This is a genomic window from Streptomyces sp. LMG1-1-1.1, from assembly GCF_040815545.1.
GTDB lineage: Bacteria > Actinomycetota > Actinomycetes > Streptomycetales > Streptomycetaceae > Streptomyces.
The window spans coordinates 55749-112407 of record NZ_JBFPNH010000076.1 but is presented as its reverse complement, the minus strand read 5'-3'; the positions used below and the strand labels follow the sequence as shown (position 1 = coordinate 112407).

48 protein-coding genes (2 of these 48 only partly in view) are annotated in these 56659 nt (G+C 72.4%); 20 read left to right on the top strand and 28 right to left on the bottom strand.

The features are described from left to right. The 4 genes from MRBLMG1_RS34055 to MRBLMG1_RS34040 form a co-directional block, all read left to right on the top strand. Positions 1 to 399: the 3' portion of a glutamine synthetase family protein gene (locus MRBLMG1_RS34055; protein ID WP_367828012.1), read on the top strand. 1104 nt of this gene lie to the left of the window's left edge; only the last 399 of its 1503 coding nucleotides appear in the window; the start codon falls outside the window, past its left edge; it ends in the stop codon at positions 397 to 399. An 82-nt stretch (positions 400 to 481) separates the two neighbouring features. Next, the gene (locus tag MRBLMG1_RS34050; protein ID WP_367828011.1) at positions 482 to 1276 is read left to right on the top strand and encodes a DUF3050 domain-containing protein; all 795 of its coding nucleotides are present in this window, start codon (positions 482 to 484) and stop codon (positions 1274 to 1276) included. Positions 1277 to 1306: 30 nt separating this feature from the next. Next, positions 1307 to 1642, top strand: coding sequence for a 4Fe-4S dicluster-binding protein (locus MRBLMG1_RS34045; protein ID WP_367828010.1), 336 nt, complete (start codon positions 1307 to 1309; stop codon positions 1640 to 1642). Next, a complete protein-coding gene (locus tag MRBLMG1_RS34040) occupies positions 1639 to 3522 on the top strand; it encodes a hypothetical protein (RefSeq protein ID WP_367828009.1) in 1884 nt (627 codons plus the stop codon). Before MRBLMG1_RS34045 ends, MRBLMG1_RS34040 begins: the two co-directional genes overlap by 4 nt. Positions 3523 to 3596: 74 nt before the next feature. On the opposite strand, the gene MRBLMG1_RS34035 is transcribed toward MRBLMG1_RS34040, so the two are convergent. The 6 genes from MRBLMG1_RS34035 to MRBLMG1_RS34010 form a co-directional block, all read right to left on the bottom strand. Further along, positions 3597 to 4337: an antibiotic biosynthesis monooxygenase family protein gene (locus tag MRBLMG1_RS34035; protein ID WP_367828008.1), complete on the bottom strand. Its 741-nt coding sequence runs from the start codon at positions 4335 to 4337 to the stop codon at positions 3597 to 3599. A 56-nt stretch (positions 4338 to 4393) separates the two neighbouring features. Continuing rightward, positions 4394 to 5851, bottom strand: coding sequence for an FAD-dependent monooxygenase (locus MRBLMG1_RS34030; RefSeq protein ID WP_367828007.1), 1458 nt, complete (start codon positions 5849 to 5851; stop codon positions 4394 to 4396). A 73-nt stretch (positions 5852 to 5924) separates the two neighbouring features. Beyond that, on the bottom strand, positions 5925 to 7067 hold the full coding sequence (locus MRBLMG1_RS34025) for an FAD-dependent monooxygenase (RefSeq protein WP_367828006.1): 1143 nt from the start codon (positions 7065 to 7067) through the stop codon (positions 5925 to 5927). Then, entirely contained in the window at positions 7064 to 8023 is a 960-nt protein-coding gene (locus MRBLMG1_RS34020; protein ID WP_367828005.1) for an aromatase/cyclase, read from the bottom strand. The genes MRBLMG1_RS34025 and MRBLMG1_RS34020 overlap by 4 nt, the downstream gene beginning before the upstream one ends. 27 nt (positions 8024 to 8050) lie before the next feature. Continuing rightward, a complete protein-coding gene (locus tag MRBLMG1_RS34015; protein WP_367828004.1) occupies positions 8051 to 9523 on the bottom strand; it encodes an FAD-dependent monooxygenase in 1473 nt (490 codons plus the stop codon). A gap of 56 nt (positions 9524 to 9579) precedes the next feature. Continuing rightward, positions 9580 to 10608, bottom strand: coding sequence for a methyltransferase (locus MRBLMG1_RS34010; RefSeq protein ID WP_367828003.1), 1029 nt, complete (start codon positions 10606 to 10608; stop codon positions 9580 to 9582). 220 nt (positions 10609 to 10828) lie between these two features. Here MRBLMG1_RS34010 and MRBLMG1_RS34005 point away from each other — a divergent pair, with 220 nt between their 5' ends. Both MRBLMG1_RS34005 and MRBLMG1_RS34000 read left to right on the top strand, forming a co-directional pair. Continuing rightward, positions 10829 to 11614: an SDR family NAD(P)-dependent oxidoreductase gene (locus MRBLMG1_RS34005; protein ID WP_367828002.1), complete on the top strand. Its 786-nt coding sequence runs from the start codon at positions 10829 to 10831 to the stop codon at positions 11612 to 11614. Positions 11615 to 11657: 43 nt separating this feature from the next. After that, entirely contained in the window at positions 11658 to 12275 is a 618-nt protein-coding gene (locus tag MRBLMG1_RS34000) for a DsbA family protein (RefSeq protein WP_367828001.1), read from the top strand. A 20-nt stretch (positions 12276 to 12295) separates the two neighbouring features. Here the strand turns inward: MRBLMG1_RS34000 and MRBLMG1_RS33995 are convergent, their stop codons facing one another. From MRBLMG1_RS33995 to MRBLMG1_RS33985, 3 genes are all read right to left on the bottom strand, one after another. Further along, positions 12296 to 13174 (bottom strand): NmrA/HSCARG family protein, encoded by an 879-nt coding sequence (locus MRBLMG1_RS33995; protein WP_367828000.1) that lies wholly within the window; start codon positions 13172 to 13174, stop codon positions 12296 to 12298. A gap of 90 nt (positions 13175 to 13264) precedes the next feature. Further along, entirely contained in the window at positions 13265 to 13534 is a 270-nt protein-coding gene (locus MRBLMG1_RS33990) for an acyl carrier protein (protein ID WP_367827999.1), read from the bottom strand. A gap of 49 nt (positions 13535 to 13583) precedes the next feature. Continuing rightward, the gene (locus tag MRBLMG1_RS33985; protein ID WP_367827998.1) at positions 13584 to 14312 is read right to left on the bottom strand and encodes an SDR family oxidoreductase; all 729 of its coding nucleotides are present in this window, start codon (positions 14310 to 14312) and stop codon (positions 13584 to 13586) included. 263 nt (positions 14313 to 14575) lie between these two features. On the opposite strand from MRBLMG1_RS33985, the gene MRBLMG1_RS33980 reads away from it, so the two are divergent. From MRBLMG1_RS33980 to hemG, 3 genes are all read left to right on the top strand, one after another. Further along, on the top strand, positions 14576 to 16087 hold the full coding sequence (locus tag MRBLMG1_RS33980) for an FAD-dependent monooxygenase (protein ID WP_367827997.1): 1512 nt from the start codon (positions 14576 to 14578) through the stop codon (positions 16085 to 16087). A gap of 29 nt (positions 16088 to 16116) precedes the next feature. Continuing rightward, the gene (locus tag MRBLMG1_RS33975; protein ID WP_367827996.1) at positions 16117 to 17589 is read left to right on the top strand and encodes an FAD-dependent monooxygenase; all 1473 of its coding nucleotides are present in this window, start codon (positions 16117 to 16119) and stop codon (positions 17587 to 17589) included. Between the two features lie 149 nt (positions 17590 to 17738). Continuing rightward, a complete protein-coding gene (hemG, locus tag MRBLMG1_RS33970) occupies positions 17739 to 19220 on the top strand; it encodes a protoporphyrinogen oxidase (RefSeq protein WP_367827995.1) in 1482 nt (493 codons plus the stop codon). A gap of 83 nt (positions 19221 to 19303) precedes the next feature. Here hemG and MRBLMG1_RS33965 read toward each other — a convergent pair whose 3' ends face one another. The 9 genes from MRBLMG1_RS33965 to MRBLMG1_RS33925 all read right to left on the bottom strand — a co-directional run bounded on the left by MRBLMG1_RS33965 (position 19304) and on the right by MRBLMG1_RS33925 (position 30914). Further along, positions 19304 to 21055, bottom strand: a complete 1752-nt coding sequence (locus MRBLMG1_RS33965) for an FAD-dependent monooxygenase (RefSeq protein ID WP_367827994.1) — start codon at positions 21053 to 21055, stop codon at positions 19304 to 19306. 159 nt (positions 21056 to 21214) lie between these two features. Continuing rightward, the gene (locus MRBLMG1_RS33960; RefSeq protein ID WP_367827993.1) at positions 21215 to 21670 is read right to left on the bottom strand and encodes a pyridoxamine 5'-phosphate oxidase family protein; all 456 of its coding nucleotides are present in this window, start codon (positions 21668 to 21670) and stop codon (positions 21215 to 21217) included. A 16-nt stretch (positions 21671 to 21686) separates the two neighbouring features. Beyond that, entirely contained in the window at positions 21687 to 22793 is a 1107-nt protein-coding gene (locus MRBLMG1_RS33955) for a threonine aldolase family protein (RefSeq protein WP_367827992.1), read from the bottom strand. 6 nt (positions 22794 to 22799) lie between these two features. After that, a complete protein-coding gene (locus MRBLMG1_RS33950) occupies positions 22800 to 24203 on the bottom strand; it encodes an aldehyde dehydrogenase family protein (RefSeq protein WP_367827991.1) in 1404 nt (467 codons plus the stop codon). Next, positions 24200 to 25300, bottom strand: a complete 1101-nt coding sequence (locus MRBLMG1_RS33945) for a hypothetical protein (protein ID WP_367827990.1) — start codon at positions 25298 to 25300, stop codon at positions 24200 to 24202. Before MRBLMG1_RS33945 ends, MRBLMG1_RS33950 begins: the two co-directional genes overlap by 4 nt. Next, on the bottom strand, positions 25239 to 27080 hold the full coding sequence (locus tag MRBLMG1_RS33940) for an asparagine synthetase B family protein (RefSeq protein ID WP_367827989.1): 1842 nt from the start codon (positions 27078 to 27080) through the stop codon (positions 25239 to 25241). The genes MRBLMG1_RS33945 and MRBLMG1_RS33940 overlap by 62 nt, the downstream gene beginning before the upstream one ends. Next, complete coding sequence (locus MRBLMG1_RS33935; protein WP_367827988.1) at positions 27068 to 28150, bottom strand: alpha/beta hydrolase-fold protein; 1083 nt, start codon at positions 28148 to 28150, stop codon at positions 27068 to 27070. Before MRBLMG1_RS33935 ends, MRBLMG1_RS33940 begins: the two co-directional genes overlap by 13 nt. Then, on the bottom strand, positions 28147 to 29592 hold the full coding sequence (locus MRBLMG1_RS33930; protein WP_367827987.1) for an MBL fold metallo-hydrolase: 1446 nt from the start codon (positions 29590 to 29592) through the stop codon (positions 28147 to 28149). The genes MRBLMG1_RS33935 and MRBLMG1_RS33930 overlap by 4 nt, the downstream gene beginning before the upstream one ends. Beyond that, a complete protein-coding gene (locus tag MRBLMG1_RS33925) occupies positions 29592 to 30914 on the bottom strand; it encodes an SUMF1/EgtB/PvdO family nonheme iron enzyme (RefSeq protein ID WP_367827986.1) in 1323 nt (440 codons plus the stop codon). Before MRBLMG1_RS33925 ends, MRBLMG1_RS33930 begins: the two co-directional genes overlap by 1 nt. Before the next feature lie 368 nt (positions 30915 to 31282). Between MRBLMG1_RS33925 and MRBLMG1_RS33920 the strand changes: the two genes are divergently transcribed. After that, positions 31283 to 32080 carry a phytanoyl-CoA dioxygenase family protein gene (locus tag MRBLMG1_RS33920; RefSeq protein WP_367827985.1) on the top strand — a complete coding sequence of 266 codons (798 nt, stop codon included), beginning with the start codon at positions 31283 to 31285 and terminating at the stop codon, positions 32078 to 32080. A gap of 73 nt (positions 32081 to 32153) precedes the next feature. On the opposite strand, the gene MRBLMG1_RS33915 is transcribed toward MRBLMG1_RS33920, so the two are convergent. Then, a complete protein-coding gene (locus MRBLMG1_RS33915; protein ID WP_367827984.1) occupies positions 32154 to 33422 on the bottom strand; it encodes an ATP-grasp domain-containing protein in 1269 nt (422 codons plus the stop codon). A gap of 77 nt (positions 33423 to 33499) precedes the next feature. Between MRBLMG1_RS33915 and MRBLMG1_RS33910 the strand changes: the two genes are divergently transcribed. Further along, entirely contained in the window at positions 33500 to 34696 is a 1197-nt protein-coding gene (locus MRBLMG1_RS33910) for an MFS transporter (RefSeq protein WP_367827983.1), read from the top strand. 71 nt (positions 34697 to 34767) lie between these two features. Further along, positions 34768 to 36126 carry a nucleotide disphospho-sugar-binding domain-containing protein gene (locus MRBLMG1_RS33905; protein ID WP_367827982.1) on the top strand — a complete coding sequence of 453 codons (1359 nt, stop codon included), beginning with the start codon at positions 34768 to 34770 and terminating at the stop codon, positions 36124 to 36126. Positions 36127 to 36271: 145 nt separating this feature from the next. Here the strand turns inward: MRBLMG1_RS33905 and MRBLMG1_RS33900 are convergent, their stop codons facing one another. Next, a complete protein-coding gene (locus MRBLMG1_RS33900; RefSeq protein ID WP_367827981.1) occupies positions 36272 to 37813 on the bottom strand; it encodes an alpha/beta fold hydrolase in 1542 nt (513 codons plus the stop codon). A 162-nt stretch (positions 37814 to 37975) separates the two neighbouring features. Between MRBLMG1_RS33900 and MRBLMG1_RS33895 the strand changes: the two genes are divergently transcribed. The 4 genes from MRBLMG1_RS33895 (at position 37976) to MRBLMG1_RS33880 (ending at position 43511) form a co-directional block, all read left to right on the top strand. After that, positions 37976 to 38332, top strand: coding sequence for a VOC family protein (locus MRBLMG1_RS33895; protein WP_367827980.1), 357 nt, complete (start codon positions 37976 to 37978; stop codon positions 38330 to 38332). A 214-nt stretch (positions 38333 to 38546) separates the two neighbouring features. Further along, complete coding sequence (locus MRBLMG1_RS33890; protein WP_367827979.1) at positions 38547 to 40943, top strand: ATP-binding cassette domain-containing protein; 2397 nt, start codon at positions 38547 to 38549, stop codon at positions 40941 to 40943. Between the two features lie 202 nt (positions 40944 to 41145). Further along, positions 41146 to 42126 carry a dTDP-glucose 4,6-dehydratase gene (rfbB, locus tag MRBLMG1_RS33885; protein ID WP_367827978.1) on the top strand — a complete coding sequence of 327 codons (981 nt, stop codon included), beginning with the start codon at positions 41146 to 41148 and terminating at the stop codon, positions 42124 to 42126. Next, positions 42123 to 43511 carry an NDP-hexose 2,3-dehydratase family protein gene (locus MRBLMG1_RS33880; protein WP_367827977.1) on the top strand — a complete coding sequence of 463 codons (1389 nt, stop codon included), beginning with the start codon at positions 42123 to 42125 and terminating at the stop codon, positions 43509 to 43511. The genes rfbB and MRBLMG1_RS33880 overlap by 4 nt, the downstream gene beginning before the upstream one ends. A gap of 81 nt (positions 43512 to 43592) precedes the next feature. Here MRBLMG1_RS33880 and MRBLMG1_RS33875 read toward each other — a convergent pair whose 3' ends face one another. Continuing rightward, a complete protein-coding gene (locus tag MRBLMG1_RS33875) occupies positions 43593 to 44072 on the bottom strand; it encodes a carboxymuconolactone decarboxylase family protein (protein WP_414721701.1) in 480 nt (159 codons plus the stop codon). Between the two features lie 135 nt (positions 44073 to 44207). Then, positions 44208 to 44951: a gamma-glutamyl-gamma-aminobutyrate hydrolase family protein gene (locus MRBLMG1_RS33870; protein WP_367827976.1), complete on the bottom strand. Its 744-nt coding sequence runs from the start codon at positions 44949 to 44951 to the stop codon at positions 44208 to 44210. Positions 44952 to 45197: 246 nt separating this feature from the next. Here MRBLMG1_RS33870 and MRBLMG1_RS33865 point away from each other — a divergent pair, with 246 nt between their 5' ends. The 3 genes from MRBLMG1_RS33865 (at position 45198) to MRBLMG1_RS33855 (ending at position 48340) form a co-directional block, all read left to right on the top strand. Further along, positions 45198 to 46124, top strand: coding sequence for an ABC transporter ATP-binding protein (locus MRBLMG1_RS33865; protein WP_367827975.1), 927 nt, complete (start codon positions 45198 to 45200; stop codon positions 46122 to 46124). Continuing rightward, the gene (locus tag MRBLMG1_RS33860; RefSeq protein ID WP_367827974.1) at positions 46121 to 46960 is read left to right on the top strand and encodes an ABC transporter permease; all 840 of its coding nucleotides are present in this window, start codon (positions 46121 to 46123) and stop codon (positions 46958 to 46960) included. Before MRBLMG1_RS33865 ends, MRBLMG1_RS33860 begins: the two co-directional genes overlap by 4 nt. Positions 46961 to 47107: 147 nt before the next feature. Further along, on the top strand, positions 47108 to 48340 hold the full coding sequence (locus MRBLMG1_RS33855) for a ParB N-terminal domain-containing protein (protein ID WP_367827973.1): 1233 nt from the start codon (positions 47108 to 47110) through the stop codon (positions 48338 to 48340). A gap of 10 nt (positions 48341 to 48350) precedes the next feature. Here MRBLMG1_RS33855 and MRBLMG1_RS33850 read toward each other — a convergent pair whose 3' ends face one another. The 3 genes from MRBLMG1_RS33850 to MRBLMG1_RS33840 form a co-directional block, all read right to left on the bottom strand. Then, positions 48351 to 49211 (bottom strand): helix-turn-helix domain-containing protein, encoded by an 861-nt coding sequence (locus MRBLMG1_RS33850; protein ID WP_367827972.1) that lies wholly within the window; start codon positions 49209 to 49211, stop codon positions 48351 to 48353. A gap of 217 nt (positions 49212 to 49428) precedes the next feature. Then, entirely contained in the window at positions 49429 to 50766 is a 1338-nt protein-coding gene (locus MRBLMG1_RS33845; RefSeq protein WP_367827971.1) for an esterase-like activity of phytase family protein, read from the bottom strand. Positions 50767 to 50895: 129 nt separating this feature from the next. Continuing rightward, positions 50896 to 51762, bottom strand: coding sequence for a hypothetical protein (locus MRBLMG1_RS33840; RefSeq protein WP_367827970.1), 867 nt, complete (start codon positions 51760 to 51762; stop codon positions 50896 to 50898). 187 nt (positions 51763 to 51949) lie between these two features. On the opposite strand from MRBLMG1_RS33840, the gene MRBLMG1_RS33835 reads away from it, so the two are divergent. Further along, positions 51950 to 53098 carry a winged helix DNA-binding domain-containing protein gene (locus tag MRBLMG1_RS33835; protein WP_367827969.1) on the top strand — a complete coding sequence of 383 codons (1149 nt, stop codon included), beginning with the start codon at positions 51950 to 51952 and terminating at the stop codon, positions 53096 to 53098. 36 nt (positions 53099 to 53134) lie between these two features. On the opposite strand, the gene MRBLMG1_RS33830 is transcribed toward MRBLMG1_RS33835, so the two are convergent. The 3 genes in view from MRBLMG1_RS33830 to kdpA are tightly spaced (at most 6 nt apart) and all read right to left on the bottom strand, a layout consistent with a single transcriptional unit that may run on beyond the window. Continuing rightward, positions 53135 to 53785, bottom strand: a complete 651-nt coding sequence (locus MRBLMG1_RS33830; RefSeq protein ID WP_367827968.1) for a potassium-transporting ATPase subunit C — start codon at positions 53783 to 53785, stop codon at positions 53135 to 53137. A 6-nt stretch (positions 53786 to 53791) separates the two neighbouring features. Next, on the bottom strand, positions 53792 to 55897 hold the full coding sequence (gene kdpB / locus MRBLMG1_RS33825) for a potassium-transporting ATPase subunit KdpB (RefSeq protein WP_367827967.1): 2106 nt from the start codon (positions 55895 to 55897) through the stop codon (positions 53792 to 53794). Continuing rightward, positions 55894 to 56659, bottom strand: the end of a protein-coding gene (kdpA, locus tag MRBLMG1_RS33820; RefSeq protein WP_367827966.1) for a potassium-transporting ATPase subunit KdpA. It continues 899 nt past the right edge of the window; only the last 766 of its 1665 coding nucleotides appear in the window; the start codon falls outside the window, past its right edge — the gene reads right to left on this strand; its stop codon occupies positions 55894 to 55896. The genes kdpB and kdpA overlap by 4 nt, the downstream gene beginning before the upstream one ends.

Sequence of the window (56659 nt, the reverse complement as noted above, 5' to 3'; positions counted from 1 at the left end):
TCCGTCGACTGGCGGTTCGAGGACCGCAGCGCCATGGTCCGGGTCCTCAGCGGCGGCAGCTCGACCCACGTCGAGAACCGCGTCGGCGAGCCCTGCGCGAACCCGTACCTCGCCATCGCCTCCCAGCTGCACGCGGGCCTGGAAGGGATGCTCTCCGGCGTGCCCGCCGACCGCGTCCCGCGGCCCCCGTTGCCCAGGTCCCTCCCCGAGGCCGTCGAGGCCTTCCGCGCGAGCGAGAGTGCCGAACGGCTGCTCGGCGCGCCTCTCAAGGAGTGCCTGGCGAAGCTCAAGGACAGCGAGGCCGCCCGCTTCGAGGCCTGGTGCGCCGGCGAACTCCCCGGCGGCCCCGCGGCCGAGGTCACCGAATGGGAGCACCGCGAGTACTTCGGCGCCTACTGACCGGCCGCCCCCGGACACCCCGCACGCCCGACCCGCACGCCCGCACGCCCGGCATCCGATCCCCATCCGAAGGAGAAACACCATGTCGCGTTACGAATGGAATGGCACCAACCCGGCCATCGAGACGCTCAAGGGCGCCATCGAGCCGGCCCGCCGGAAGGTCCTGAGCCACCCGATCTACCACCAGCTGGACTCGGTGGACGCGGTCGTCACCTTCATGGAGCACCACGTCTTCGCGGTGTGGGACTTCATGTCCCTGCTCAAGTCCCTCCAGCGGCAGCTGACGTGCGTCGAGGTGCCGTGGCTGCCGTCGGCCTCCACCGGCAGCCGCCGCCTCATCAACGACATCGTCCTCGTCGAGGAGAGCGACGAGCTCGGCGAGGGCTTCATCAGCCACTTCGAGCTGTACGTGGACGGCATGCGGCAGGCGGGCGCCGACACCACGCGCATCGACGCCTTCATCGGGCTGCTGCGCGCGGGCCGTCCCGTCCCGGCCGCCCTCGACGAGGCGGGCGTGCCGCGTTCGGTGGCCGAGTTCGTGGGCACGACCTGGGACTTCATCGACCACGCGCCGGTGCACTGCCAGGCCGCGGCCTTCGCCTTCGGCCGCGAGGACCTGATCCCGGACATGTTCGACCAGGTGGCCGCGCTCGACGCCGGCCACGGCACGCTGTCCACCTTCGTGGACTACCTCCGCCGCCACATCCAGGTGGACGCCGAGGAGCACACCCCGATGGCCATGCAGATGCTGGCCGACCTGTGCGGCGACGACGCCGCCAAGTGGGCCGCCTGCGAGGACACCATCGACCGCGCGCTCGCGGCCCGGACCCGCCTGTGGGACGGCATCTCCGACGCGATCACCGCGAACACCCGCTGAGGGTACGACTCTTGTGAGGGGAGCACATTCATGGCGAGGGTGAAGGACACTCCTTCCGTCACCACCACCGGACGCGCCGAGCGGATCGCTTCGCGGACCCGGGACGAGAACTGGAAGAAGGCTCCGCGTCGCATCGAGACGTCGGAGTGCATCACGTGCGACACGTGCCTGCGGAGCTGCCCGTCCGAGTTCGGGGCGATCTTCGACGACGGTCTCAACGTCGTCATCGTGCCCGAGCTCTGCTCCGGCTGCCCCGTGTGCGTGATGGTCTGCCCCGTCGACTGCATCTACGTGGACGAGGACTGGACCGCGACCGAGGCCCGCATGTGGGAGCACGTCGACCTGACCGCGGGAGGGACGGCATGACCTTCCCCACCGAGCGGGACGGCACGCTCCCCCGCCGGGCGGCGCTCGCGAAGGCGCGGCAGAGCCGCCGGCCGAGCCGGCTCGGCCGGGCGGCCGGGGCCGCGGACGAACCGGACTACAAGGTGCCGGAGGACGCCGGGTTCCCGGCGCTGCTGCGGCAGACGTGGCAGCGGGCGGTCGACGCCCCCGACCTGGCCACGGCCGTCGACACCCTGCTCACGCTCGCCGGGCACGTCCCGGCGGACATCCAGCTGCGGGCGCTGCCCGTGGCGGACGAGACCGCGCTGAAGGTGCTCGTCGGCCGGTCGTGGCGGGACGACGGCCGGGCCGCCGAGCGGTCCGGGGACGCGGCGACCGCGTTCCTCGGCGAGATCGGCCTCGACCGGAGCGGCCGGCTGGTCGTCCGGGTCCCGTCGAAGGGCCCGCTGGGCGGCGAGGTCCAGCTGGTCGACGGCGTCCTGCGGGTGCCGTGGACCGCCGAGGACCTCGCGGACTACCAGGTCGAGCTGGCCCTGGCCGACGAGCGGTGGCACGCCTCGGTCGCCGACTGCCGCCAGTACCTGCTCGCGGCGGGCTCGGACGGCCGCCGCGAACTGCTCGACGACCTCACGGAGGCGGCCCTGCGGACCGCGCCGTTCATCCTGTACGCGGGTGAGCGGCAGTACACCAACTTCCGTGACCGGAACACCCTGACGGGCAAGACGCTGCGGCCTGGGCACCCCGACTGCGCGCTGAGCACCCTGGCCGCGGTTCCGCTGGAACTGTGGTCGGACAGCGACGTGCTGCTCGTCGTCTGCCTGACGCTCCTCGTCCGCTCGTCCGGGTACGGCCGGATCGAGGAGGCCAACGGGACGCAGCTCACGCTCGACCACGTGGCGCTCCTCTTCGAGCGGACGCGGACCGCGTACAACGCGGCCGACACCACGCTGCCCCCGGTGCCGGCCCCGGCCTCGCACGGGGTGGCCGCGCTCGGCGCGCTCGCCGACGCGCTGGCCGCCCGGCGCCGGGAGCTCATGGGGAAGGTCCGGCTCTACCGGGAGATCTACGGCCCGCTCATGCACAAGATCGAGCGGGTGGCCGGACCCGTCAAGGACGACGCGGAGCAGCTGGAGGCCGCGCTCTGCGCGCGGGTGCGGGAGCGGCTGCCGGTCGGCGGCTCCACGCTGGCCGAGCTGACCGCGGAGCTGGCGGCGGCGCCCGGCTGGCTGGCCGAGCCGCACGGGGAGTTCGGCTCGGGCCTGGAGTCCCTGGTGTACGAGACCGTGCGGGCGGCGACGGCGGTCTTCGACGCCGACTTCGCGATGAGCCGCGGGATGCGTTCGCTGCCGGCGCTGATCGAGGCGCTGCGCGCGGAGGAGTTCCCGAAGATCGCCGCGTGGGAGATCCCGCACTTCTTCTGCTGCGTCGTGCCGTCGCCGGAGTCCCGTCGGCTGTTCGGCGGCTCCGCGTCGCATCTGGCGGACACCGCGTGGGCCATCTCCTCGCGGATGCAGTACAACTCGTGGCACTTCCTCGTCGGGAACCTGCCGAAGGTGCCCGAGATCGCGGCCCGGGACCACTTCGTGCCGCCGGCGATCCCGGACATCGCGTACTACTCCGACCAGCACCACAACGGCCATGTCGCGGCCAAGGTGCGGTTCACCGTGCGCAGTCCGCAGGCCGTGGAGGTGCTGGGCCGGAGGTTCAACGGGTTCATGGACCTGCGGCTGCTGCGCTGCGAGGGGCTGCCGTTCGACGAGCAGGACCTCCTCGCGGCGGACCGGGTGTCCGCGTTCATCGCGCGGGCGACGAGCCTGGCGGCGGCGCTGGTCGCCGGCGGCGCGCACATCGAGGTCGCGTCGTTCGACTCCCAGTGGCACTGGGACAAGATCGCCGCTTAGCGCGGAAGCACCGGAAACCACGTGGGGCCCCTGGCGAAAGCCAGGGGCCCCACGTGGTTGCGGCGTCTCGGGGGTCAGACGGTCGCGGGCTCCGCGGACCGGGTGTGGACGGCGCGGTAGCTGTTCCAGTCGATGCTGGTGATCAGCGAGTACTGCTTGCTCTGGAAGGCGCTGCGGGCGGCGGACCAGTCGGCCTCGGCCTGGTTGCGGTGGGTGTCGTACGCCTTCTTGTCGGCCCACTGGGAGTAGACGATGACGAAGTCGTTGTCGGTGCCGACGGTCGCCAGGGTGCCCTCGCCGCCGTCCAGGTTCCGGGAGCGGATGCCGCGCAGCACGCTCTGCGAGCGGTAGCCGGGGACGTCCACGAGCCAGTCGTGGGCGGCGCCGAGGGTCTTGACCAGGGCGCCCTGCTGGGCGGGCTTCACGCCGAGGATCTCGACGACGGTGTAGTCGTCGCGCTCCGGGGAGACCTCGGTGGCGTCACCGAGCTCGGGGTGGCGCTGGGTGAACTCCACCTCGTTCTGCATGAGGCGCACGTAGGTGGTGATCTCGCGGAAGACCGGGACGGTGTGGTGCTTGAACTCGCTGTCGTTGTAGCGGGACTCCAGGTCGTCCATGCCGCGCCACTGGATGAAGTTGAGGGTGCCCGGGTTCTGCTCGCCGCGGTGCACGGTGCTGGAGATCCAGCCCGGGTAGGCCGCGACGTCGACGATCTTCTTCATCTCCGTGACCAGCGTGTCCACGCGGTCGCGGGAGTCGGTCTTGAACAGGTTGAGGACGGTCAGGTGCCCGGCCTCGGGGCTGATGATCGGCATGGTGGCTCCTTGGGTAAGAAGGGGGGACGCCCCGCGGCGCGGGGCGTCGGGGTGTCCTAGCGGGCGTCGCCGGGCGCGCCGAACCAGCGGTTCAGGGCGTCCGTGAGGCCGGCGGCCCCGTCGGTGGCGATCCAGGCGGTGTAGCCGTCGGGGCGGACGAGGACCGCGTCGACGTCCGCGAGCGCGCCCTCGGGGCGGGAGGCCGCGGTGACGACGTCGACCCGGTCGCTCCACGGACCGGCCGCGGCGGCCGTGGCGGCGTCGCCGCTCAGGTCGAACAGGACGGCACGCCCGCCGTGCAGGGCCCGGTACGCGGTCGTCTCGCCGGCCGGGCCGGTGAGGGCGAAGTCCGGCAGGCGGCGGCCGAGCAGCGGGTGCTCGCCGGCGCCGGCGTCGTACGTGATGTCGAGGCCGGTGACCATGCCGACGAGGTGCTTGCGGACGTCGTCGTAGGCGAGGAGCTCGGCGAAGACGGCCCGCATCGGGTCCATCTCGGGGCCGCCGAGGTACAGGCTGCGCTGGGTGAGCGTGTTGGCCAGGATGCGGGCCGCGACGGTGTGCCGCTCGGTGTGGTACGTGTCGAGCAGGCCCTCCGGGGCGGTGCCCTTGATCTCGGCGGCGAGCTTCCAGCCGAGGTTGACGGCGTCGCCGAGGCCCGCGCTGATGCCCTGCGCGCCGATCGGCATGTGGGTGTGCGCCGCGTCGCCGGCGAGGAAGACCCGGCCCTTGCGGTACTGGGCGGCCTGGCGGCTGGAGTCGGTGAAGTAGCTGAGCCACACCGGCTTGCCGGTGCTGATGTCGTCGCCGGTGACGCGCTTGAAGGCGTCCGCCACCTGCTCGAAGGTGGGCGGCTCGGTGGTCGGGCGGACGCCCGCGCCGCGCTCGAAGACCACGACGCGCGTGGTGTTGGGGCCGACGGGGAGGACGACGACCATGCCCGCGTCGCCGAGCTCGCCGGTGGGGCGGAGCCGCACCTGGACGTCGGTGACGTCGGCCATCAGCATCTCGATGGTGGCCTCGTGGCCGGGGAAGTCGATGCCGGCGAGCTTGCGGACGACGCTGCGCCCGCCGTCGGCGCCGACCGCGTGACGGGCGCGCAGGGTGCGCGGGCCGTCCGGGGTGTCAGCGGTGACCTCGACGCCGTCGGCGCCCTCGGTGACCCCGGTGACCTCCCAGCCGCGGCGGATGTCCGCGCCCAGGCCGGCCGACCACTTGTGGATGATGGCCTCGGTGAGGGCCTGCGGCACGCCGCGGACGCCGAAGTTGCCGCCGGGTATGACGGTGTAGTCGAGCGGCATGCCGCCGAAGTGGCCGAACGGGATGACGCCCATGTCGCCGAACGCGCCGAGGAGTCCGCGCTGGTCGAACTCCTCCATGGTGCGGGCCGAGAAGCCGAGTGCGCGCGACTGGCGCATGGGCTCGGTGAGCCGCTCCAGTACGACGGCGTCGACACCCGCGAGGCGCAGTTCGCCCGCGAGCATGAGCCCGGTGGGGCCCGCTCCCACGATGATCACGTCAGTGTCAAAGTCCTGCGCTGTCACTGTCTTTCCCTGCCTTCCATGCGTATCCGTACTTCCCGTGTGTTCTTCAGATCCAGTGGTCGAGGTTGCTCGCCCTCGCCGTCAGGTGGGCGCGGACCCGGTCGAGGCCGATCAGTTCGGAGAGCACCGTGCGCAGCGGCTCGATCCCGGGGCCGTCGAGCATCAGCTGTTCCTGGGCCGCGACGTGCTGGAGCACCCGTGCGCCGACGGGGTGCCGGGTGTCGTGGTAGGTGTCGAGGGTCTCGGGCGCGGCGCCGTCGTGGACGGCGGCGGCGAGCCGGGGGCCCAGGTCGACGGCGTCCTGGAGCCCGGTGTTGAGGGCCTGGCCGCCGACGGGCGGGTGCCAGTGGGCGGCGTCGCCGGCGAGGAGGATCCGGCCGTGGCGGTAGGTGTCGGCTTGTCCCTTGGCGTTGTCGAAGGCGTCGAGCCAGACGGGGGTGCCGGTGGAGATGTCCTCTCCGGTCACCCGCCGCCAGGCGTGGACGACCTCGTCGAAGGCGGGCGGTCCGGAGCGTGCGGCGGGTCGCGTGCCGAACGCGTGGACCATGACGCGGGTGACGCCGTCGCGGGTCGCCGCGACCGCGAAGCCGCCGGGGAGGCGTTCGAACCGGCGGTCGCGGACGGTCAGGCCCGTGACGTCGGCCCGGAGGAGTTCCTTGGTCGCCGGTGTGGAGGTGGCGGGGATGCCGGCGAGGCGACGGACGGTGCTGGGGGACCCGTCGCAGCCCACCACGTACGCGGCGCGCAGCGTCAGGGGCCCGTCGGATCCCTGGACGCCGCAGCGGACGTGGCCCTTCTCCTCGGTGAGGGTGGTGAGTTCGTGGCCGCGGAGCACGGTCGCGCCGAGCTCCGCCGCGCGCTCGCCGAGGGCGGCCTCGGTGCGGTACTGGGGCACCTTCCAGTTGCCCCCGTACGCGCTGTCGACCGGGGTGAGCGCGAACCCGAGCCCGCCGAAGTGGGTGCGCGGCTCGTGCGCGGCCCCGGCGAGCAGCGCGTCGAAGCCGCGCTCGTGGAGGAGTTCGGCGGTGCGCGTGCTGAGCTGGCTGGCCCGCGACTCGGTCATCGGCCGGGCCAGCCGCTCCACCACGACCGTCTCGACCCGGGCCCGCCTCAGCTCGCAGGCCAGCAGGAGCCCGACGGGGCCCGCGCCGACGACGACGACCCGCGCGTCCGCCCGGGGCGGTCTCACTGCGCCGTGCGCCCGCCGCCGACGCCCTCGGCGTACGCCTTGGCGAGGCGCAGGGTGGCGAGGCTGTTGCCGCTGAGCGCGGTCTGGACGTACTCCCGCGCGGTCTGGACGGTGACGCCCTCGCCGAGCACGGTGGTGATGTTGTCGGTGTTGATCCGCACGGTGTGGCGCGAGGTCACGGTGACGCCGCCGCCCGGGCGGTCCTCGATGAGCCAGCGGCCGGTGTGCAGGGTCATGAGCGCGGGCAGGACGATCTGCTTGTACACGATGGTCGTGGCGCTCTTGCAGACGCGGACGGACTTGGTGGTGTGGGTGGAGCCGTCCTTGGTGCGGGTGTCCATCTCCAGGATCTGGAGGCCGGGCTCGTCCTCGTCGAGGGTGACCCGGGCGACGTGCGGGAGCCGCTCGCGCCAGAACTGGGCGTCGTTGAGGAACTCGTAGACGTCCTTGCCGCTGCCCTCGACGGTGACGGTGTCGTCGAAGACGAGGAGGTCGTCGGGGCCGGCGGCCTCGGCGCTCGCCTTCAGGGCCTGGAGCTCCGAGGCGCTGTTGCGGTCGACGGCCTGGCTGATCCAGTCGAGGTCGGCGGGGTCGTCGGTGGCCGCGTGGAAGTCGTGCAGCAGGCGGACCCGGCAGGAGTCGGCGGTGACGGGCTCCACGATCCAGGCGCCGCCCATGCCGCCGACGGGGTGCTGCGAGCGCTCCTGGCGGAACGTCACGCTCTGCTTCGCCGCGTCGTGGACGCGGCGGGAGGTCCAGGTCTTGGCGGTGCCGTTGGCGGTCGCCCAGAGCCGGATGAGCTCGTCGTCGCCGTCCCGCTCGACGACCTCGGCGTGCACGGTCGGGGGGAAGGTCTCCGGCCACCGGGTGACGTCCGCGATCAGTGCGTACACCAGTTCGGCGGGGGCGGAGACGGTGATCTCGTGTTCCGTTTCACGTACCGCGTTCTCGGTCACGTTTCTTCTCCTCTCGGTAAGGGGCCTCTAGCGGGCGTCGCCGAACCAGCGGCGCAGGGCGGCCTGGAGGTCGCCGCCGTCGGGGGCGGTCCAGGCGATGTAGCCGTCGGGGCGGACGAGGACCGATTCGGTCGGGGCGCCGGCCTCCTCGGGTCCCGCGGGGAAGCCCGTCACCCGGACCACGTCGACGCGGTCGGACCAGCCGGCGGCGGTCTTCGCCGCCGCGCCGGTGGCGTCCGCGGTGATGAGGACGCCGCGGGCGGCGTGCAGCAGCCGGGCGGTCCGGTCGTGCCCGCCGTCGGCGAGCTCCAGCTCGCGGTCGGCGAGGCGGGTGCCGAGCAGCGGGTGCGCCGCGTCCTCGGCGCCGGTCGCGTACCGGATGTCGAAGCCGCTGACCATGCCGGACAGGTGCCGGGCCACCGGCCGGAGCGCGACGAGCTCGGCCATGACGGCCCGCATCGGCTCGACCGACCTGCCCGTGAGGTTGAGCGTCCCCTGGGCGAGGGTGTTGCGCAGGAGCCGGGCCCCCACCGGGTGGCGTTCGGCGTGGTACGTGTCGAGCAGGTCGTCGGGGGCGGTGCCCTTGACGGTCGCGGCCAGCTTCCAGCCGAGGTTGAAGGCGTCCTGGACGCCGACGCTCAGCCCCTGCCCGCCGGCCGGCAGGTGGATGTGGGCGGCGTCGCCGGCCAGCAGCACGCGGCCGCGCCGGTACTCGGTGGCCTGGCGGGTGGCGTCGGTGAAGGCGCTCACCCAGCGGGTCTCGCCGTGGTGGATGGAGTCGCCGGTGAGGCGCTGCCAGGCGTCCGCGACCTGCGGGAAGGTCACCTCGCGGCCGCGGTCGGGCGACGCCCCGTTCTCGCAGACGATGATGCGGGTGTAGCCCTCTTCGAGCGGAGCGGCCATGACCATGCCGTTGGGGCGCAGTTCGCCGATCATGCGGGGCTTGATGTCGCAGCCGCGCACGTCGGCCAGGTACATCTCGCGGGTGGCGTCGGAGCCCGCGAACTCGAAGCCCGCCTGGCGCCGGACGGTGCTCCGTCCGCCGTCGCAGCCCACCAGGTAGCGGGCGGAGTGCTCCTCGAAGCCCTCCGGTCCGCGCACGGTGACGGTGATGCCGTCCTCGTCCTCGGTGAAGCCGGTGAACTCGTAGCCGCGGCGCAGGTCGGCGCCGAGCTCGACGGCCCGGTTCTCGAGCATCTCCTCGATCTTGTACTGGGGTGCGCCGCGCACGCCGAAGTGCGAGCCTTCGAGCACCCCGTAGTCGATGGGGAGGCCGCCGAAGTGGCCCTGCCGGGTGACCTCGATGTTCTCCAGGCGTTCGAGGATCCCGCGCTGGTGGAACATCTCGGTGGCGCGTGCGGTGAAGCCGATGCCGCGCGACTCCCAGCTCCGCTCCCCCCGCTGTTCGAAGACGACGACGTCGGCGCCGCCGAGGCGGAGTTCGGCCGCGAGCGTCAGTCCCGCGGGCCCCGCACCGATCACGATCACATCGGTTTCCATGTTTTCCTGTCCTGAGCCTCGACCTCTGCGATGGGGGGAAGCGGCGGTGCGCGGAATCAGACCGCGATCGCCTCGATGATGGAGATCGGCGCGCTGGTGGGGACGGCGCGGGTGACCTGGAAGCCGGCCTTCGCGAACAGCTCGGTGTACTCGGCGAGCGTGCGGTCCTGGGCGCCCAGCATCAGCATCAGCCAGAGGTCGATGGTGTGGCCGAGGTGGTTCTCGTTGTTCTCGGGGAGCACGTACTCGATGACGAGCAGCTTGCCGCCGGGGGCGATCGCCTCGCGCGCGTTGCGCAGGGCGGTCACGGCGTCCTCCTCGGAGAAGTCGTGGATGATGTGCTTGAAGACGTAGGCGTCGGCGCCCGACGGCAGCTTGTCGAGGTAGCCGCCGTGCTCGATGGTGAAGCGGTCCGCGACGCCGGCCTCCTCGAAGAGCGACTGCGAGTCGACGGTGGCGACCTCGGAGTCGTACAGCACGCCCTTGGTGTCCGGGGCCTGCTGGAGGATGCCCGCGAGGAGGTTGCCGCGGCCGGCGATGACGTCGACGACGGTGCCGAACTGGGTGAAGTCGTAGGCGTCCAGGATGGGACCGGTCTCCGAGAGGGAGAGGCCGCCGAAGGCCTGGAAGAAGACGTTCGCGTACTCGGGGGTGGCGTGGAAGAAGTCGAGCGCGCCCATGCCGCGCAGCTTCGGAAGGTTGGGCTCGCCGGTCTCGACGGTGGTGGCGAGGTGGCCCCACTCCTCGTGCAGGAGCGGGTGGCTCATCAGGACGGCGAAGCCGCGCATCGAGTCCGGGGCGTCCTCGCGGAGCTTGTCGGAGAGCGGGGTGTTCTCGTAGCGGCCGTCCGCGCCGACGGCGAAGACGCCGTGGCCGGCGAGCGCGCGCAGGATGCGGTGGGTCGCCTTGGCGTCGGCGCCGACGCGCCCGGCGATGTCGCCGGCGGACAGCGGCCCGTCGGCGAGGACGTCCGCGACACCGAGCTTGGCCGCGACGGAAATGGCCTGGGTAATGACGGCACCCTGGATCAGGTTGAGCAGGGCGTACGAGTCGGACTGGTCGCGGACCTCGGTCTTTTCGGACATGACTTTCCTTCCGGAGCGCCTATTTCGTGGATTTCCCGACGATAGGTCGGCGCTTCTCGGGCCCGCAACCAGACACTTTTGAAATTGTTGACTCGAACGTTCAACCGGAGAATCTGTGCGGTTGAACGGCGAGTGACCTCCACCGCTCCTCGACCGGGATTCGGGCCCTCCTTGTCAGATTGTCACGGCCCCACATACATCCCGAGAAGGAGCAGGCGGAATGGCCGACAACGGACAGCAGGTAGCGCTGATCACCGGCGGGACGAGCGGCATCGGCCTGGCCGTCGCCGAGAACCTCGCGAGCCAGGGGCACAAGGTCTTCCTCTGCTCGCGGAGCGAGGAGAACGTCCGGGAGACGGTCGCCAAGCTCCGGGCCGCCGGTCACGACGCCGACGGCCTGGCCGCCGACGTCCGCAAGCCCGCCGACGTCGAGCGCCTCGTCGACGAGGTCGTCGAGCGGTACGGCCGGGTCGACATCCTGGTCAACAACGCCGGCCGCAGCGGCGGCGGCGAGACCGCCGAGATCGCCGACGAGCTCTGGTACGACGTCATCGACACCAACCTGAACAGCGTCTTCCTGATGACGCGCGCGGTCCTGAAGAAGGGTGACCCGGTCGGGCGCGGATGGGGTCGCATCATCAACATCGCCTCCACGGGCGGTAAGCAGGGTGTCGTGCTCGGCGCCCCCTACTCGGCGTCCAAGCACGGTGTCATCGGTTTCACCAAGGCGCTCGGCCTGGAACTCGCGAAGACCGGTGTCACGGTCAACGCCGTCTGCCCCGGCTACGTCGAGACCCCGATGGCGCAGCGGGTCCGCCAGGGCTACGCGGCGCACTTCGAGACGTCCGAGGCGGAGATCCTGGAGCGCTTCGAGGCGAAGATCCCGCTGGGCCGCTACTCCACCGCCGAGGAGGTGGCCGGCCTCGTCTCGTACCTCGTCTCCGACGCGGCGGCCCCCGTCACCGCGCAGGCCATGAACGTCTGCGGCGGCCTCGGCAACTACTGATCGCGCCGACGGACACGAGCACGGACACATCGAGGAGCCGACGTTGCCGCACACCACCCCGACCCCGGTCGACTTCTGGTTCGACCCGACCTGCCCCTGGGCGTGGCTGACCTCCCGCTGGATCCACGAGGTCGCGCGGCACCGGCCCCTCGACGTCCGCTGGCACATCATGAGCCTGACGGTGCTCAACGAGGGGCGCCCCGACCTGCCCGAGCGCTGGCACCGGGACCTGGCCCTGCGCATGGAGCCGGTCCGGGTCCTGGCCGCCGCCGAGAAGGAGTACGGCCCCGAGGTCCTCGGCCGGCTGTACACCGAGCTCGGCACCCGATTCCACCTGGGGAAGGCGCCCAGGGAGCGGGCCACCTACGCGGCGGCGCTGGCCGCCGCCGGCCTCGACCCGGCCCTCGCCGAAGCGGCCGGGTCCGACGCGTACGACGCCGCGGTGCGGGCCTCGCACCAGGACGGCATCGGCCGCGTCGGCACCGATGTGGGGACCCCCGTCGTCGCGGTGGGGGACGTGGCGTTCTTCGGTCCCGTGGTGACGCCGACCCCGCGCGGCGAGGCCGCCGTACGGCTCTGGGACGGCGTGCTCGCGGTGGCGGGGACCGACGGGTTCTTCGAGCTCAAGCGCACCCGTACCCGCGATCCGATCTTCTCCTGAGAGCCCCGCGAGCCATGTCGTCAGCGTCGGGCCCCCACGAGGGGAGCGGTCCAGTTGTCGCTCAGCCATGCCTCCAGGGAGACCAGGTCAGGCCTGATGCGGCGGAGTTCGGGCAGGTCGGCGTGGTAGCCGTCGCGCTCGAACCAGTCGAACATGTTGGCGAGGTCCTCGCGGTGGGCGCGCAGCGGCTCGATGGGCAGCTGCTGGTAGCGGGTGGGCACCCCGGACGCGGCCTCGAACGCCGCGGCCATCTGCGGTCCCGTCAGGTCCTCGCCGGCGATCTCGACCACCCGGCCGAGCCAGGCCTCCGGGTTCTCGAAGGCCTCCCCGGCGAAGACGCCGATGTCGCTGGTGGCGATGAGCTGCACGGACGTGTCCGGGTCCAGCCACATGGACAGGACGAGCTCGCCCTCCACCGGGCGCGGGGCGATGTCGAGGAGGATGTCGTGGAACATGACCGGCCGCAGCACCGTCGTCGGCAGGTCGAGCGTCCGCAGGTACTCCTCGACCTCCAGCTTGCTCTCGAAGTGCGGGACCCGGGTGTCCCGGTCCGCGCCGCCGACCGAGCTGTAGACGAAGTGCCGCACGCCGGCCTCGACCGCCGCGTCGGCGACCGCCTTGCCCTGCCGCACCTCCGCCTCGCAGCCGCCGGGGCCGCGGAAGGTCTGGACGCTGAAGACGCCGTCGACGCCCTCCATCGCCGCGAGCAGCGACGCCGGGTCGTCCAGGTCGCCCCGGACGAGGACGGCGCCCGCCTCCGCCAGGGCCCGCGCCTCCTCCTTGCCCGGGTCGCGGACCAGGGCGTGCACGGTGGCGCCGCGCCGCAGGAGCTCGCGGGCCACCGCCCCGCCCTGCCGGCCCGTACCGCCGAGCACGAGGATCGTTCCTTCAACCGCCACTGTCTTCCTCCGTGTGTGTCGCCCGCCGGGTCCCCGCCCGGCGTGACGTTCCGATGGGGTGGCCGCGAGCGGCCGCGATCCCGCGCGGGATCAGGCCGCCGACATGACCTTCAGCTGGAGCAGCGAGTTCACGAACTCGACCAGGTCCCCCGCGGTGTTGATGAGGCCGATCTCGTCCTCGTTGAGCTCGATGCCGAAGTCCCGCTCGATCCGGCTGTACGTCTCCAGGAGCGCGAGGGAGTCGTAGCCAAGCTCGTCGAAGGGGCTGTCGGGCGCCTGGTCGAGCGGCAGCGCGTCCTCGGCCTCGCCCGCGCACTGGCGCATGATGGTCTGGAGGTCGCCGATCGTTATCTGCAGCACAGCCGTTCCTCTTTCTCTGTGGGTGACTCTCGGTCGGAGCCGTGCCGCGCTACCACGGCACGGTTCCGTCGTCCGCCAGGCAGGCGCCCGACGGGCCGGCGTCGTCGAGCAGGGCGAGCCGGACCGCGATCCCCGCGCCCTCGGCGGGTGTGCGGTGGCCGCGGTGATGGTTGATGTCCGTCGCCACCACTCCGGGGAGGGCGGCGTTGACCTTGATCGGGGTCCCGCGCAGCGCCTTCGCGTAGGCGACGGTCAGCGCGTTCAGCGCGGTCTTCGAGGACTGGTAGGCGATCATGTCGAGGCCCGCGAGCGGCGAGCCCGGGTTCGAGTTCAGGGTCAGCGAGCCCACGTGGCTGGACAGGTTGACGACGCGGCCCGCGTCGGAGCGGCGCAGCAGCGGCAGCAGCGCGCGGGTCACCGTGACCACGCCGAAGACGTTGGTCTCGTAGACCTCCCGCAGGTCGGCCGCGGTGGCCTCGTCCGCCGTGCCGGTGAAGCCGCCCGCGACGCCGGCGTTGTTCACCAGGATGTCGAGGCGGCCGTACCGCCGCTCGATCTCGGCGGCGGCCTCGGCCACGGAGGCCGGGTCCGTCACGTCGAGGCGGAGCGGCACCGCCGTGACGCCGTCGGCGACGAGGGCGTCCGCGGCCTCCTTGCCGCGGACCTCGTCGCGGGCGCCGACGAGGACGGTGACGCCCTGCTCGCCGAGCTGCCGTGCGACGGCGAACCCGATGCCCTTGTTGGCGCCCGTGATGAGCGCGATCTTCCCGTCCGGCACGTCATTTCCTTTCATGAGGGGCGTTCCACGTGAGGCGCGCCGAATTGCTCATGCATTGACGTTAGTAAGAGGCAAAAGCCGGGAGCACCTCCGACATTGCCATTCGGCTCCGGCGTTCAACCGTTCAATAGCGGCGTTCAAGCACGCTCATTCCGCGGTTGAACGCCGCACCCGCGCGCCCGCATTCCTTTCATTGCAGTCGAACACGGCGCTGAGTAGCTTCACCCTGGCCAACCATTGCCACTGCGCAGAGGGTCCAAATGATGAAAACAACCGATGTCATCGTGGTGGGTGCCGGGCCCGTCGGCCTGTTCCTCGCCGGAGAACTGCGGCTGGGCGGCGCGGACGTGGTCGTCTACGACAAGCTGCCCGCGCCGAGCGGGGAATCCCGCGCCCTCGGCTTCAACCGGCGGGCCGCCGAGACCCTGGGGCAGCGCGGAGTGCTGTCCCGGCTCGGCGAGTTCCGGTGGGGCCCGATGGGGCACTTCGGCGGCGTCCGCTTCGACCTCGGCATGCTCGACGAGGACCACAGCGGCGTCCTCGGCCTGTCCCAGGCCAGGACCGAGGACGCGCTGGCCGGCTGGCTGGCCGAGCTCGGCGTCCCGGTGCGCCGCGGTCGTGAGGTGACCGGACTCCGCGAGACCCCCGAGGGCGTCGTCGTCGCGTACGACGGTCCCGGGGGCGCCGGCGAGGAGACCGCCGCCTATGTGGTCGGCTGCGACGGCGCGGGCAGCACCGTCCGTACCCTCGCCGGCATCGCCGCCCCCGGCTGGGAGGCCACCCGCGGCATGTACACCGCGGAGATCACCGGCGTCGCCCTGCGGCCCCGGCCCATCGGCGAGCGGCTGCCCGGCGGCCGCATGGTGGTGTGCACCCCGGTGGGTCCCGGCCGCCTCAGGATCGTCGTCCACGACCCGTCGCTGCCCGCCCGCCCGACGCCGGGCGCGCTGACGTTCGCCGAGGTCGCCGCCGCCTGGCTTCGGCTGACCGGGGAGTCCATCGACGACGCCGAGCCCCAGTGGCTGTGGGCCACCGGCAACTCCGCGGCGAACGCGGAGGAGTACCGGCGCGGCCGGGTGCTCCTGGCGGGCGACGCGGCGCACGAGATCCCGCCGCTGGCCGCCTGGGGGCTGAGCGCCGGCCTCCAGGACGCCGCGAACCTCGGCTGGAAGCTGGCGGCGACGGTCAGGGGCACCGCCCCCGAGGGCCTGCTCGACACCTACCACGCCGAACGCCACCCGGTCGGCGCCGAGTTGATCCGCAACGCGCGAGCCGCGCAGAAGGTCTACCTCGGCGACGACGCCATGGACCCGATCCGCGAGGTCATGGGCGAGCTGCTCGCCCACAAGGACGCGGCGGAGCAGGTCGCCGGCATCGTGAGCGGCCTCGGCATCCGGTACGCGGTCGGCGACGGCACCCACCCGCTGCTCGGCCTGCGCCTGCCGCCGCACCGCGAACTCGCCCTGACGGACGGCACCCGCGCCCGCGTCGCCGACCTGCTGCGCACCGGGCGCGGCCTGCTCGTCACCACGGACGGCGGCCCGGCGGCGGAGCACGCGGAGGGCCTGACCGACCGGGTCGACGTCGTCACCGGCACCTGGATCACCGAGCCGGACGCCGGCGCGGGCACCGACGCCGTCGCCTCGCTCGACGCGGTCCTGGTCCGCCCCGACGGCTACGTCGCCTGGACCTCCCCCGGCAGCGCCGACGGCCTCGCCGAGGCGCTCGGCCGCTGGTTCGGCACCGCCCGCGTCCCCCAGACCGCCGGCCGTTGACCGGCCCCCTCGACCCAAGGAGCTTCCGTATGCCCAGGGACACAGCCCGGGATGTCATCGTCGTCGGCGCCGGGCCCGTCGGGCTGATGCTGGCCGGCGAACTCGGCCTGCGCGGCGTGGACGTCGTCGTCTACGAGCGCCTGCCCGCCCCGGCGCGCGAGTCGCGCGGCGCGAGCTTCACGCAGCGCACCGCCGAGTGCTTCGACCAGCGGGGCCTGCTCGGCGGGCTGGGCGCGACCGAGCCCGCCGACAGCCACTTCGGCGGGGTGCCGATCGACCTCTCCGCGCTGGCCGAGAACCACTACGGGCACCGGGGCATCTCCCAGTTCCGCACCGAGCGGATGCTGGAGGAGTGGGTGACCGGGCTCGGCGTGCCGATCCTGCGCGGCTACGAGGTGACCGGCTTCGAGGAGGACGGCGACGGCGTCGTCGTGGCCCTCGACGGTCCCGAGGGCGCCGCCGAGGCCGCCGCCCGGTATCTCGTCGGCTGCGACGGCGGGCGGAGCTCCGTCCGCAAGCTGGCCGGCATCGACTTCCCCGGCACGCCCGGCGGGCGCGGCTTCCTCACCGCCGACGTCACCGGCATCGAGACCCGCAAGCGGCGCATCGGCGAGAACCTGCCGGGCGGCAGCATGATCATGGCGATGGACCTGGAGAACGGCGTCACCCGCGTCGTCGTCCACGAGGCCGGGACGCCGCCGCGCGACCGCGACTCCCTCACGTTCACCGACCTCGCCGACGCCTGGCAGCGCCTCACCGGCGAGTCCCTGCACCACGGCGAGTGCCGCTGGATCAGCTGCTTCACGGACGCCTCCCGGGCCGCCGCCGCGTACCGGAGCGGCCGGGTCTTCCTCGCCGGCGACTCCGCGCACATCCAGCCCCCGGCGATGGCGCAGGGGCTCAGCGTGGGCGTGCAGGACGCCGTCAACCTCGGCTGGAAGCTGGCGGCGGCGCTCCAGGGCACGGCCCCCGAGGGCCTGCTCGACACCTACCACGCCGAACGCCACCCGGTCGGCGAGCAGTTGGCGCGCAACGCCCGGGCGGCGATCGAACTGCGGCTCACCGGCGAGGACATGGACCCGGTCCGCTCGATCATGACCGAGCTGGTCTCCCACCCGGACGCCGCCGAGCACCTGGCCGGGATGCTGAGCAACCTCGGCGTCCGCTACGACCTGGGCAAGGGCGACCACCCGCTGCTCGGCCTGCGCATGCCGCCCGGCCGGGAGGTCGACCTGCCCGACGGCACCCGTACCCGGATCGCCGACCTGCTGCGCACCGGGCGCGGCCTGCTCGTCACCACGGACGGCGCCCCGGTGCCGGCCGCGGCGGGCCTGGCCGACCGGGTCGACGTCGTCACCGGCACCTGGGCCGCCGCGCCGGAGCCCGCGCTCGACGCGGTCCTGGTCCGCCCCGACGGCTACGTCGCCTGGACCTCCCCCGGCAGCGTCGACGACCTCACCGGGGCCCTCGCCCGCTGGTTCGGGACCGCCGAGCGGTCCTAGGCGCTGCCGGCCAGGACCTAGTCAAGCCGCACTCGACCGGGGGTCCGGGACGCCCGGTCAGACTGCCGAAGCCTGCCTCGGCGCCGACCCGTCGGCGCCGGGGCGGGTCCTACGACACCGTATGCATCATTCATCAAGGAGCTGGTGGAATGGCCGGGAGCGAACGGGATCAGGCGAGCGGAAAGCCCCACGTGGTCATCGTCGGGGGTGGTATCGCGGGCCTTGCGGCCGCGTTCTACCTGCGGAACGAACCGGTCCGGGTGACGCTCCTGGAGAGCTCGGACCGGATCGGCGGCAAGCTCAAGGTCTCCGACGTGGCCGGGGTGCCGGTCGACGAGGCCGCCGAGTCGCTGTACGCCAACCGCCGCAAGACCACCGGTCTGATCAAGGAGGCCGGGCTCGGCGAGCGGATCATGTCGGCGGGCGTCACCGCGTCGGCGATCCTCACCAAGGACGGCATACGGCACCAGCCGGACCGTCAGTTCATGGGCGTGCCCTGCGACATGGACGACCTGGCCCGGTCCGGCGTGCTGTCCGCCGCCGGGCTCGACCGGGCGCGCCAGGACCTGGCGCTGCCCTCCTTCGACCGCGAGGGGGACGTCTCGGTCGCGTCGTTCGTCGGCGGGCGGCTCGGCCAGGAGGTCGTGGACCGCCTCGTCGACCCGTTCCTCGCCGGCGTGTTCTCCGGCCGCGCCGAGGACCTTTCGTTCGAGGCGACCCTGACGCCGCTGGCGATGGCGGCCCGCAACCACGTGTCCCTCTCGGACGCGGCGGGCTCGCTGACGCCGGTGCTCGCGGAGGGCGAGAAGCCGCCGCCGGTGAGCGTCGCCACCCTGGAGGGCGGCTTCGGCTCCCTGCCGCCCACGCTGGTGCGGGAGGTGCTGGCCGCCGCTCCGGACGCGTCCCTGCGCACCGGGGCGTCCGTCCGGGAGCTCTCCCGGACCGCCGACGGCTGGCGGCTGGCCGTGGGCCCGGTCACGGACCCCGAGTACATCGACGCCGACGCCGTCGTCGTCGCCGTGCCGGCCGGGCCCGCGGGCCGTCTGCTCTCCGGCGTCCCCGGCGCCTCCGCCGCGGTCTCCGCGCTCGCCGAGGTCCCGTACTCCAGCGTGGCGACGGTGACGCTCGCCTACCCGCACGCGGCGTTCACCGGCGGCGGCCTCCACGGCCGCGGCTACGCCGCCTACCGGGTGCCGGCGACGGAGGGGAAGCTCGTCAAGGAGGTCACCTTCACCACCGTGAAGTGGCCGCACCTGGCCGGCGAGGTGGAGATCGTCCGCTGCGCCCTCGGCCGGTTCGGCGAGGACCACCTGCTGCGGCGCGACGACGCCGACCTGGTCGCGGTGGCGGCGGCCGAGCTCGCCGAGGCCATCGGCGTGACCGGGGTGCCGGTGGCGAGCCGGGTGAGCCGCTGGGACGACGCCCTGCCGCAGTACACGGTCGGGCACCTGGACCGGGTGAAGCGGATCCGCGAGTCGGTCGCGACCCAGCCCGGCCTCGCGGTGTGCGGCGCGCTGTACGACGGCGTGGGCGTCGGCGTCTGCATGGCCACCGCCCGCAAGGCCGCCGACCAGGTCCTCGGCTTCCTGAAGAAGGAGGCCGCCGAGCGCGCGGTCGCGGTCGGCGTCTGACCCGGCCCTTCCCGCCCTGACGGCGACGAGAAGGGGCCGTGCCCGATCGGGCACGGCCCCTTCTCGTCGTTCCGGGAGCGGGGTCAGCGGTCCAGGACGGCCGCGAACACCTCGGTCAGGACCTGCTCCGGGTCCTCCGCGGCCTCCGTGGCGCGGTAGGCGACGTGCCCGTCCGGGCGGACCAGGAGCGCGCCGCCGCCGGTGATCTGCCGGACGGCCTCCCATCCGCCGTCGACGTCGTCGTAGTCGCCGCCCTCGCCGATGCGGGCCGTGACGAGCGGGACGGAGTACTTCTCCGCCACGCGCTCGGCCGCCTCGGTCCACGGCGTCCCCTCGGGGCCGGTGATCAGCACGTAGCCGCTGGTGCCGGTGAGGTCGATCGTCGAGAGGAGTTCGCCGTCCCGGCTGATCCAGGCGTGCGGCAGCCGGTGGCCGGGGCGGGACGTCGGCACGTGCACGTTCCGCATCGGGACGCGGGCCGGCCGCTCGGTGCCGTCGGGGACGAGCGCGCCCTCGTCGTAGCCGAAGCCCACCTCCATGTCGAGCGACTGGCAGCCGCCCCGGTGGGTGTGGAAGATCTCCAGCGCCCGCGCCCGCACGGTGTCGCCGTTCGGGGACGGGTCGAAGTACGCCTCCAGGCGCTGTCCGCGACGGCCGGCCGGGATGTTGTGGCCGGCGCCGATGGCGTCGATGACCACCTGGTGGTGGCTCGCGGCGGACACGGCCCAGTCGACGTTCTCGCGGCCCACGGGACGGCGCTCGGCCTCGTAGGTGTCGATCAGGCTGTCCGGCGAACCGCCGTTGACGACGGCGGCCAGCTTCCACGCCAGGTTGTGGGCGTCCTGGATGCCGGTGTTGAGGCCGAGTCCGACGGCGGGCGGCTGGCGGTGCGCGGCGTCGCCGGCGATCAGCACGCGGCCGACGCGGTAGCGGTCGGCGAGGTGGGCGTGCACGATCCAGTCGGTCACCTTGTGCACGGTGATCTCGAGTTCCGGCAGGCGCAGCAGCTCGCGGATGCGCGGGATGACGGTCTCGGCGTCCCAGCGTCCGGGCGGTCCGGGCGCGAAGTGCAGGCCCCACTGCTCGCAGGCCTTGCCCCAGCTCGGCCCCATCTCGATGAGGTTGCTGGAGAGGTCGGGGTCCTCCGGGCTGAGGAAGTGGGTGATGAGCGTGCCCTCCTCCCACCACTCGGACAGGTCGGCGGAGAAGTACGCGGTGGTGGTGTTGACGAGTCCGGGCGGGCCGTCCAGCTTGATGCCGACCTCGGGGCCCACGAAACGGCCGCCGTCGGCGCCTATCAGGTACTGCGCCTTGACGGTGGTGACCTCGCCCGTCTCGACGTTCCGCACCTCGGCGCGGACGTGGTCGCCCTCGTCGGAGAAGGTGGTCAGCTCGTGGTGGAAGAGGATCCGGCCGGGGCTGCGGTTCTCCGCGTGGCGGCGCAGGATCGGCTCCAGCCACATCTGCGGCAGCTTGGCCGGCAGGACGGGGCCGACCTGCTCGTAGCTCTCGCGCAGTTCGCCGCCGCCGAAGGCGTCCATCTCGTGGATCAGGCGGCGGTCCATGGGGCCGTCGCCCGCCAGCGTGGTCTGCCAGCGCACCTTGCCGAACATCTCCAGCGGTGCCGCCTCGGCGAGGACGTCGTCGGCGATGCCGTGCTGCCGGAAGATCTCCATCGTGCGCTGGTTGAGATAGTGCGCCTTCGGAATCCTCGACGTGTCCGGGTGCCGTTCCACCAGCAGATGGTCGACGCCCTGGTCGGCCAGGAAGACGGAGGCGGAGAGACCGCATCCGCCACCGCCCACGATCAGGACCGGAACCTCGATTGTCCCCATGTTCGCCCTTCCAGAAATATCGACGGATGCATTGCCGTCGCAGCCTGGCAAAAGGCTCTTCAGGGCCGGTCAAGAACGACTGGACCCGGCCCGCGCGCACGGCCGCCGGCCGGTCACGGGGGTGACCGGCCGGCGGCGGGGGTGTCGCGGTCGCGCGGGTCAGCCGAGCCAGACCCCGTCGCGCATGAGGCCGCGGCCCGCCAGCTCGTTCGCCTCCCGCCAGGCCTGGGTGCGCTGCGGGCGGATGCGGAAGTACTGGTAGGGCTGGTCGAGTTCGCGGGGGTCGAAACCGGTCTTGGCCGCGAAGGCGTCGCCGGCCTCCTGGCCGAGCGCGGCGACGTCCACCGGCTCGGCGACGCCGTCGACGATCACGACGTCGCGCGTCGGGCCGAGGCCGAGGCGGACCCGGCCGTCGGCGAGGAGGTTGCGGCCGGTGATCGAGGCGCGCGGGGTGGAGATCAGGAACGCGGTGCCGTCCCAGAGGTACGAGAGGGGGATGAGGTGGACCCCGCCCTCGGCGCCGGACGTGGCGACCCACAGGTCGACGTCGTTCTCCAGCCTGGCGCGCGTGTCCTTGAGCCGCTCCTCCAGTCCACGCGGTGGCACGTCGGTCATGGTTCCTCCATCGATGTCACGGAGCCTCCCCGTCGGGGGAGGGCTCGTTCGGTTGTCGGTCCGGCCCGGTGGGCAGCGTGGCCGCCACGGCCGCCAGCGCCCTGACGGCCGCGCGCACACTGATCATGTCGTGTGACCGGTGCGCCACGAAGCGGACATGGCCGTTCGGCAGGGGAAGAACGCGAACTCCGTGTCCGGCGAGGAGCGTTGCGCAGTCGTCGGCGGCGAGGCCGGCGAGGCGGGCCATGACCATGTTGGTCGGTCGCGGGGGGCGCATCACCTCGGCGCCGGGCACCGCGGCGAGGCCGTCGGCGAGCACGGCGGCCTTCTCGTGGTCGGCGGCGAGTTCGGGCAGCCGTCCGAGTGCGACGAGGGCGGGTGCGGCGACGATCCCGGCCTGGTGCAGGGAGCCGCCGAGCCAGGTGCGTGTCTCCCGTGCGTGCGCGAGGTAGGCGTGGGTGCCGCAGAGGAGTCCGCCGACCGGGCCGCCGAGTCCCTTGGAGACCGAGAAGGAGACGCTGTCGGCGGGTCCGGCGAGTTCGGCGGGCGGGACCCCCAGGGCCACGGCCGCGTTGGCGAGGCGGGCGCCGTCGAGGTGGAGGTGTGCGCCGTACCGGTGGGCGAGGTCGGCCACGGAGCGGGTCGCGGCGGCGTCGATGGCGTTGCCGGAGCGCATCATGCTGGTGTTCTCCAGGCACACCACGGTCGGCCGGTCCCCCGCGCCCGCGGCGAGCAGCGCGGTCAGGGCGTCGGGGTCGGGCAGGCCGTCGGGGTCCTGGGCCACCGGCACGAGGTCGACCCCGCCGAAGCGGCGCAGGCCGTCCGCTTCGAGGAAGGCCATGTGGGTGTCGGCGCCGGCGATCACCCGGGGCGGCGGCGATCCGGGCGGCCCGGCGGCGGCGAGCGGGGCGACGAGGTTCGCCATGGTGCCGCTGGGCATGAGCAACGCGGCCTCGGTGCCGAGGAGTCCGGCGACCGTCTCCTCCAGGAAGGCGACGGTGGGGTCGTCGCCGTACACGTCGTCGCCGACCCTGGCCCCGGCCATCGCGGCGCGCATCCGGGCGTCCGGCAGGGTGCGGGTGTCGCTGCGGAAGTCGAGCCGCGGCGAGGTGGCGGTCGCCATCGCCCGCTACCTTCCGGGCCGGTGGGCGACCCAGACGGCGCGGGGGCGGGTGTAGCCCTCGACCGCGTGGAGGCCCAGTTCGCGCCCGTATCCGGACTGCCCGATGCCGGAGACGCTGACGGTCTCCTCGGTGTCGCCCCAGGTGTTGGCCCACACCATGCCGGCGCGCAGGTCGCGGGTGAAGCGCTCGACCCGGTCGGCGTCCGACGTCCACACGGAGGCCGACAGGCCGTACGCGGTGTCGTGCGCGAGGGCGAGGGCCTCGGCGTCGGTGTCGAAGGCGGCGACGGACAGCACGGGGCCGAAGATCTCCTCGCGCCAGGCCCGGCTGTCGGAGGGGACGTCGTCCAGGACGACCGGGTGGACGTGGAACCCGCCGTCGAGGTCGTGGCGGACGCCGGTGGCGCCGGGCGGCAGGAGGACCCGCGCGCCCTTCGCCGCGGCCTGCTCGACCACCTCGGCCGCGCGGTCGGCGGCGGCCCGGCTGATCAGGGGGCCGAGGTCGGTGGCGGGGTCCCCGGGCGGGCCGACCCGCAGGGCGGCGGCCAGTTCGGCGACGCGGGCCACGAACCGGCCGTGTACGGCGCGGTCGACGACGAGGCGGCTGCCGGCCACGCACATCTGGCCGGTGTTGCCGGTGAAGCCGGTGACGACGGCCCGGGCGGCCGCGTCGAGGTCGGCGTCGCGGAAGACCACCACGGGGCTCTTGCCGCCGAGTTCGAGCGAGACGGGCTTGAGGGCGTCGGCGCAGCGGCGTGCGACGTCCCGCCCGGCGGCCGTCGAGCCGGTGAACGACACCATGCCGACGGCCGGGTGCGCGCAGAGCAGTCGGCCGGTGTCGGCGCCGCCGTACACCCCGGTGAGCACTCCCTCGGGGAGCAGGTCGCCGGCGCGGTCGACGAGGCGCCGCAGCGAGAGCGGTGTCTCGGGCGCGGGCTTGACGACGACGGTGTTGCCGTACGCGAGGGCCGCGGCGATCTTCCACACGGCGAGGAGCAGCGGGTAGTTGTTCGGCGCGATGGCCGCGCAGACGCCGACCGGCACGCGGTCGGTGTACGTGCGCATGCCGGGGCCGGACGGGTGGGTCTCCCCCACCGGGTGGCGGGCGGCCGCGGCGAACCAGTCGAGCACGCGGGCGGCGAAGTCCACTTCCCCGAGCGCCCGTGCCGTCGGCTTGCCCGCGTTGCTCCGCTCCAGGGCGGCGAACACCTCGCGCTCGTCGCGCAGCAGGTTCCCGAGGGCCCGGAGCAGGTCGCCGCGGTGGCCGGGCGTGGTGTCGGCCCATTCCCCGCGGAAGGCGGCGTCGGCGCAGGCGACGGCGTCGTCGACGCCGGGCCCGTCGGTGTCCTTCAGGCGGGCGAGGAGGCGCCCGGTCGCGGGGTCGAGGACGGCCCGCCCGGCCCCGGTCATCCGAGCACCTCGGCGTTCCCGGCGAGGCGGAGGTCCGCGTCGACGGCGGCGACCAGGCCGAGGAACGTCTCGCGGCCGAGGCCGGTGCCGGCGCTGCCGAGGAGGCGGAGGTCGTAGCCGTCGGGGTGCTGCCACCAGGCGTCGCAGGCGCCGTACTCGGCGTCGACGTAGCCGAGGTGGAGGGGGCGGCCGCCGAGGTCGTGGAGTTCGTCGGCGGCGGGGTGCTTCTCGCGGGTGGGCGGGAACTCCAGGCGGCCGCCGCCGGTGCGCTGGGCGGTGAGGCGCAGTTCGGCGCCGGCCGGCGAGGCGTAGACGACCTCCAGTTCCCGGACGGCGGCGCCGTCCCCGAAGGTGGCGGCGCTCTCGGCGCGGAATCCGCCGGCGGTCACCGGCACGCCCTGTGCGGTGAGGAAGGCGGTGACGTCGGCGGTGGGGATCCAGTCGCCCTCGTGCCGCTTGTCGCGCCGGTGGAAGGAGAAGACGCCGGTGGGCACGGACACCATGTCGGGCCGGTGCCTGGCCCAGTAGCTCAGTTCGGCGAAGGGGGTGGCGAGGATCCGTTCGGCGGCCTCCGGCACGGCCGGGCGCAGCGCGGCGAACAGGGCGACGAGTTCCTCGTCGGTGAACTCGCCTTCGAGTACGGAGAGTTCGACGGTGGTACGGGCCATCCGGGCGCTGCCGGCGGGGTGGCCGAGGTAGTCGGTGCCGAGCCAGGCGACGCGGCCCCCGCCGATCTCGTACGGCCGGGTCTCGCTGCCCCACAGGCAGGGGTGGTCGGCGGCGGGGAAGGCCCAGTCGTAGTGGAACTGCTTGAGGCGCAGTCGCCGGCCGCCGCCGGAGATCTCGGTGCGGTAGCCGGCCGGGTTGGCGTCGCTCCAGGGGGTGCGGCCCTCGGCCTCGACGCGTCCGGGGGGAGCCTCGCGGCGGAGGGTGCCGGTGCTGGTGTCGCAGCCCGCGGGCAGGGCGGACGGCTGCCACACCACGAAGTTGCACCCGTCCTGGGCGTCCGCCTCCGTGAGCACCGGCGGCACCGGGTCAAGGTCGGCGGCGCGCTCCAGGATCTGCCAGCGCCACTGGGGTACGGGACGGTTCACCATCACTCCTCGGTTCGGTTCTGATCTCCGCGAGGTGGTCGAGCCAGGCGGCGGAGGACGCGAGAAACATCCATTCGCCGACGCCCAGTTCGGCGCGGAGGGCGTCGGGCAGCGGCGGCAGCCCGAAGGGGGTGCCGAGTCCGTCGGCGAGTTCGGTCAGCCGCCGGACGTAGCGGGGGTCGGTGGGGGTGGGGAAGCCCTGCTTGCGGCGGTGCCGTACGGACTCGGGCATCAGGTCGGCGAGCGCCGACTTGAGCAGGCCCTTGTGGGTGCCGGGCTTGTTGCTGTCCTTGAGGTGCTCGGGGCAGCGGAACGCCAGCTCGGTGAGGGTGACGTCCTGGAAGACGGGCCGGTCCTCCAGGGTGAAGGTCGACGAGGTGGCGTCGACCATGTCGTTGACGTAGACGAGGAAGCGCCGCATCAGGTGGTGCCGGCCGCGCTTGAGCGGCGACGCCGTCTTGAGCGCCCGGTACTCGTCCATGGTGCGGGCCCACACCTGGTCGGTGACGACGCTCATGTCGACGTCGAGCTCGTGCGCCATCCAGCTCACGAGCCGTGCCCAGACCGGGCGTTCGTCGGCGTGCAGCCGGTGGGTGAGGTAGTGCCGGCCGTGGATGTACGTGGGGGCGAGCGGGTCGACGACGGGGAAGTAGCGGCCGTCCTGGTATCCCCAGAGCTCGTCGGCGCCGTGGCCCGAGTAGACGACCACCTTCCGGTCGCCGGCGATGGTGCCGTAGAGGTGGTGCATGGCGAGTTCGGCGCCGTGCAGGAGTGGCCGCATGAGCCGGGTGGGCAGGACGGGCACCAGGTCGGCGGCGGCGTGCCGGTCGAGGTCGCAGACGGTCAGCTTCACCCCGAGGTGTGCGGCGACCTCGGTGGCGTAGGCGACGTCGTCGCCTGAGCCGCCGATGCCGTCCTGGTAGCGGAGCACGTATCCGTCGAGGGGCACTCCTGCGGCGGTCAGGCCGGCGGCGATGGCCGTGCTGTCGACGCCGCCGCTGAGGACCGCCGCCCGGGGGACGTCGGACACGGACCGCTGCCGGACGGCCCGGTCGAACGCGGCCCTGATCTCCTCGGGTTCCACCAGGCCGTCCACGGACGCGGGCCGCCAGTAGCGGTGGGTGCGGGTGCGTCCGCCGTCGGCCACCAGGTACTCGGCGGGCTGGAGGGACCGGACGCCGCGCAGCCAGGTGTGGTCGTCGGCGGCGTCCATCCGGATCCACGAGCGCAGCAGGTACTCCTCGGCGTCGACCTCGGGGGTGATCAGGCCGGTGCGGAGCAGGACCTGCTGCTCGGAGGCGAACAGCAGGCCGCCGTGGGTGAGGGCGTAGAACAGCGGCTTGACGCCGAAGTGGTCGCGGGCCAGCACGACCCGGCCGGTCGTGGTGTCGTGCCAGGCGAGCGCGAACATGCCGTCGAGGGGCCGCAGCGCGTCCCCGGGGTCGTCCTCGCGGCAGACCTGCTGGAGGGCGAACTCGGTGTCGCAGCTGGTGCGGCGCGGCCACAGCGGCGGGGCGGGCGAGCGGGAGCCGTAGACCTCGCCGTTGTGGACGAGCACGACGCGTCCGGTGGGGTCGGCCATCGGCTGGTCGCCGGCGTGGCTGCGGTCGCGGACGGCGAGCCGGGTCGCGCACAGCATGACGGTGCCGCACGCCGAGATGTACGGGGCGCAGGCGCCCTCGCCGCGGTGCGCCATGGCGTCGGTCATGGTCCGGCCCAGTGCGTCGAGCCAGGCGGCGTCCCGGCGGCCGTCGAAGCTGATGAAACCCGCTATACCGCACATATGCCACCCACCCCGCCCGGCTGACGTGTCCGGCCTTCCGGCGTCCTGGCGCGCTCCGCGGGGGCTTCCGGCTCCCGCCACACGCGCCAGAGGCCGGCCAGGGCCTCGGTGAAGACGTGCTCGATGCCGTGGTGCCCGCCCTCGTGCTCGCGGTAGACGTGCGGGACGCGGTGCGCGTCCAGGGCGGCGTGCAGGGCGCGGACGCCCCAGTGCATGCCGTACTCGTCGCGCTGTCCGACGTCGAGGTGGAGCAGGCCGAGCCCGGCGAGCCGGTCGGCGTACCGGGGCAGCATGCGCACCGGGTCCAGGGTGAGCCAGCGCTGCCACACGTCGTCGCGGAACAGGCCGGTCCCGGGGTCGCACGGCAGCGCGTCCGAGGGGATCGTCCCGGGCTTCTCGGCGTAGCACATGCCCATCGCGACGATGCTCATCGCGACCATGAAGGGCACGTCGTGCGGGCCGCCGGACCGGCGGGCGAGCAGCCCGTCGAGGCCGCCGGCCGCCCGTAGGGCGTCGAGGGTGCCGGGCAGCAGCGGCAGGTAGCAGTGCTCGAAGCCGGCGTCGGGCGAGCAGGCGACGACCGACCCGAACAGGTCGGACGTCATGCCCGCGACGAGGGCCCCGTAGCCGCCGCTGGACTTCCCGCCGACGGCGCGCCAGGCCGGTTCGGGCCGGGTCGCGAAGCGCCGGTCGACCTCGGCGACGACCTCGGCGAGGTAGCCGGCGTACTCCCCCGAGGCGGCGGAGTCGAGGTACTGCGAGCCGCCGTAGGCGGTGGTGCAGTCCGGCACGACGAGCAGCGCGGGCGGCACCCGGCCGTCCTCCATCGCCTGCCGCAGCCGGTCGGCGACGGACGCGCCGAAGGCGAGCGCCCGTCCGGTGAGGCTCGGGTGGGCGCCGAAGCCGGGCAGCCAGTACACGACCGGGAAGCGGCGGACGCCGTCGTACCCGGGTGGCAGGTGCACCTCGATCCGGCGCCGGTACGGGTCTCCCAGCGGGTTTCCGCGCAGGCACGCGCTCTCGTGGTCGACCAGGACGGTGGCCGGGCCGGGGACGCCGGGGCCGCTCATGAGCCGGCCCCTTCCCGCAGTGCCCGGTCCACGTGCCGGGTGTAGAACGACGGGTGGTGGAAGACCGCGGACAGCAGGACCCCGTCGCTGGCCCACAGGCCGAAGGAGCTGCCGAACAGCAGGTCGGCGCCGAGCATGGCCTCCAGGGTGCTCGCCGCGATCTCGGTCCAGCCCTCGCCGCCGGCGACGTGGCTCCGGGCCGGTCCCGGGCCGAGCCGGGTCACGCGGCCGGCCACCGGGTCGAGCAGGAAGGCGGTCTCGCCGCCGGCCCCGGCACCACGCCCGTCCCCGGCCGCGACCTCGTTCCCGTCCTCGTACAGCGAGACGACGTGCCGGCCGGCGCCGTCGTCGAGCGCCCGGTACCAGTAGTCGGTCGCCACGAGCCGGTCGAGGACCTCGCGGAGCAGCTCCTCGGCGGGGCGGGTCTGGCTGCCGTACCGGTCGAGCGAGGCGTCGAACGGCGGGACCGGCGTGCCGGGTTCGAGCCGCACCTCGGCGTAGACCTCGTCGAAGTCGTACGCGTCGGGGCCGACGGGCCCGTCGGTCAGGACGGCCTTGCCGTCCGCCACCTCGATGACCTGGCCCGGGCCCCACAGCAGGCCGTCGCGGCCCAGCTCGTCGAGGCGCGCGAGGGCCTCGGTCGGGGTGAAGGGGAACATCGTCCGGTTGCACCAGGAGTAGTCGCGCTCGCCGTCGCCGCTGACCCGCCAGCCGAACGAGGAGGGCACGGTGACGGTCGCGGGCAGCGTGCCGACGTACCGGTCGAAGTTGGCGACGGCGCGGGCGCGGACCGCGTCCGGGTCCGTCAGCGGGCGCCGTTCGGTGAGCACGCCGGGCGGCGAGACGCTGTGCGCGGGCACGAACACGGCGTCGAGGCGCGGCGCGTCGTCGCGCTGGAAGGCCGCGACGGTCGCCTCGTGCAGGAGGGCGTCCCCGCAGAGCATGACGGCCGCGTCGGCGGTCTCCACGAGCACGCTCATCTCGGGGAACGACACGGCCGACGGGAACGTCCTGAGGGTCGCCCCGCCCAGGGTGACGGTGTCGCCCGGCGTCACCGGGTGCAGGCGCTCGAAGCCGAAGCGGCGGAGCGTCCAGGCGATGGCCTGGTGCCCGAGCCCGGAGGCGGTCAGCTGCGGCGGCACCGGGCCGGCCGGATAGACGCAGGTGACGCCGGAGCTCTGGCGCGGGCTGTCGTCGAAGTCCACGTCGGCGCCGTCGACGAGCCGGAGCAGCGACGGGAAGTGGTGGTGGTCGTAGTGGTGGTGGCTGAGGACCACGTAGTCGACGCCCTCGTCGAGCACCTGGCGTACCAGGCCGTCGGGCAGCGGCGGGTGGTGCTCCCAGAAGCGGTCGAGGCGCTGGGTGAGCCACGGGTCGAAGAGGATCCGCTCCGTCCCCGTCTCGACGAGGACCGCGGCGTGGCCGAGCGAGGTGAGGCGCATCAGCCTGCCGCCTCGTACACGCAGCGGAAGCCGACCTCCATGTGCCGGTCGGTGATGAGGTCCTTGCCCCGGTAGAACGTGGTGAGGCAGGCCGGCGGCGACGTCCAGGTGCCGCCGCGCAGGACGTGGAAGGCGTCCTTGCGGTTCATGAAGTCCAGCGGGTGGCGGCCCTTGAAGAAGGGGTCCATGTCCTCGCCGGTGTAGAAGTTGGTCCGGGTGAGCTCCCAGACGTTGCCCGAGGTCTGGAGCACGCCGTACGGGCTCGCGCCCGCCGGGAGCGCGTCGGCGGCCAGCACCGGGTGGGCCGGGCTCTCGCCCTGCTCGACGGTGACGAGGATCGCCTCCAGGGAGTCGAGGTCGGCGACGTTCTCGCCGAAGGACCGCTCGACGTAGTTCACCCGGGCCGGGTCCCACTCGTCGCCCCACGGGAAGCGGCGGCCGTCCGTGCCGCGCGCGGCCTTCTCCCACTGGTTCTCGCTGGGCAGCGCGCCGCCGGCCCACTTCGCGAAGGCGTAGCCGTCGTACCAGTCGATGCCGACGACGGGCTGGCCGGGCGCGTTGAAGCGCGGGTCGTGCCAGTGCGCGGGGCGGTGCGACCGCTCCTCCGGCTGGTCGGGGTGGTCGAACTCGCCGGAGTCGCCGACCTCTTCGAGGAACTCCCGGTAGCGGGCGTTGGTCACCGTCGTCCGGTCGACGAGGAACGCGGGCACGTCGACGGCGCTCAGCGTCAGGTCGTCGGTCAGCATGCGGAAGGCGTCGGTCTCCTCGACGGCGCCCATGATCGCCGGGCCGCCGGGGACCAGCACGACGTCGGCGTTGCGCCGGGGCCGCTTGCGCGCGGCCTCGATCCGGGCCCGCATGTCGGAGAAGTACTCGTCCTCCAGGCGGCGGAGCTCCGCGGGGTCGCGGGTGCCGAACACGCTGATCAGGGCGCGCTTGGTGAGCGCCGCGCCGCAGCCGACGGGCTTGCGCGCCCAGCCCGGCTTGGTGAAGTTGCTGGGCCAGCCGGAGATGCGGATGAGGTCGGGGACGGCTGCCGCGATGCGGTACTCCGTGATGACCTTCAGGGCCGTGAAGGCGACCCAGTCGACGGTGTCGTGCGTCGAGGCGGCGACGGCCGAGTCGGCCGCGGGATCGCCCGCGTGGTGCTCGGCGAGCAGCCGTACGGCGCCGGCGCGCACCGGCCACTCGGGGTGCGTGATGGCGAGGGTGGCGAGGAGCGGCACCCCGTCGGCGGCCCTGCCCTTCGCGCGCGCCAGCTCGACGACCCGTTCCACCGACGCCCAGTAGCGGTCGTCGGTGGAGTCGTCGATCACCAGCATGTCGGCGGGAATGTCGATGACGTGGGAAACGCGATTACCTACCATCTCAACCTCTCTCTCGGGACGGTGGACGACGAGCCGCCCGTACGGAATGCGAATCCGTACGGGCGGCGCAATTCGCTGGTCAGCGGATTACCACTTGCTGGTCTCCTGCTGCGCGTCACGGGTCTCCATGAAGGTACCGTCGCTCATTGTGAACTCCCTCCGGTATTCCGATTCATGCGGTCGGTCGACCTCATGCCGAGAAGCTTAGGCAGGGCCTCGAAGGCGCTACAACGGAAAAGGCCGCGAACGCCGAAAGAGAGCATTCTGCGATATATCAGGGGTAGGTTCGCGGCCTTCCGACACCAGGAGAGAGGACACGAAGAATGGTCGACACCGAAACCCGTGACCTGCGGGAGAACGGATTCACCGAGCTCCCCGCGCTCGCCGCCGGCGACGCGCTCGACCGGCTTCGGCGGGCGGTCGTCCGGCTGGAGGAGCTCGCCCGCGAACGCACGGTCTCCAGTGGGGACTTCGTCCTCGAAGCGCCCGGCATCGGCGGCTGGGCGGCCTGGCAGCAGGGGACGGGGGCGCTCACCGGGGTGCTCCGCTCGGCGGAGCGCATCCACGAGCACGTCCCGGAGTTCGACGCCGTGCAGCGGTCCCTGGGGCTGGCCGACGGGCCGGTCGCCCGGGCCGCCGGCGGGCACCCGGGCACCCTGGTCAACGCCTTCCTGTGGGCCAAGCCGCCCGTGGTGGGCTCGGCGAAGCCCTGGCACCAGGACCTGGCGTTCGCGCCGCCCGGCTTCGGCGCGGACGCGCACGGCATCGTGACGGTCTGGGTCGCGCTCGAACCCGCCACCCCGCGCAACGGCTGCCTGGAGTTCCTGCCCGGCTCGCACCTGCTCGGGCTGCTCCCGCACACCGGGGACCGCGAGCGGCTGCCGGGCGAGGCGCCGCTCACGGCGGCCGTCGAGCCGCACGTCGCGGACGCGGACCTGCCCGCGACCGAGCCGGTGGCCGTGCCCCTCGCGCCCGGCTCGGCCGTCCTGTTCGACGGCATGGTGGTGCACCGGTCGGCGCCCAACACGACGGCGGCGGAGCCCCGTACGGCCGTCAGCTTCGTCTACCGGGTGCCGCGGCCCGCCTGGTCGCGCAGCACACCGGCCGCCGCCCGCGCCTGATGTTCGACCGCGGATCGGCAGCGGACGAACGGTGGCGCGGTCGGCGGCCGGTCGGGGCCCGGTCGAACGGCGGTCAGGAGCCGTCGAGGGCGTAGAACCCGACGCCGTCGAGGTGCCGGATGGTGTTCAGGTCGCGCTGCACGACCTCGTCGAGGTCGTGCAGCAGCGTCACGACCACCGGGTACGTGAGGTCGTCGACCGTCCTGCGGATCTCCTGGCCCGGCTTCACCAGGACCGTCAGGGCGTGGAAGCCCTCCAGGCGCTCGATCTCCTCGATGCCGCGGTACTCCCGGAGCACCCCCTCCACCGGCGAGACCATGCCGGCGATCGCGCAGTACCGCTGCACCTCGTACGGGGTCCCCGCGCGCGCGTGGAACCGCTCGGGCCGCAGATAGGCGTCGACGGTCCAGTCCAGCTGAGACGCGCCGATGCCGAGGCCGGCGGCGGCCGGGATGCCGCCGCCCGCGATCCGGGCGCCGACCTCGACCAGACAGGGACCGTCCGGGGTCATCCTGATCTCCAGGTGCGCGGGACCGTGCCGGATGCCGAGGGCGTCGAGGACCTGGAAGCCGTACTCCGTGAGCGGCTCCACGACCCGGTCGGCGGAGTCGACGAGGGACAGGGCGTCGCAGAGGTCGACGACGCCGTTCGCGCTGACCCGGCCGGTCCGCCAGACGTCGCACACGTGGTGGCGGCCGTCCCGGCTCACGGTGTTGACCATGTACTCGGTGCCCGCCAGGTACTCCTGGGCCACGGCTCCCCGGTTGGGCTGGGAGAAGACGTCGTCGGCGTCGGCGAGGGACCGGTAGGCGGCGACGGACTCCTCGGGCGTGTCGCAGAAGGAGACGCCCTGGCTGCCGGCGCTGCGCGGCGGCTTCACCACGACCCGTCCGCCGAGCTCGCGGTGCCAGGCGGCGAGTTCGTCCGCGTCGGTGGCCCGCAGCTGCCGGGCCGCGCGGAGCCCGGCGGTCCGCAGGGTCTCGATCATCAGGTGCTTGTCGCGGCGCGCGGCGCTGAGGGCGGTGCCGTTGCCGGGCAGGCCGAGCCGTTCCGCGAGCAGGTCCGCGAGCTCCACCCCGATCTCACCGCCGGAGATCACCGCGATCGGCGCGAACGCCGCGACCACGTCGGCGGTGGCCGCCAGGTCGCCGTCGTGGACGATGTCCAGGACGAAGTCGTCGGGGACGTGCGGGGCCGACCGGTAGACGTACGGCACGTCGCGCGTGCTCTGCACACGGACGACGGAGCACCCCTGCTCCCGGAATTCCAGAACGAGCGAACGGACCGCGGCATAGGCATCGACCATCACGATGCACGGGCCGCCCTGTATGGCTGCTGTCATGTGTTCAAGATAGACAGACTTCCCCTTGGCCGAAATCCGTTCAGCTCTGCCATCCTCCAGCCCTGGAGGGATACTTCATGACGTTATTTCCCGCGACTTTCCGGTCGCCTCATTTCACTCCCGCGTTGCTGTTCGTCAACACGTGCGGGAGTTTTCTGCTTCTCGTGAGCCTGTCCACCCGCGTCGGTTCCACCACCGGTTCGGGACTGCTCGCCGGCGCCGTCCTGAGCGCCCCGTGGCTGCCCGCGCTGCTGCTCGCCGCCCCGCTGAACCGGCTGCTCGCCCGGCGCGCCCCGGAGCGCCTGATCCGGCTGGCCGAGCCCGCGAGCCTGCTGCTCACCGCCGCCGCGCTCGCGGCCCCGGGCCCCGCGCTGCTCGCCGTCGCCACCGGACTCGTCCTGGCCCGCGGTTTCTTCGAGGCGGTCACCCGCTCGGCCACCGCCGTCGTGCTGCGCGGCGCGGTCCCGGCCGACCGGCTCGACCGGGCCAACACCGTCGCCGAGATCGGCAAGCTGACCGGCCTGAGCGTCGGCGCCGCGCTGGCCGGACCGGCCGGGTCGGTCCTCTCGCTGCGGGGCCTGATCGCCGTGAACGCGGCGACCCTCGCACTCTCCGCGCTGCTCGCCTGGGCGCTGCCGGCGGCCGGGGTCGCCGCCTCCGGGGAGAAGGACGGGGCGAAGGCCGCGGCCGGCACCCGGCTGCGGGTCGAGGACCCGGTGGTACGCCGGCTGTTCGCCCGGTTCCTGCTCGTGGCGTTCTGGCAGGGCTTCCACACGGTCGCCGTCACCGTGATCCCGCTCCACCTCCTGGACGGCGGGACGCGCCTGGTGGGGGTGTTCGTCGCGATGTCGGCGCTCGCGATCTTCGCGGGTTCGCTCGCCGCGCTGCCCGCGCAGCAGTACCTCGACCGGGTCCCGTCGGCCGTCTGGGCGGTGCTGCCCATGGCGCCGTTGCTCGCCGCGGTCCTGGTCGGCCGCACGGCACCGACGCTGGTGCTGTACGCGGTGTTCCTGGTGCTCTTCGAGGTTGCCTTCGTGCACTTCAACAACCGGCTGCTCGCCGCGGCCTCCGCCGAGGAGCTGTCGTCCGTGGTGACGCTCCGGGCGACCCTGCTGCCCTCCGGCGTGGCGGTGTCGATCCTGGTCATGGGCGCCCTCTGCGATCTGGCCGGCCCGGTGCCGGCGGCCCTGGTGGTCGCCGCCGTCACGTTCCTCGTCACCGCCGCAACCGGTGGCACCCGGCAAATCTGGAGAAGAACCGTGCCGGAAGCGTGAGCATGATGATCGGGACCGGCGAGGGCGAGTACCCCCAGACTCCCCCGGCCCCGACGCGAAGGCGGTCCGTCATGCGTGTACTCATCGTGCCGTTTCCCTTTAAGACACACCTGTTCAACCTGATCCCGCTGGCCTGGTCGCTGCAGACCGCGGGCCACGAGGTACGGGTGGCCGGCTGGCCCGACCTCCTCGACGACGTCACCGGCGCCGGGCTCACCGGCATCAGCGTCGGCCCGGGCGAGACCGCCGAGGTGCGCAGGCAGCGCGACCAGCGCGACCAGCGGAAGAAGGCCGCGGCGCCGGCGGCCGGCGGGGCGGCGCCGGGCGGACCGGGGCGGGGCGGACCTGGGCAGGGCGGCGGTCTCGACCCGCTCTTCGACGTGCGCCCCGACCGCGACCGGCTGAGCTGGGAGCAGGCCACCGGGGTCTTCGAGAACCTGGTGCTGCCGCAGGCCCGGCGGTCCAACGACACGATGATGGACGACGTGGTCGGCTTCGCCCTCGAATGGAAGCCCGACCTGGTGCTCTGGGGTGCGAAGGCGTTCGCGGGCGCGGTGGCCGCCGCCGCGGTCGGCGCGGCGCACGCCCGGGTGCTGTACTCGGTGGACGTCTACAGCCGCATGCGCGAGGACTTCCTGCACGCCCAGCGGCAGCAGCCCCCGGAGGACCGCGCCGACGGCCTGCGCGACTGGCTGTCCGGCTGGGCGGAGAAGTACGGCGTCGAGTTCTCCGAGGACCTGGTGAACGGCCAGTTCACGATCGACCCGCTGCCCGGGGCGTTCCGCCCCGACTCCCGTCCGACGACGCTCCCCATGCAGTTCGTGCCCTACAACGGCCCCACGGTGGTGCCCCGTTGGCTGGCCGAGCCGCCGCGGGCCCCGCGGGTCCTGATGACGTTCGGCGACGCGGTGAACGACGGGCCGGTGCGGCAGCTGCTGCCCGTCGAGAAGATCCAGGAGATCCTCGACTCCGTCGGCGACCTGGAGATGGAGCTGGTCCTCACCCTGCCGCGGGAGTCCCAGGACAAGCTGCGCCGGGTGCCGGACAACACCCGGCTGGTGGAGTCCGTGCCGCTCGCCGACGTCCTGCCGACCTGCACGGCCATGGTGCACCACGGCGGGACCTGGTCGTTCGGCTGCGCACTGCGCTACGGCGTCCCCCAGCTGCTGGTCAGCCGGGCGTTCGACGTGCCGCTGAAGCTCCAGTGCCTGGAGCGGTCGGGGGCGGGGCTCGCCATGAAGCCCGCCGAGGTGGACGGTCCCGGTGTCCGCGCCGCGATCGTCCGGCTCATCGAGGACGAGACGCTCCGGGCCAACGCCCGGCGGCTGCGCCTGGAAGTCCTCACGATGCCCGCGCCCAACGAACTCGCGCGCACCCTGGCGCAGTTGGTGGACGCCCACCGGGCCGGCGCGACCACCGCCGCGCGCTGAGCCGGAGCGGCGCCCTCCGGGCGAAGCCTTCCCGGAGAGCGCCGCTTCCTTTCGTCACGGAGGCCACGGGCCCCGCATGTCTCGCTCATGCGGGGCCCGTCCGCGTCCCGCATGTCTCGCTCATGCGGGGCGCGTCCGTGTCCGCTCAGGCGCCGGCCGGCACCGGGTCGGGCGCCGCCGCGCAGGTGGCGTCGACACCCCACTTGGAGGCGGGCCGGGTGCCGTCCCTCAGGTAGTCGCTGAGGTAGGCGTTGAGGCAGGTGTTGCCGTTCGCCGACAGGGCCGCGCCGACGCTGTGGCCGCCCTTCTCCATGACGAAGCGGGAGTTGGGGAAGCGCAGGTGCGTGTCGTAGGCGCCGAGCACGCCGTGCGAGGTGTCGAACTCGGGCTGCACGATGAGGACGTCCACCGAGGAGTTGCCGACCTGTACCGGGGTCTGGGAGGCGGCCGGCCAGAAGGCGCACGGCGCGGTGTACCAGGCGTTGTTCCAGGTCAGGAACGTGGTGCCGACGGCGTACTGGGAGTGGTAGGCCGCGCTGTAGGTGTTCCAGTCCTTCGGCCACGGGCCGTCGGTGCAGTTGACCGCGTTGGTCATGGTGTGGCGGTTCTGGTGCGGGAAGCCCGGGTCGGAGAAGTTGGCCTTCAGCGAGGTCGGGTCGTTGTTCACGACGAAGTCCGAGAGGATCTTCGCGCGGTTCAGCCAGATCCAGTGGCGGTAGACGACCGGCTCGAAGACGTCGGCCCACTCCGCCGGGCCTATCTTGCCGTCGACGGGCGCGGTCCTGAGGCTGTCCTGGGCCTGGTAGTACTTCGCCTCGACCTGGGCGGCGGTCGTGCCCAGGTGGTAGACGGAGTCGTACTTGGCGACCCAGGTGAAGAAGATCCCGGCGTTCTGCTCGGTCGTGAAGTTCTTGCCGAGCTGGTTGAGGAAGCCGACGCCGCTCGGGCTGACCACGCTGTCGAGGATCATCCGCTGCACCCGGTTCGGGTACATGCTGGCGTAGACCGAGCCGAGGTAGGTGCCCCAGTCGGTGCCGAAGTAGGTGATCTTCTCCTGGCCGAGCGCGATGCGCATCTGCTCCAGGTCGCGCGCGGAGTCCTTGGTGGTGAGGTGGTCGAGCACGTCGCCGTACTGCTGTCCGCAGCTCTGGGCGTACGCGCGGGCCCGGTCCACCAGGGCCTGCTCGGTGGCGGGCGAGGAGGGCACGGGCTCGGGAAGCGCGTGGCCCGGGTTGATGTAGGTCGGGTCGCAGACGATCGCCGGCTCGCTGGCGCCGACGCCGCGCGGGTCGAAGCCGATGAAGTCGTAGGCCGCGCCGACGTCCGCCGCGAGGCCGGTGGTGCCCTTGGCGTACCGGGTGGGCAGGTCGCGCGCGATCGGACCGGGCCACTGGCCGCGGTGCAGGATCACGACGCCCTTGTACTGTGCGTCGGCGACGGTGTGCTTGGCCCGGGTCAGTGCCAGACTGATCTTCCGGCCCTCGGGCTGGCTGTAGTCGAGCGGCACCTGGACCGTGCCGCACTCGAGGCCCTTGAGCATGGCTCCGAGGGTCGGATCGTTTTCCGGACACGGCGACCAGGCCACGCTTGCGGCCGGCGTGACCGCCTCCACCGCCGCCACCGGGGTGACGGCCGGACCCACCAGGCCGGTCACGATCACCGTTGTGACCAATGCGAGCTTCTTCACGTGATTCCCCTTCTGGATGCAACGCGCTCGCAGCCTGACAAGGCCCTCTGTAATTCCGGTCAAAGATGGCTGGAATCCCACTTGAGTGAGCAAGAACGGAGAAGCATCCGGGAAGGGGTTTTCCCTAGCATGCGGAAACACGATCCCGACCTAGGAGTGATCATGCCCCACCCCGGCACCCAGGGAATCAAGACGGTGCTCCACCCCGTCAAGGACCTGGCGACGGCCAAGACCGTGTACACCGCGCTGCTCGGCGTCGAACCGCAGACCGACGAGGACTTCTACGTCGGCTTCGACGTCGCGGGGCAGCACATCGGCCTGGTCCCGGGGGCGGGCACACAGGGCATGGCGTCCCCCGTCGCCTACTGGCATGTGCCGGACATCGAGGCGAAGTTGGCCGAGGTGATCGCGGCCGGCGCCGTCGTGCAGAACCCCGCCGCCGAGGTCGGCGGCGGCCGTCTCGTGGCCACCGTCACCGACGTCGACGGCAACGTCCTCGGCCTCCTCCAGGAGCGCTGACCCCGGCCGCCTCCGCCCCTCCCGCCCGGAGCGCCCCCCTCGCACCCGGCCCTCCCCCCTACGGCTCGCATCCCCCTGGATTCCCGCTCGAATTCGCCTCAAGCCCCCCGCGAGGAGAATTCGAGCGGGATTCGAGGGGGATTCGAGCGTGTCCGCCTAAGCTCGCCGGATGGGGCCGGGCAAGGGCGGTCCCATCCGGAGAGATGGAGAGACCATGAGCAAGGACACCGGCACGGACGCGAGTTCCACCGAGCCGCACGTCGCCGACCGTCACGGCCTGATCCGCGTGCACGGGGCACGGGTGAACAACCTCAAGGACGTCAGCGTCGAGCTCCCCAAGCGCAGACTGACCGTGTTCACCGGGGTGTCCGGCTCGGGCAAGAGCTCCCTCGTGTTCGGCACGATCGCCGCCGAGTCCCAGCGGATGATCAACGAGACGTACAGCACCTTCGTCCAGGGCTTCATGCCGACCATCGCACGGCCCGAGGTCGACGTCCTCGAAGGCCTGACCACCGCGATCGTCGTCGACCAGCAGCGGCTCGGCGCCGACCCGCGCTCCACCGTCGGCACCGCCACCGACACCAACGCGATGCTCCGCATCCTCTTCAGCCGCCTCGGCACGCCGTACATCGGCCCGCCCAGCGCCTTCGCCTTCAACGTCCCCAAGCGGGTCGCCAGCGGTGCCATGAGCATCGACAAGGGCAAGGGCGAGAAGGTCGTCGTGCGCAAGGCCGTCTACCACGGCGGCATGTGCGCCCGCTGCGAGGGCCGCGGCACCGCGAACGACATCGACCTCACCCAGCTGTACGACGAGTCGAAGGCGCTCGGCGACGGCGCGTTCACCATCCCCGGCTGGAAGCAGGACAGCTTCTGGACCACCCGCGTCTACACCGACTCGGGCGTCCTCGACCCGAAGAAGCCGATCCGCGACTTCACCGCCAAGGAAATGGAGGAGTTCCTCCACGGCGAGTCGCGCAAGGTCAAGGTCGACGGCGTCAACCTCACCTACGAGGGCCTGATCCCGAAGATCCGGAAGTCCATGCTCTCCAAGGACAAGGACTCGCTCCAGCCGCACATCCGGGCGTTCGTGGAGCGCGCCGTCACCTTCACCTCGTGTCCCGAGTGCGGCGGTACGCGGCTGAGCGAGGAGGCCAGGTCGTCGAAGATCGGCGGCGTCGGCATCGCCGACGCCTGCGCGATGGAGATCAGGGACCTGGCCGCGTGGATCCGCGGCCTCGACGAGCCGTCGGTCGCGCCGCTGCTCGCCAAGCTGCTGCACACCCTGGACTCGATCGTACGGATCGGCCTCGGCTACCTCTCCCTTGACCGCCCCGCCGGCACCCTGTCGGGCGGTGAGGGCCAGCGGATCAAGATGATCCGCCACCTCGGCTCCTCGCTCACCGACACCACCTACGTCTTCGACGAGCCCACCACCGGCCTGCACCCGTACGACATCAGCCGGATGAACGACCTGCTCCTGGAGCTGCGCGACAAGGGCAACACGGTCCTCGTCGTCGAGCACAAGCCGGAGACGATCGCCATCGCCGACCACATCGTCGACATCGGCCCGCGGGCCGGCTCCGGCGGCGGCCAGGTGATGTTCGAGGGCACCCTCGACGGGCTGCGCGCCAGCGGTACGGTCACCGGCCGCCACATCGACGACCGCGCCGCCGTCAAGGACACGGTGCGCAAGGCGAACGGGCACCTGGAGATCCGCGGCGCCACGACGCACAACCTCCAGGACGTCGACGTCGACATCCCGCTCGGCGTGCTCTGCGTGATCACCGGCGTCGCCGGCTCCGGCAAGAGCTCGCTGATCCACGGCTCGGTGGCCCGCCGCGAGGGCGTGGTCTCCGTCGACCAGGCGCCGATCAAGGGTTCGCGCCGCAGCAATCCGGCGACGTACACCGGGCTGCTCGACCCGATCCGGAACGCCTTCGCCAAGGCCAACGGCGTGAAGCCGGCCCTGTTCAGCGCCAACTCCGAGGGCGCCTGCCCCACCTGCAACGGCGCCGGCGTCATCTACACCGACCTGGCGATGATGGCGGGCGCCGCCACCACCTGCGAGGACTGCGAGGGCAAGCGGTTCGAGGCGTCGGTCCTCGAGTACCGGCTCGGCGGCCGCGACATCAGCGAGGTGCTCGCGATGCCGGTCGACGAGGCCAAGGACTTCTTCGGCGCCGGCGAGGCCCGCGTCCCCGCCGCCCTGCGCATCCTGGAGCGCCTCTCCGACGTCGGCCTCGGCTACCTCGACATCGGCCGGCCCCTCACCACCCTGTCGGGCGGCGAGCGCCAGCGGCTCAAGCTGGCCACGCACATGGCGGAGAAGGGCGGGGTCTACGTCCTCGACGAGCCGACCACCGGCCTCCACCTCGCCGACGTCGAGAACCTGCTCGGGCTGCTCGACCGGCTCGTCGACTCCGGAAAGTCGGTCATCGTCATCGAGCACCACCAGGCCGTGATGGCGCACGCCGACTGGATCGTCGACGTCGGCCCCGACGCCGGCCAGGAGGGCGGCCGGGTCGTCTTCGAGGGCACGCCCGCCGAACTCGTGGAGAACCGCTCGACCCGCACCGGCGAGCACCTGTCGGCGTACGTCGGCAAGCAGTAACGCCACCCGGAATCAAGGGGGTTGGCGACGGGAGAGGTCCCGCCGCCGGCCCCCTGCGGTTTTTCAGCGGTTGAACCCGCAATCTGAAAGATGCCCCCCATCAGGCATTTCTTTAGCGTGAATTGCATGCCATCCGTCCCCCTCATCGAAAAGGGTTAAGACACATGCCTGGACCGTGGAATTCCGACTGCGATGTGATCTCATGAGAATCCTCGTCACCGGCGGAGCCGGATTCATCGGCTCGCATTATGTGCGGACCATGCTCGACGGGGGGTACCCGGGCTACGAGGACGCGCACGTCACGGTCCTCGACCTGCTGACGTACGCGGGCAACCGCGACAACCTCCCCGCCGCACACCCCCGGCTCACCTTCGTGCACGGCGACATCCTCGACCGGGAGCTGCTCCGCTCGGTGCTCGAAGGCCAGGACGCGGTCGTGCACTTCGCCGCCGAGAGCCACGTCGACCGCTCCATCCGGAGCGGCGCCGCGTTCGTCCGCACCAACGTCGAGGGCACGCAGGCCGTCCTGGAGGCGAGCCTGGCCGCCGGCGTCGAGCGGGTCGTGCACGTCTCCACGGACGAGGTCTACGGCTCCATCGACGAGGGGCACTGGACCGAGGAGTCCCCCCTCCTGCCCAACTCCCCCTACGCCGCGTCGAAGGCCGCCTCCGACCTCGTCGCCCTGGCCTACTTCCGTACGCACCGGCTGAACCTCTCGGTCACCCGCTGCTCCAACAACTACGGGCCGTACCAGCACCCCGAGAAGTTCATCCCGCTCGCCGTCACCAACCTCCTCGAAGGCCGGCGCATCCCCGTCTACGGCGACGGACAGCAGATCCGCGAGTGGCTGCACGTGGACGACCACTGCCGCGCCATCCAGCGGGTCCTCACCGCGGGCCGGGCCGGCGAGGCGTACAACATCGGCTCCGGCTCGTCCGTGCCCAACCTGACGCTGGCCCACCGGCTCGTCGAACTCCTCGGCCTGTCCACGGACCTCATCGACCACGTCGCCGACCGCAAGGCGCACGACCGGCGCTACGCCCTCGACCAGACCAAGATCGAGGAGGAGCTCGGCCACCGGCCGCTCACCTCCTTCGACGAAGGCCTGGCGGCGACCGTCGACTGGTACCGGAACAACCCGCAGTGGTGGAAGCCGGTCAAGGAGAGCGGTGGTCGGCCGTGACCGTGCAGACACGACTGGTGCCGCGCCACCGGGCCGGCATCACCGAGCGCCTCGCCCTGTCCGCCGCCACGCCCGAGGGCGTCCACATCGCCACGTCCGACGTGCCGGGCTGGCTGGACTTCCACCGGCTGACCTGCGGGACGGCGATCCGCCGCATCCCCTTCGTCGAGCTCGACCACTGGTCCTTCGCTCCGGACACGGGCGACCTGCGGCACAGCAGCGGCAAGTTCTTCACCGTCGAGGGACTGCACGCCGTCCGACCCGAGGGCGCGTGGCAGCAGCCGATCATCGTCCAGCCGGAGATCGGCATCCTCGGCATCCTCGCCAAGGAGTTCGACGGCGTCCTCCACTTCCTCATGCAGGCGAAGATGGAGCCGGGCAACCCGAACCTGGTGCAGCTCTCCCCCACCGTGCAGGCCACCCGCAGCAACTACACCAAGGCCCACGGCGGGGCGGAGGTGAAGTACCTGGAGCACTTCCTCGCCCCGGACCGGGAGCGGGTGCTCACGGACGTCCTGCAGTCCGAGCACGGCGCCTGGTTCTACCGGAAGCGCAACCGCAACATGATCGTCGAGGTGGAGGGCGACGTCCCCGCCGACGAGGACTTCCGCTGGCTCACCCTCGGCCAGATCACGGCCATGCTCCGCGTCGACAACGTGGTGAACATGGACGCGCGCACGGTCCTGGCGAGCGCCCCGATGGCCCCCGCCGAGATCGGCGCGCTGACCTCCGACGCCGACCTGCTCGCCTGGTTCACCGGCGAGCGGGCACGCCAGGACATCGACGTGCGCCGGATGCCGCTGCGCGAGATATCCGGCTGGCGGCGCGACGAGTACTCCGTCCGCCGCGACGACGACCGGTTCTTCCAGGTGGTGGCGGTGTCCGTCGAGGGCGCCGGCCGCGAGGTCGCCGGCTGGACCCAGCCGATCATCGAGCCGGTGGGCCAGGGCATCGTCGCCTTCGCCCGGCGCGTGTTCGACGGCGTCCCGCACGTCCTGGTGCACGCCCGCGTCGAGGGCGGCTTCCTCGACACGGCGGAACTCGCGCCGACCGTGCAGTACGTCCCGGAGAACTACGCCCACCTGCCGGCGGAGCACCGGCCGCCGTTCCTGGACGCGATCCTCTCCGCGCCGGCCGACCGCGTGCGCTATTCGACGGTCCACTCCGAGGAGGGCGGCCGGTTCCTCAACGCCGAGAGCCGGTACCTGATCGTGGACACCGACGAGGACACCACCCCGGCCGAGGCTCCCCCCGGATACCACTGGGTCACCCCCGGCCAGCTGAACTGGCTCGCCGGACACAGCCGTTACGTGAACGTGCAGGCGCGCACCCTGCTGGCCGTGCTCACCACGGGCGCCGGCGGCCGCTCGCTCTCCTCCCGCTGACCCCGCACAAAGCATCAGGCCCTGTTCGGTGGATTTCCCACCGGACAGGGCCTGATTGCGAATGCCTGGAGACGAGTCGAGTCAGCTGGAAGAGGTCGAGGCGGGCTGGGCCTGCGCCTGGGCGAGCCGGGACGTCATCGGGGTCCACTTCTTGGGGTTGATGCGCCAGTCGACCGGCTCCTGCTTGGTGGCGACGTTGACGCGGTTCCACAGGTTGACCAGGCCGATGTGGAGGACGATCGCACCGAGTTCGACCTCGTTCCAGTGCTTGGCGGCCTCCTCCCAGACCTCGTCCGACACCGGGTCCTCCCGGTCGTTGATACGGGTGGCGGCCTCGGCGAGGGCGAGGCAGGAACGCTCGGCGTCGGTGAAGCAGTCCTGCTCGCGCCAGGTCTCCACCACCGGCAGACGGTGGTCCTCCTCCCCGGCGGCCTCGAACTCGGCCTGCTTCTTCGGGATCTGGACCGGACGGCCGTTGATCTGGCTCACCCGCAGGTGGATGAGCACCAGCGTCTTCAACGGCACACCGACGCTGTTGACGGCCTTGACCAGTGCACGCATGGGCGGCAGAACATCGGGAACGACCAGCGACGGGTTAGGCATCCGCGGCGACATCTGTAATTCTCCTTCGGATCGGGATCGGTAACAGCTTGCCCACCGGGCAGCCTTTTCTCAAGTATTCCGAATTTCGACGGATCAGTTGCTTTTCCGGCTCGCAGCGGCTTGTACGAGTGCTTCGTGGAGTCGGGTGTCGGGAGTGTGCCCGGCCTCCCATTGCACGCCGATCGCAAAAGGATGGCCGGTGACTTCGACGGCCTCGACGGTGTCGTCCTGGGCCCGTCCGGTGACGGTGAGGCCGGCGCCGATCCTGCTCACCGCCTGGTGGTGGTGGCAGGCCGTCTCCGGCTCGGCCTCGTCGATGACGGCGGCGATCCGGCTGCCGGGTTCCAGCTTCAGCGGGTGGCGGCCCAGGGTGAACGAGGGCGTGCGCGGCTGGTGGCCGTCGTGCCCCGTGATCTCCGGCAGGTGCTGGTGGAGGCTGCCGCCGTGCAGCACGTTGAGCAGCTGCATCCCGCGGCAGATGGCGAGTACCGGGAGCCTGGCATCAAGTGCCGCTTCAAGCAAGGCGAGTTCGACGCGGTCGGCGTCCGGGCTCATGGGCCGGGTGACCGGGTGCGCCGCCTCGCCGTAGAGCGCCGGATCGAGGTCGGGGCCGCCGGGGACGAGCAGGCCGTCGAGCCGGTCGACGAGGGTCTCGACGCCGGGCAGCAGGGGGAGCAGCAGGGGCGTAGCGCCCGCCGCGGACAGGAACGCCACGTGCGCCTGGAGGGCGAGACTGACGAGCATGTCGCTGCCCTGGAGCGTGACCGGCGCGGTCCGCGCGCAGATCCCGATGACCGGCCGCCCGGCGCCCGCCGGACCGTTCACGTCTGAATTCATGACCACCCTCATGGGTTTCCGTGGGTTCCGTGGGTTCGCGTTCAACTGAGGAAATCGAGCAGATGGAACAACCGCCGAAACGGGCGGTCGGCACCGTAAAAATAGCCGCGGACCCGAAACGGAGGCCATCGTTCACGAGCGGCCCCGTAGGGGACTACTGAACATTTGGCAACCCTGGTACCAAGGTGGGCGGGGAGTATTGCATCCCCGGTTAATCTCTCGCAGCCCATTCAACCGAGGTAACCCATGATCGAAGCCAAGAACCTCACGAAACGCTACGGCGACAAGACCGCCGTGAACGGTCTGTCCTTCACGGTCGAACCCGGTCGCGTCACCGGCTTCCTGGGCCCCAACGGCGCGGGCAAGTCCACCACCATGAGACTCCTGCTCGGCCTCGACCGGCCCGACGGCGGCGAGGCCACCGTCAACGGCGTGCGCTACAGCGACCTTCCGCAGCCCATGCGGGTGGTCGGCGCGCTCCTGGAGGCCCGCGCCGTCCACACCGGCCGCAGCGCCTACGACCACCTGCTGTGCCTCGCCCAGACGCAGGGCTTCGGCAGGCGCCGGGTCGACGAGGTCATCGACCAGGTCGGCCTGACGTCGGTGGCCCGCAAGCGGGCCGGCGGCTTCTCGCTCGGCATGGGGCAGCGGCTCGGCATCGCCGCCGCGCTGCTCGGCGACCCCGCCGCCCTCGTCCTGGACGAGCCGGTCAACGGCCTGGACCCCGAGGGCATCCTCTGGATCCGGAACCTGATGAAGTCCCTCGCGGCCGAGGGCCGTGCCGTCTTCGTCTCCAGCCACCTGATGAACGAGATGGCCGTCACCGCCGACCACCTCATCGTCATCGGGCGCGGCCGGCTCGTCGCCGACTGCTCCACCCAGGAGTTCATCGAGCGCAGCACCGAGCAGTCCGTCCTCATCAAGACCCCGGACCGGGAACGGCTCGCCGCGCTCCTCAGGAGCCACGGCGGCACCGTCACCGACACCGAGGAGGGCGACCTGGACGTCGTCGGCCTTGAGGCCCCGCGCATCGCCGAACTCGCCGCGGGCGGCGGCCTGGTGCTGCACGAGCTCTCGACCCGGCGGGGCTCGCTCGAGGAAGCGTTCATGGAACTGACCAAGGACGCCGTCGAGTACGACGCCGGCGTGTCCACCGCCGGAGGTGTGAAGTGACCACCGCGACCGCAACCACGTCCGCGACCGTCCCCGTCACGGACGGCCACAAGCCGACCTTCGGGCGGCTGATGCTGTCGGAGTGGACGAAGATCCGTTCCGTCCGCTCCACGGTCTGGTCGCTCGCGATCCTGGTCGTCGTGACCCTGATCTTCACCGCGCTCTTCATCCAGATGGGCGTGGCGAACTGGGACAAGACCGACCCGGCGCAGCAGGCCGCCATGCGGCTCGACCCGACCGGCACCATCCTCGGCAGCGGCATCCTGATCGGCCAGCTCGCGGTCTGCGTGCTCGGCGCGATGGTGATGGCGTCCGAGTACTCCACGGGCATGATCCGTGCCAGTCTGCTCGCGGTGCCCAAGCGGGTGCCGGTGCTCCTGGCCAAGGCGGCCGTCTTCGGACTGCTCGTCCTGGCGATGGGCGAAGTGACCGCGTTCGGCTCGTTCCTGATCGGTGCTCCGATGCTCGACGGCAAGGCTCCCGTCGCGCTCGGCGACCCGGGCGTGCTGCGGGCGGTCGTCGGGTGCGGGTTCTACCTGTCGCTCCTCGGCCTGTTCTCGCTCGCCGTCGGCGCGATCATCCGGCACACGGCGGCGAGCATCACCGGTGTCATCGCCTTCGTCCTGGTGCTCGCCCCGATGGCCAGGCTGCTGCCCGGCACCGTCGGCGAGCACATCCACGCCTACCTCCCCACCGAGGCGGGGTTCCTGGTCACCCAGCAGCACTCGCGGGTGGACGACCTGCTCGGCCCGTGGCAGGGCCTCGGCGTGCTCGCGCTGTGGACCGCCGTCCTGCTGGCCGTCGCGGCCGTCCTGCTGCGGCGCAGGGACGCCTGATCCCACCCCCGAACACCGCGGGTGCCCGCCGATCCGGCGGGCGCCCGCGGTGTCGTGCTTCCAGGCGGCGTCCAGCTTTCCTCGACTGCGCCTGAAGACCCTGCTGCGACGCTCGACGGCAGCGGCAGCAGAAAGGGAGTGAAGGGAATGGCTCAGAGCAGTGGGCAGGCCGTCTTGATCACGAGTGCATTCAGCCCCGTCAGAACGGAGAGCGCCGAAGCAGCGACCCGCAGCGAATTCGATCTGAAGAACTTCGAGAAACTGCCGGCACGCGACGTACCCGTCAGCGCGCTGTCGCCCGGCGTCTCCCTGCGCCAGAGCGGTACGGACGCCGCTCACATCCAGCTTCTCGTCGACGCGGCGGGGTCGGCGGAACTGCCGCCCATTCTGGTCCAGATGGACGGCTACCGCATCATCGACGGTCTGCACCGCCTGGAAGCCGCCAGGCTCCGGGGTGACGTCAGCATCAAGGCGCGCTTCCTCGACTGTTCCAATTCCGAGGCGCTCGTCATCGCCATGAAGGCGAACGGTTCGCACGGACTCCCGCTGTCGAAGGCCGACCGGGTGTCCGGGGCGCAGCGCGTCCTGAGTTCGCACCCCGACTGGTCCGACCGGGCCATCGCCGGCATCACCGGGCTGAGCGCCAAGACGATCGCGTCGCTGCGCGACCGGACGGGCGAGGGGGCGCCGCTCGACGGCAAGCGCATCGGCCGGGACGGCAGGCGCCGTCCGGTGGACGCGGGCGAGGGCCGGCGGCGGGCCGCCGAGTACATCACCGCCCACCCGAACGCCCCGCTGCGTCAGGTCGCCCGGGAGACGGACGTGTCGCTCGGCACGGTCCACGACGTGAGCGCCCGGCTCCGCCGCGGGGACAGCCCCGAGCGGGACGGGCGCCAGACGGCCGCCGCGCGGCCGGAGCCGGTACAGCCCGTGCGGTCGGTGCAGTCCGTACGGCCCGTACAGGTGGTTCCCGCCGTGCAGTCGGTGCCGACCGTACGGCAGCAGGTGCGGCTCCCCGGCGAGGCCGGGCGGCCCGCGGGCGCGGCGGCGTGCGGCACCGCCCGCGGACCGCTGCGGGTGGCGCCGCACCCCGACGCGGCCCCCGCGCCGCGCCGGAACCACACCGAGGCGCCGCCCGCGTGGGCGACGGTGGCGGCCAAGATGGCCACCGACCCGGCCATCCGGTACAACGCGGGCGGCCGGGAGTTCCTCCGCTGGATGCAGCTGCACGCCACCGACCCCGACGAGGACTGGCGCGAGCTCGTCGACGCCGTACCGCCGCACTGGCTCGGTGTCATCGCGCCGATCGCCGAGCGGATCAGCAGGGAGTGGAGCCTCCTCGCCGAGCAGCTCAAGACCAAGCAGGACATGGTGCCTTGATCCCCCGAGCTCACGACGCCGACGGCGCCGGTGCCGCGGTCGCCACCCTGAGGTGGCCCGCGGCCTGGCGCCGTCCGCCGTTCTCCTGGGGCGGGTTGACGGAGGCGCACCCGGGGTGGGGGACGACGTCGGCCGGGGGTTCGAGCTCCGGCAGCGCGAGCAGGACGGGCGGGTCCGCGGGCCGGGCCGGGCGCAGCCGTACCGCCGCGCTCGTGACGGTGTCGGCGGCGACGGTGACGGTCTTCGGGCCGTGCCCTCCGACGAGCGGGGTGCGCCCCGCGCCGGCGTCGGGTCCGAGGCCGTCGGCGACCGCCACCGCGAGCAGGTACCAGCTTCCCTCGGGGACGTTCTTCAGCGAGTAGCAGGACGGCCGGCCGCTGGGCACGTCGATGACGCCCGAGGCCACCGAGGGGTGCTGGACGATCGGCGTGCCGAAGGCGCCGAGGAACACCCGGGCGTTGCCGTGCCCGGCGGGCAGGCTGATGGTGCCCGCGATCGTCCCGAAGCCCGTCCACGCCGTCGGCTCGGGGCCGGGCAGCGCGTCACCGCCGTCGCGGGCCAGCCTGCGGAACCGGCTGGGCGAGACGCCGACACTGGCCGTGAAGGAATTGGTGAAGGAACCCAGGCTGTTGTATCCGACCGCGTAGGAGATGTCGGTGATGCTCATCGAGGTGGTCTCGATCAGCCTTTTCGCCTGGTAGATACGGATCGCGGCCAGGAATCTGCCGGGCGTGAGCCCGGTCTCCTCTTTGAACAGCCGCGTGAAATAGAAACGGCTGAGCAGAGCGCTTTCGGCGATCTCCGTGAGGGTCAGCGGTTCGCCGTAACGCTCCCGGATGCACTCGATCGCCCTTTCTACTGCTGTATCCATATGCACCTCACTACGTGTCGACCCACGCAGCAGTGTGACCCGCGGATATCGCGCTCGGCTCGCGTATCGCTAGAGGACCGGTCGAGATTTGTTCACCGGATTTGCGGCGGACCCTCCGCTTCCTGTTGGCTGGCGAGGGGGCGCATTTCCCTTTTCGCGGAAATACCCGTGCCCCGGCCTGTTCGGCCGGGGCACGGGTGGGTCGGGAGTGCGGCGATCAGCGCACGGGGCGGTCGAGGCGTACCCGTACGAGCGTGGTCTCCACGCCGCTGTCGACGAGGCGTCCGGCCGCGTCGAAGGCCTCGGGGCCGTCGGTCATGCCGAAGTCGTTGTCGTTGAGCAGGACCAGGGTCGACGGGCCTTCGAGGGCGATGCCCTCGATCTTGCCGGGCACGCCCGGGACCGTGTTCAGGTCCACGACCAGCCGCTTGTCGAGGACCACGCCGGCCGCGCCCTCGTCGTCGAGCTGCTCCAGGGCCGGGGCGGTGGAGGTGTCCCAGCGGGAGCCGAGGATGTCGGCCCCCCGGCGCAGGCGCACCTCGTACACGCGGGCGGCCTTGTCCGTGCGCTCCTGGACGAGGAGGCGGTCGCCGCCGAGCGCGACGAGCGCGGAGACCTTCAGCTCGGAGGTCTTGGTCTGGCCGGGCTCCACGTCGCCGACGGCGTCGAAGCGGTAGGCGTACTCGGCCGTCACGCGGTTCTCGCGGGGCGAGAAGCGCAGCAGCCGCGTGGTGCGGGAGTTCTCGCCGGTGGCCTTGTCGGGGTTGAGCAGCGGGCTCTGCAGCGCCATCACGAGGTCGCCGTCGGGCAGCAGCGCCAGGCCCTCGAAGCCCCGGTTGGCCTTGCGCTGGAGGAAGACCGACGGCAGCGACTCGACGACCGGGTAGTCGGCGCCCTTCAGGTCGAGGCCCTGGGGCACGTGCCGGGCGAGCACCCGCCCCTTGGCGGAGACGTGCACCAGCGACGGCCCGTACTCGTCCACCAGCCAGAAGCTGCCGTCCCGGTCCCGCACCAGGCCCTCGGTGTCCAGGCCGTTCGGGTCGTACGCGAGCGGGGTCGAGGCGTCGTACGTGTAGGGCGCCTCGTCACGGCCGGCCTGGTTCGGCAGCCCGGTCACGGGCGCTCCCGAAGCCGTCGTCAGCGGAATGGACTTCAGCACCTGGATCCGGCCGCCCACCGCCCGCACCTTCACGATGGCCGGGTCGAAGCCGGGCACCGGGAACGTCCGGCGCTTGTCCTTCCCCACGGCTATCTGCCCGTTCGGGCCGCGGTCGGTCACCGTCCAGTACTCCCCGCGCCGTTCGGCCGGGTACAGGTCGCTGCCGATGCCCCCGAGGTCGACGCCCCGGTCGTCCGCGACGCTTCCGGGCACCAGCGCGTTGCTGAACGCGGCCAGCGGGATGTCGGGCAGCGTCGCCGTGGAGACGACCCGGGCGCCGGAGCCGTGGTGGTGCTCCGGCGTCGCGTCGGCCGTCCCCACGACCACCGAGAGGGCGAGCGCGGCGGACAGCGGCAGGACCACGGCGGCGGGCCGGCGCAGGAGGCGCGGATTCATCAGAACTCCCTAGGACACATGGAAAGTCGCCGGTGACGGCGGCCCCATGGTCCAGTCCTGCGCACAACTCCCGGCGACCCGCCGCCGACACCGGGGCAAGCCCTGGGTGAACGCACGTGTCCGGGACGCCTAGTAGCGGTCGAGGATGAGCTGCGTCTTCAGGATGTCGCCGTGGTAGAGCCAGCCGTTGGCGTCGGCGACGCTGATGGCGTCCGCGTGGAGGTCGGCGGCGTCGGCGGCTGAGTCGGTCTTGAAGGACAGCTCGATGACGTACTCGGTCCCGGTCCCGCCGGCTCCGACGACCGGCAGCACTTCGATGCTCGCGTCGTCGGAGGGGCCCCAGGCGCCGCCGTACACCTTCGAGGTGACGGGCCCGTGGGCGCGGGAGGCCTGGAGGGTGGTCCTGCCCCAGCCGGCGCTGCCCCAGTTCTCCAGCTTGCCGGGGATGTCGTTGACGAGCCAGGTGCGGCCGGTGGTGCTCGTCGGCATGGCGGTGCCGGAGTACCCGCTGGCGCTGTGGCTCTTCTCGGTGCTGAAGCTGAGGGTCTGCTTGGCGTAGCCCCAGTCGACCTCGGCCTTGTAGTTGGTGTCGCTGCTGTCGAAGCCGGCCGCGTTGGCGGTGTTCAGGGCCGCGGTGAGGTCGCCGCCCGTGACGGGGAACCGCTTCTTGTAGGTCTCCTCGAACGACGACCCGCTCTTGTGCCGCAGCCGCACGCTCCACCCTTCGGCGTCCAGCGCCCCGGCGTCGGTGTCGTAGTAGCTGTACGAGCGCGCCTTGGCCGACCCGGTGATCCCGAACGCCGACTTCACCGCCGAGGTCGGCGCGTGCGCCGAGTCCAGCGCCGCCACCGTGAGGTTGATCTTCACCTCGTACGTCGGCACGGCGTTGGCGGCGGCGTACGCCGGCGAGGTCGGGGCGAGGAGCGCGACGGCGGCGGCGAGGGCGACCGCGGAAGCGGCGGCGGCGGGGCGCGAAGCCCTGGAGGCGAAGGTCATGCGCCCGATCCTCACGACCCCGGGTGAGGACCGCGTGTCACCGGAACGTGCCCCCGGTGAACCGGCGGCGTCCAGACCGCTCGCGACGACCCCCGGGAACGCCCGTACGTGCCCGCGGGCCGCTGGTGCCCGCCCGGCTTCCGCTCCTCGCTCCCCTTCCGCCGGGGCGGCCGGGCAGAATCGGCGCATGGTGATCACCGCGCGCGCACTCAACCGCTCCACCCTCGCCCGGCAGCTGCTCCTCGGACGGGAGACGCTCGGCGTCGGGGAGGCCGTGCGGCGGGTGGTGGCGATCCAGGCACAGCAACCGGGTTCGCCGTACGTGGCGTTGTGGAACCGGGTCGCGGGCTTCGATCCGGCGGCGCTCGACGGGGCGGTGGGCGACTACGAGCTGGTCAGGTCGACGTTGATGCGGCTCACCCTGCACCTGGTGCACGCCGAGGACTACCGGGCCTTCCGGGAGGGCATGGAGCCGACGGTGCGGGGTTCGCGGCTGCACGATCCGCGGTTCAAGGCGGCGGGGTTCACCGCCGCCGACGCCGACGTGCTCCTCCCCGACCTCCTCGTGTACGCCGCGGAGGCCCGGACCGGCGCCGAGATGAGGGCGCGTCTGGAGGCGGGCCGCGGCGGGCCGGTGGAGGCGGTGGTCTGGCGGATGATCCGGCAGTACGCCCCGCTGTGGCACGCGCCGACCGGCCTCCCGTGGTCGTTCGGCACGGCCCAGTCCTTCGTCACGGCGACCGACCGCCCGGCGCTCGCCGACCCGGAGGCCTCCGCCGCCGGTCTGGCCGTCCTCGTCCGCCGCTACCTGGAGGGCTTCGGCCCCGCCTCGGTGGCCGACATGGCGCAGTTCACCCTGGCGCCGAAGGGCCTGGTCCGGGCGGCCGTGCAGTCCCTCGACGGCGAACTCGTCCGCCTGGAGGGCGCGGACGGCACGGTCCTCCACGACGTCCCCGGCGCACCGCTGCCCGACGAGGACGTCCCCGCCCCGCCTCGCCTGATGGCGATGTGGGACAGCGTGCTCCTCGCGTACGCGGACCGCAGCCGCGTCCTCCCGCCCGCGTACCGCAAGCACGTCATCCGCGTGAACGGCGACGCCCTCCCCACCCTCCTCGTCGACGGCCACGTCGCCGGCGTCTGGCGCCCCGTCCCGGAGGGCATCGAGGCCTCCGCCTTCCATCCCCTCCCGACGCCCGTCTGGGACGCGCTCGCCGCCGAGGCCGCCTCCCTCGGCGCCCTCCTCGCCGACCGCGACCCCCACGTGTACCGCCGCTACGACCACTGGTGGACCAAGGGCCTCCCGGCCGTCGAGACCCGGGTGCTTCCGGGGGCCTGACGGCCGGCGCCGCAGGGGCCCGGCGGGGGGTGTGCCTCAGCCCTTGGCCACCGCCTCCCGCAAGGCGAGGTTCAGGAGGAGGACGTTGACGCGGGGCTCGCCGATGAAGCCGAGGACACGGTCGTCGGTGTGGGCGGCGACGAGCTTCTCGACGGTGGGCACGTCCAGCTTGTTCAGCTCGGCGACGCGGTGGACCTGGAGCTTCGCGTACGCGGGGGAGATGTGCGGGTCGAGGCCGGAGGCGGAGGAGGTGACGGCGTCGGCCGGCACGTCGGACGGCTTCACCGTGTGGCCGTCGACCGAGTTGTCCTTGACGACGGCGGCCTTCGCGTCCTTGACCCACTGGATCAGGTCCGCGTTGTCGCCCGAGCGGTTGGTGGCGCCGGAGAGGATCAGGTCGTACCGGGTGTTGACGCTGTTGGTGCCGAGGCCGTTCGACGGGCGGGGCTGGAACCAGCGGAGGTCGGGCTTGTCGCCGGTCAGGTACGTCTGGCCGATCAGTTCCGAGCCGACGACCGTGCCGCTCGCGTCCTTGACCTCGGAGCCGTTCGCCTTGCCGGGGAAGGCCACTTGGGCGATGCCGGTGACGGCGAGCGGGTAGAGGACGCCGCACACGAGGGTGAGGACGAGGAGCGCGCGCAGGCCCGCCCAGAGCACGCGGCCGGTGTTCGCTGCCGAGTTGTTCATTGCCGATCAGCCGATTCCGGGGATGAGGGAGAGGAGCAGGTCGATGAGCTTGATGCCGACGAACGGGGTGACGAGGCCGCCGAGTCCGTAGATCCCGAGGTTGCGCCGGAGCATCGAGTCGGCGCTGGAGGGCCGGTAGCGGACGCCCTTGAGGGCGAGCGGCACGAGGGCCACGATGACCAGCGCGTTGAAGATGACGGCCGAGAGGATCGCGGTCTCGGGCGAGGCCAGGCCCATGATGTCGAGCCCGTCGAGGCTCGGGTAGGCGACGGCGAACATCGCGGGGATGATCGCGAAGTACTTGGCGACGTCGTTGGCGATCGAGAAGGTCGTCAACGCACCTCGGGTGATGAGGAGTTGCTTGCCGATCTCGACGATCTCGATGAGCTTGGTCGGGTCGGAGTCGAGGTCGACCATGTTGCCGGCCTCCTTCGCGGCCGACGTGCCCGTGTTCATGGCCACGCCCACGTCCGCCTGGGCGAGCGCCGGGGCGTCGTTCGTGCCGTCGCCCGTCATCGCGACCAGCTTCCCGCCGGCCTGCTCGCGCTTGATGAGGGCCATCTTGTCCTCGGGGGTGGCTTCGGCGAGGAAGTCGTCGACGCCGGCCTCCTCCGCGATGGCCTTGGCCGTCAGCGGGTTGTCGCCGGTGATCATGACCGTGCGGATGCCCATGCGGCGCAGCTCGTCGAACCGCTCCCGCATGCCCTCCTTGACGACGTCCTTCAGGTGGACGACCCCGAGGACGCGCGCGCCCTCGCCGTCCTCCACCGCCACGAGGAGCGGCGTGCCTCCGGCCTGGGAGATGGCGTCGGTGACGTCCTGGGCGTCCGCGGCGACCTCGCCGCCGCGTTCCTTCACCCATGCCACGACCGAACCGGTCGCCCCCTTGCGGACCTTGCGGCCGTCGACGTCGACGCCTGACATGCGGGTCTGGGCGGTGAAGGCGACCCACTCGGCGTGGGCGAGTTCGCCCTGGCGGCGTTCGCGCAGCCCGTACCGCTCCTTCGCGAGGACCACGACGGACCGGCCCTCGGGGGTCTCGTCGGCGAGCGACGAGAGCTGCGCCGCGTCGGCCAGCTCGGCCGCCGTGGTGCCCTTGACCGGGACGAACTCGGCGGCCTGCCGGTTGCCGAGCGTGATCGTGCCGGTCTTGTCGAGCAGCAGCGTCGACACGTCACCGGCGGCCTCGACCGCGCGCCCCGACATCGCGAGGACGTTGCGCTGCACGAGCCGGTCCATGCCCGCGATGCCGATCGCGGAGAGCAGCGCGCCGATCGTGGTGGGGATGAGGCAGACGAGCAGCGCCGTGAGCACGATCAGCGAGGTCTGCTCGTCGGCGCCCGCGTAGATCGCGAACGGCTTGAGCGTCACGACGGCGAGCAGGAAGACGATGGTGAGGGACGCCAGCAGGATGTCGAGCGCGATCTCGTTGGGGGTCTTCTGCCGGGCCGCGCCCTCGACCAGGCCGATCATGCGGTCGATGAAGGTCTCACCCGGTTTCGTCGTGATCTTGACGACGATCCGGTCGGAGAGCACCTTCGTGCCGCCGGTGACCGCGCAGCGGTCGCCGCCGGACTCGCGGATCACGGGGGCGGACTCGCCGGTGATCGCGGACTCGTCCACGGAGGCCACGCCCTCGACGACGTCGCCGTCGCCGGGGATGACGTCGCCGGCCTCGCAGACCACCCGGTCGCCGACGCGCAGTTCGGCGCCCGGGACCCGCTCCTCGCCCGGTCCGGTGAGCCGTCGGGCGACGGTGTCGGTCTTGGCCTTGCGCAGGGTGTCGGCCTGGGCCTTGCCCCGGCCCTCGGCGACCGCCTCCGCCAGGTTGGCGAAGATCGTGGTCAGCCACAGCCAACCGCTGATCGCCCAGCCGAACCCGTCCCCGGGGTGCAGGGCGGCGAGGACGGTGGTGAGCACGGAGCCGACGAGGACGACGAACATGACCGGCGACTTGACCATCACGCGCGGGTCGAGCTTCCGGAGTGCGTCCGGGAAGGACTTCACCAGCTGCTTGGGGTCGAACAGTCCGCCGCCGACGCGGCCGGGCCCGGCCGGCCGGCCGGTGGGCGCCTGCGGCCGCGGGGGCCTGGTGGGGGTGATGGTGCTCATGCTGCGAGCCCTTCGGCGAGCGGTCCCAGCGCGAGGGCGGGGAAGTAGGTGAGGCCGGCGACGATCACGATGGTGCCGACGAGGAGGCCGGTGAACAGCGGCTTCTCCGTCCGCAGGGTGCCCGCCGTCTCCGGTACGGGCGCCTGCCGGGCGAGCGAACCGGCGAGCGCGAGGACGAACACCATCGGCAGGAACCGGCCGAGGAGCATCGCGAGGCCGATCGTGGTGTTGAACCACTGGGTGTCGGCGTTCAGGCCGGCGAACGCGGAGCCGTTGTTGTTGGCGCCCGAGGTGTAGGCGTAGAGGATCTCGGAGAAGCCGTGCGCGCCGGAGTTGGTCATCGAGTGCGCCGGGGTGTCCAGGACGAACGAGGCCGCCGTGAAGCAGAGGACGAGCGCGGGGGTGACGAGGAGGTAGCAGGCCGCGAACTTGATCTCGCGGGTGCCGATCTTCTTGCCCAGGTACTCGGGCGTGCGGCCGACCATCAGGCCGGCGAGGAACACCGCGATGACCGCCATGATCAGCATGCCGTACAGGCCCGATCCGACACCGCCGGGCGCGATCTCGCCGAGCTGCATGCCCAGCATCGTGATCCCGCCGCCGAAGCCGGTGTACGAGGAGTGGAAGGAGTTCACCGCGCCCGTGGAGGTCAGGGTGGTGGCCACCGCGAAGAGCGACGAGCCGCCGATCCCGAACCGGGTCTCCTTGCCCTCCATCGCGCCGCCGGCCAGGTCGAACGCCGGTCCCCTGCCCGCGAACTCG

Coding starts and splice junctions, on each gene's coding strand:
- MRBLMG1_RS34005 (WP_367828002.1), top strand. CDS start 10,829: ATGGCCGACAACGGACAGCAGGTAGCGCTGATCACCGGCGGGACGAGC.
- MRBLMG1_RS33895 (WP_367827980.1), top strand. CDS start 37,976: ATGCCCCACCCCGGCACCCAGGGAATCAAGACGGTGCTCCACCCCGTC.
- MRBLMG1_RS33910 (WP_367827983.1), top strand. CDS start 33,500: ATGACGTTATTTCCCGCGACTTTCCGGTCGCCTCATTTCACTCCCGCG.
- kdpB (WP_367827967.1), bottom strand. CDS start 55,897: ATGAGCACCATCACCCCCACCAGGCCCCCGCGGCCGCAGGCGCCCACC.
- MRBLMG1_RS33940 (WP_367827989.1), bottom strand. CDS start 27,080: ATGTGCGGTATAGCGGGTTTCATCAGCTTCGACGGCCGCCGGGACGCC.
- MRBLMG1_RS33955 (WP_367827992.1), bottom strand. CDS start 22,793: ATGGCGACCGCCACCTCGCCGCGGCTCGACTTCCGCAGCGACACCCGC.
- MRBLMG1_RS33980 (WP_367827997.1), top strand. CDS start 14,576: ATGAAAACAACCGATGTCATCGTGGTGGGTGCCGGGCCCGTCGGCCTG.
- MRBLMG1_RS33845 (WP_367827971.1), bottom strand. CDS start 50,766: ATGAATCCGCGCCTCCTGCGCCGGCCCGCCGCCGTGGTCCTGCCGCTG.
- MRBLMG1_RS33930 (WP_367827987.1), bottom strand. CDS start 29,592: ATGCGCCTCACCTCGCTCGGCCACGCCGCGGTCCTCGTCGAGACGGGG.
- MRBLMG1_RS33830 (WP_367827968.1), bottom strand. CDS start 53,785: ATGAACAACTCGGCAGCGAACACCGGCCGCGTGCTCTGGGCGGGCCTG.
- MRBLMG1_RS33925 (WP_367827986.1), bottom strand. CDS start 30,914: ATGCTGGTGATCGACGACTCCACCGACGACCGCTACTGGGCGTCGGTG.
- hemG (WP_367827995.1), top strand. CDS start 17,739: ATGGCCGGGAGCGAACGGGATCAGGCGAGCGGAAAGCCCCACGTGGTC.
- MRBLMG1_RS34015 (WP_367828004.1), bottom strand. CDS start 9,523: ATGGAAACCGATGTGATCGTGATCGGTGCGGGGCCCGCGGGACTGACG.
- MRBLMG1_RS33905 (WP_367827982.1), top strand. CDS start 34,768: ATGCGTGTACTCATCGTGCCGTTTCCCTTTAAGACACACCTGTTCAAC.
- MRBLMG1_RS34040 (WP_367828009.1), top strand. CDS start 1,639: ATGACCTTCCCCACCGAGCGGGACGGCACGCTCCCCCGCCGGGCGGCG.
- MRBLMG1_RS33840 (WP_367827970.1), bottom strand. CDS start 51,762: ATGACCTTCGCCTCCAGGGCTTCGCGCCCCGCCGCCGCCGCTTCCGCG.
- MRBLMG1_RS34045 (WP_367828010.1), top strand. CDS start 1,307: ATGGCGAGGGTGAAGGACACTCCTTCCGTCACCACCACCGGACGCGCC.
- MRBLMG1_RS33855 (WP_367827973.1), top strand. CDS start 47,108: ATGGCTCAGAGCAGTGGGCAGGCCGTCTTGATCACGAGTGCATTCAGC.
- MRBLMG1_RS34035 (WP_367828008.1), bottom strand. CDS start 4,337: ATGCCGATCATCAGCCCCGAGGCCGGGCACCTGACCGTCCTCAACCTG.
- MRBLMG1_RS33865 (WP_367827975.1), top strand. CDS start 45,198: ATGATCGAAGCCAAGAACCTCACGAAACGCTACGGCGACAAGACCGCC.
- MRBLMG1_RS33935 (WP_367827988.1), bottom strand. CDS start 28,150: ATGAGCGGCCCCGGCGTCCCCGGCCCGGCCACCGTCCTGGTCGACCAC.
- MRBLMG1_RS33850 (WP_367827972.1), bottom strand. CDS start 49,211: ATGGATACAGCAGTAGAAAGGGCGATCGAGTGCATCCGGGAGCGTTAC.
- MRBLMG1_RS33890 (WP_367827979.1), top strand. CDS start 38,547: ATGAGCAAGGACACCGGCACGGACGCGAGTTCCACCGAGCCGCACGTC.
- MRBLMG1_RS33965 (WP_367827994.1), bottom strand. CDS start 21,055: ATGGGGACAATCGAGGTTCCGGTCCTGATCGTGGGCGGTGGCGGATGC.
- MRBLMG1_RS34010 (WP_367828003.1), bottom strand. CDS start 10,608: ATGTCCGAAAAGACCGAGGTCCGCGACCAGTCCGACTCGTACGCCCTG.
- MRBLMG1_RS34050 (WP_367828011.1), top strand. CDS start 482: ATGTCGCGTTACGAATGGAATGGCACCAACCCGGCCATCGAGACGCTC.
- MRBLMG1_RS33875 (WP_414721701.1), bottom strand. CDS start 44,072: ATGCGTGCACTGGTCAAGGCCGTCAACAGCGTCGGTGTGCCGTTGAAG.
- MRBLMG1_RS33950 (WP_367827991.1), bottom strand. CDS start 24,203: ATGACCGGGGCCGGGCGGGCCGTCCTCGACCCCGCGACCGGGCGCCTC.
- MRBLMG1_RS33870 (WP_367827976.1), bottom strand. CDS start 44,951: ATGAATTCAGACGTGAACGGTCCGGCGGGCGCCGGGCGGCCGGTCATC.
- rfbB (WP_367827978.1), top strand. CDS start 41,146: ATGAGAATCCTCGTCACCGGCGGAGCCGGATTCATCGGCTCGCATTAT.
- MRBLMG1_RS33945 (WP_367827990.1), bottom strand. CDS start 25,300: ATGGTGAACCGTCCCGTACCCCAGTGGCGCTGGCAGATCCTGGAGCGC.
- MRBLMG1_RS33835 (WP_367827969.1), top strand. CDS start 51,950: ATGGTGATCACCGCGCGCGCACTCAACCGCTCCACCCTCGCCCGGCAG.
- MRBLMG1_RS33915 (WP_367827984.1), bottom strand. CDS start 33,422: ATGACAGCAGCCATACAGGGCGGCCCGTGCATCGTGATGGTCGATGCC.
- MRBLMG1_RS33920 (WP_367827985.1), top strand. CDS start 31,283: ATGGTCGACACCGAAACCCGTGACCTGCGGGAGAACGGATTCACCGAG.
- MRBLMG1_RS33960 (WP_367827993.1), bottom strand. CDS start 21,670: ATGACCGACGTGCCACCGCGTGGACTGGAGGAGCGGCTCAAGGACACG.
- MRBLMG1_RS33975 (WP_367827996.1), top strand. CDS start 16,117: ATGCCCAGGGACACAGCCCGGGATGTCATCGTCGTCGGCGCCGGGCCC.